The organism is Pseudomonas sp. PDM21, assembly GCF_014852505.2.
Taxonomy (GTDB): domain Bacteria; phylum Pseudomonadota; class Gammaproteobacteria; order Pseudomonadales; family Pseudomonadaceae; genus Pseudomonas.
The window spans coordinates 2,369,522-2,425,931 of record NZ_CM181223.1 but is presented as its reverse complement, the minus strand read 5'-3'; the positions used below and the strand labels follow the sequence as shown (position 1 = coordinate 2,425,931).

The following is a 56,410-nucleotide window of genomic DNA, read 5'->3' as shown; positions in this document are numbered from 1 at the left end:
AACATCACCCGGTAGTCGGCGATGAAGTCCGGCTGCGGGCAGCGCAGCTCGATGGCAAGCACCGGGATGCGCCGCCCCACCAGCCAGCAGGCCAGGCCGTGCAGCATCAGCCACAGGGTGAAGTAGCAGAAGGCGCGCGGCGCCGGGCCTTCGGGCTCATCGAGGACGATGGCGGCCAAGCCTTCCTGGCGAGTCAGGCGCGGGGTGAAGTCGTCGAACACCAGCCCCATGAAGCGCAGCGCGGCGTTCATCGCCGTCTCCAGGGTCGGCTCGCGGACGGCAGCGGCAGTCATGAAGTTGAAGCTGCCGGATTTCATCCGGCGGGCGTTCATGCCGAAGAACTCGTCGTCCATCTCCCTGGCCAGGCGCAGCCAGAGCCGCGCATAGGCCTGGCTGGAAACCCGCGCGTAGGGCTTGCCGAACAGCTCCGGGGCAATGCCGGCGGCGGCCAATAGCGCGCCGTCGTCGCGGCCGGCGCGACGAAACTCAGCCAGCGCTTCGCTGACCAGGCGGATGGAGATGGTGCCCTTTTCTACGCCCATGGCGCCCCGGCAGTCCGGGCACGCGCCAGGGCGCAGGCAGGCATCGGGCGATCAACCACGCTGGCTGCGCACCTCTTCGATGCTGATCTCGCGCATGCGGAACTTCTGGATCTTGCCGGTCACCGTCATCGGGAACTCGTCGCAGAAGCGGAAGTGGCGCGGCACCTTGAAGTGGGCGATGGCGTTCTTGCAGAAGGTCCGCAGCTCGTCTTCGGCGACGCTGTGGCCGGGGTGGAACTTGACCCAGGCCACCAGTTCCTCGCCGTACTTCTCGTCGGGGATGCCGATCACCTGGGCGTCGGCCACGGCGTGGTGGGTGTAGAGGAACTCCTCGATCTCGCGCGGATAGATGTTCTCGCCGCCGCGGATGATCATGTCCTTGCTGCGGCCGACGATACGAACGTTGCCGGCTTCGTCCATCTCGGCGAGGTCACCGGTGAGCATCCAGCGCGCCGGACTGATGGCCTCGGAAGTCGCCTGCGGGTTGTTCCAGTAGCCGAGCATCACGCTGTAGCCGCGGGTGCACAGTTCGCCGATGGTGCCGCGCGGGACGATGCGGCCGTCGGCGTCGATGATCTTGCTTTCCAGGTGCGGCTGGGTGCGGCCCACGGTGGTGACGCGGGTTTCCAGGTCGTCTTCCGGGCCGGTCTGCAGCGACACCGGGCTGGTCTCGGTCATACCGTAGGCGATCTGCACTTCGGCCATGTGCATCTCGTCGATAACCCGGCGCATCACCTCGATCGGGCAGGTGGCGCCGGCCATGATCCCGGTGCGCAGGCTCGACAGATCGAAGTCGCGGCGGGTCGGGTGGTCCAGCTCGGCGATGAACATGGTGGGCACGCCGTACAGCGCGGTGGCCTTCTCTTCCGCCACTGCCGCCAGGGTCGCCTCGGGCTCGAAGCTGGGCGCGGGGTAGATCATGGTGGAGCCGTGGGTCAGGCAGCCGAGGTTGCCCATCACCATGCCGAAGCAGTGGTACAGCGGCACCGGGATCACCAGGCGGTCGTGCTCGGTGAGGCCGAGGCTGTCGCCGACCATCAAGCCGTTGTTGAGGATGTTGTAGTGGCTGAGCGTGGCGCCCTTGGGGAAGCCGGTGGTGCCGGAGGTGTACTGGATGTTGATCGGCTCGTCGAACTGCAGCAGCGCCTGGCGCTCGGTGAGTTCGGCGGCGGCGATGCCACGACCCAGCGGCTCCAGCTGACTCCAGCGCAGGAAGCCGGCGGGCGCGGTATCGGACAGGCTGATCACCCCGCGCAGCTCCGGCAGACGATCACTGGACAGCTCGCCCGGTCGCCCCTGCCCCAGCTCGGGCAGCAGGTCGGCGAGCATGCCGTGGTAATCGGAGGACTTGAAGGCGTCGGCGCACACCAGCCAGCGGCAGCCGGATTGCTTGAGAGCGTATTCGAGTTCGTTCACCCGGTAGGCCGGGTTGATGTTGACCAGCACGGCGCCGACCTTGGCGCTGGCGAACTGGGTGACGCACCACTGCGCGCAGTTGGGCGCCCAGATCCCCAGGCGGTCGCCGGGACGCAGGCCGAGGGCGAGGAAAGCACGGGCGATGCCATTGACCACTTCGGCCAGCTCGGCCCAGGTGTAGCGCAGGTTCTGGTGACGCACGACCAGCGCCTCGCGCGCGGCGAAACGCTCGACGGTGGCGTCGAAGGCAGCGCCGACAGTCATGGCCAGCAGGGATTTGTCCTGCGGGCCGCGGGTGTAACTCAGGTGGTTCATGGCTTTCCCTTGTTGTGCTTGTTCTGGGATCAACACTGAACGATCGGTTCGGGCAGCGACGCAGAGCGTCGGGAACCGCGCTTACTTACCGGCAGCCGCGCGGCTGACTGGCCGGTCGCGGGCTGCGGAACATGTTTACGTTAACGTAAAGGTAAACGCAACCCCGACCATCGACAGCGCAGCAGGCCGGGCGCCTCCGCTCATTGCAGGATAGCCACTCACAAAGCGTGCCATCCGGCCTGAACGCCATATGCAGCGCGGCTTTGAGAAGGTTTTCAGTCGTTCGGGGGGAAGCCGTCCCGGTTGCATTTCGCAACAGCTCGGGCAAGCTTCCGCGCCGCGACTGCCAGCACGGCGCACGGCCTCTGCGCAGCGGGCGGCGCCACGTCTCAATCTGTCGCAATCTGAGACGCCCCGCGCCGCGTGCGCTATGACGGACCTTGCATTAGAATTCGCCGAAAATGCCTACATGGATGTAGATACATTCCCACTCACGCTTGCGAATCCCGTCCATGACTAGTCGTCGTTCGATACTGAGCCTGCTGTTTGCCTGTGCCGCTGTTGTCTGTTCATCGAACACCTTCGCCGCCTCCCCCGCCAAGGCAGCTTCCCCCAAGGAGCTGGTGCTCGCTTCCGGCAGCGCCCTGGTGGTCGATCTGGAGAACGGCAAGACCCTCTACTCCAGCAATCCCAACCTGGTAGTACCCATCGCCTCGGTGACCAAGCTGATGACCGCCATGGTCACGCTGGACGCCAAGCTGCCGATGAACGAACTGATCCCCGTGGACATCTCCGAGACCGCCGAGATGAAGGGCGTGTTTTCCCGCGTCCATCTGGGCAGCATGATCAGCCGCCAGAACATGCTGCTGCTGGCCCTGATGTCCTCGGAAAACCGCGCCGCCGCCAGCCTCGCCCACAACTATCCGGGCGGCTCAAAGGCCTTCGTCGCGGCGATGAACGCCAAGGCGAAATCCCTCGGCATGACCAGCACCCATTACGTCGAGCCCACCGGTCTGTCGATCCACAACGTCTCTGACGCCAATGACCTGATCCGCCTGGCCAAGGCCGCCTACACCTACCCGCAGATCCGCCAGCTGAGCACCACGGCGACCAGCGACGCGCGCTTCAGCAAGCCCAGCTACTCGCTGAGCTTTTTCAACACCAACCCGCTGGTGCGCAACGGCAAGTGGGACATCCGCCTGACCAAGACCGGCTTCACCAACGACGCCGGCCACTGCCTGGTGATGGTCACCATGATGAACGGCCGCCCGGTCGCCCTGGCCCTGCTCGATGCCTTCGGCAAGCGCACCCATGTGGCCGACGCCGGCCGCATCCGCCGCTGGGTGGAAACCGGTGTCGCCTCGCCGGTGCCCGCCGTCGCCCTGCAGTACAAGGCCCAGCGCAGCCAGGCGCGTGCAGCCAACATCACGGCCACCGCCGAGTAAGCCCCTCCCCGCGCTGGCGGAGCCCACTCCGCCAGCCGCGCTTTTTCTCCCCTCCCCCTCCTCTCGCACTGTCGTTTCAGCCCTGCTGGATGGCGCTTCCGTCACTTATATGCAGATCATCATTCAATGATAGTATGACGACCGTAATATTTGATTGCCGGAGCCTTGCGATGACCGAACTGACACTCACCCGTGAACAGAAGATTGCCGCCTGGGAAGCGGCGGCTGCGCAGATGCGCCAGCGCCTGGCCGAGCCCGGCGTGGTTTCGCTGCAGGAATTGCGCGGCAAGACGCCCCAGGAGTTCTTCGACGGCATTGGCGCCGGCGAACTGCCGGCCCCACCGATCAATGCGCTGATCGGCTTCGTCCCGCTGGAATGGGGCCAGGGTCGCTTCATCTTCCAGGGCACCCCGGACATGCGTCACTACAACCCGCTGGGCAGCGTGCATGGCGGCTACGCGGCGACGCTGCTGGACTCGGCCATGGGCTGCGCGGTGCACACCATGCTCGAACCGGGACTGGGCTACACCACCACCGACCTGCGCATCAGCTACATCCGCGCACTGACCCGCGATACCGGGCCGATCCGCGCCGAAGGCACCCTGGTGCACATTGGCCGCTCCACCGCCCTGGCCGAAGGCCGCCTCTACGACGTGGACGGCCGGCTCTACGCCACCGGCTCCACCACCTGCCTGATCCTCGGGCGCTGAACCCTCAGGAGACTGACCATGACTTCCGTCGTCATCGCGGGTTATGCCCGCTCCCCGTTCCACTTCGCGAAAAAAGGCGCGCTGATCGACGTGCGCCCGGACGACCTCGCCGCGCAGACGGTCAAGGGGCTGGTCGCCCGCAGCGGCGTCGACGCCCGGCTGATCGAAGACCTGATCATGGGCTGCGCCTACCCCGAGGCCGAACAGGGCATGAACCTGGCGCGCATCACTGGCTTCCTCGCCGGCCTGCCGGAAACCGTGGCCGGCGCCACGGTGAACCGCTTCTGCGGCTCGTCCATGACCTCCATCCACTTCGCCGCCGGGCAGATCCAGCTCGGCGCCGGGGATGCTTTCATCTGCGCGGGCGTGGAGTCCATGACCCGCGTGCCCATGGGCGGCTTCAACCTCTCGCCCAACCCGCGCCTGCTGGCGGAATTCCCCCAGGCCTACATGCCCATGGGACAGACCGCCGAGCTAGTCGCCGAGCGCTTCGGCATCTCCCGCGCGGACCAGGAAGCCATGGCCGTGGACTCCCACGCCAAGGCCGCCCATGCCCGCGAGCAGGGCCTGCTGGCGGCGGAGATCGTGCCCATCGACACGCCCAATGGGGTGGTCAGCGAGGACGGCTGCATCCGCCCCGGCACCAACCTGGAGGCACTGGCGCAGCTCAAGCCGGCCTTCGGCGGCAGCGTCACCGCGGGCACCGCCTCGCCGCTCACCGATGGCGCCGCGGCCGTTCTGGTGTGCAGCGAGGACTTCGCCCGCGCCAACGGGCTGGACATCCTGGCGCGGGTAAAAGCCGTCGCGGTGGTCGGCTGCCCGCCGGAAATCATGGGCATGGGCCCGCTCTACGCAACCCGCAAACTGCTCGACCGCACTGGACTGCGCATGGCCGACATCGACCTGGTGGAGATCAACGAGGCCTTCTCCAGCCAGGCACTGGCCTGCCTGCGCGGGCTGGAGCTGGATAGCGACCGGGTCAACCTGCACGGCGGTGCCCTGGCCATCGGCCACCCGCTGGGCGCCACCGGCGCTCGCATCACCGGCAAGGCGGCAGCGCTGCTGAAGGAAACCGGCGGGCGCTACGCCATCGCCACCCAGTGCATCGGCGGTGGCCAGGGCGTGGCGACCTTGCTCGAAGCCGTTCGCTGATCTTCATGCCCGTAGGGCGCATAACGCGCCAACGTTATGCGCCGCAAATCTGCCGGCGGATAACCTGTGCCAGGTTATGCGCCCTACGGTGCTGATGATTCCCCTGTAGGAGCGCGCCATGCGCGCAATCGCGGGCACGGCCCGTTCCTACAGGTTAAATCCATGCCCCGAATCACCTCCCCTCGCCCTCCCTGCGTTAGAATGACATCCAGCATTCCATGATCCGCAGGAGACCGGTCATGCGTTACTCCGAAGACCACAAGGCCCAGACCCGCGAACGCATCATCAACGAGGCGGCGCAGCGCTTCCGCAGCGAGGGCGTGGACGCCACCGGCCTGCAGACGCTGATGAAGGCGCTGGGCCTGACCCACGGCGGCTTCTACGCGCACTTCAAGTCCAAGGACGAGCTGGTGGAGATCGCCCTGCAGCAGGCCGCCGAGCAGCTGCGCCCGGTCGTCGACCAGCAGTTCGAAAAGGCCGAGCCGCTGCCCGGCTTCATCGACCAGTACCTCTCCCCCGGCCACCGCAATGCGCCCGGCAAGGGCTGCCCGCTGCCGACCATCTCGGCCGAGCTGGGCGCGCGCGGCCATGCCAGCGCCACCACCGACGCCATCGTCCAGGCACGCATCGACGCCATCGAAAAGGCACTGCCCAGCGAGCATGCCGAGGATGAGAGCGTGGCCATGCTCGCCACCCTGATCGGCGCGCTGGTGCTATCGCGCAGCGTGGCCGATCCGGAGATGTCTGACCGCATCCTGGAGAGCACCCGCCGGCACCTGAAACGCGAGATCGGCGCGGCGGAGTGAGGCGCTTTTGTAGGGGGCATAACGCGCCAGCGTCATCCGCCGTTCAAGGGCCGGCGGATAACCTGTTCCAGGTTATTCGCCCTACGCTCCTGCGCATTCCCCTCACCCTAACCCTCTCCCAGGGGGAGAGGGTTAGGGTGAGGGCCAATCCGAGCGCGGATGCTCATCCCGAGCGGCCATGACCCGCTCCCACGAAAGCCGCGCATAAAAAAGCCCCGGCGCAAGGCCGGGGCAAGCTTTTCGCCACTCAGTTATCGATCAAGCCACCGCCACGCCATAGCGCTGTGCCGGGGCGCTGCGCGACAGGTTCGGCGCCATCTTCAGGCGCGCGGCAGTAAAGGCTTCGAATTCGCCCGCATCCGGCAGCGCCGGCAGGGTCACCACTTCACCCTGGGCCAGGCCGGCCAGCGCGGCGTCGACCATGTGGTTCACGTCCATCAGCATCTCCGCCGGCAGTGCGGAGATGTCAGTGCCGGCGCGGTCCCAGATTTCGGTGCGGGTGGCGCCCGGCAGCACGGCTTGGATGCGCAGGCCCAGCGGCGCCAGTTCCTGCTGCATGGATTGGGTCAGGTTGAGCACGAAGGCCTTGGTGGCGCTGTAGCTGCCATTGAACAGTTCCGGCGCCAACGCCAGCACCGAGGCCACGTTGATGATGGTGCCGCGGCCACGCCCGGCGAAAGCCTTGGCAGCAGCGCCAGCCAGGCGCGCGGTGGCGATGACGTTCAGCTCGATCATGCTTTCCAGGCGGTCCAGGTCGGTTTCCAGCAGGGTGCCGTTGATCGCAACGCCGGCGTTGTTCAACAGCAGGCTGAGACTCGTATCCTCGGCCAGGCGGGCCTCGATACGGGCGCGGTCTTCGCGACGGGTCAGATCGGCCTTCAGCACATCCACCGAGACGCCGTATTCCTCACTGAGGCGCGCGGCCAGGGCGTCCAGGCGTTGCTGGTCGCGGGCCACCAGCAGCAGGTCGTAGCCCTGCGCGGCGAGGCGCTGCGCGTAGGTGGCGCCGATGCCGGAAGAAGCACCGGTGATCAGTGCGCGGCCCAGTTCGGATTTGGCATTCATGGTTCTTGCTCCAGGGAGGCGGTTGCCCCGCTTGCAGGATTGAGTGGGCCGGGTGGCCGTCTGGAATGTCCGGCCACTGGAATGATGGCCGTCATCTGAAGGTTAATATTATGCTTATAATATTATCTGTCAAGATCTGCCATGCGGTGCTGACGAACGGCCAGGGAGTCGCTGGCAAGCCTTGCGGGGCGGGCGCCGGGTGCCATCCGGCAGTTTAGGTTGCCCATTCCAGAGAGCTCGCGACAGGCTCGCTGGGTCTCCATACAAGAACAATCCCGGAGCGTCACCTGCACCCTGCTGCCTGTCTATGCACCGGAGCGATCCGGAGGAGGACACATGCGATTGCGCTGCTTTTTCCTGGGATGTGTTTGGGATGAAGGGAATCTGACCGAAGTCGGCCGCGTGCCGATGCTCTGCCAGCGCTGTGCGCGCTGCGGTGCGCAGCGGTACCTCAGTCCCGAACCGGAAATTTGAAGTCGGCCCAAAGAAAATGCCCGGAGCACGTTCGTGCTCCGGGCATGGGGTGCTGCTCGATAAGGATCAGTTGGCCACGAACGCCTGGCTGGTGGTGATCGCCATGTCGCCGCCGGGCAGCTTCAGATCGCCGATGCGCTCCAGGCTGTCAGCATCGAAGATCGCCACGTCGTTCAGGGTGCCGGTCAGGTACAGCTTGTTGCCGGCCTTGTTGGTCGACAGGCAGTAGTAGGAGTGGTCCAGGTTCGCCGCCTTGACCAGTTTCTGCTCCTTGATGTCGTACTTGGCCAGTCGATTCAGCACGCCGTAGACGATATTGCGGTCCTTGGCCGAGCGGATGCCGCTGAAGTACACCTCGGTGACCGGGCCGAAATCGACGGTTTCGGTCTTGCCGGTGGCCAGATCGATGTTGAAGAAGCCATAGAGGAAGTCGGCCGTGGCCATGTCCTGCTTGGCGTCCTTGAACTTCGCCGTGGTGTAGAGCAGCGAGAAGTCACGCGGGTAGGTCTGCTGGTTCCACACGTAGAGCACATCTGGCGGCGCGTAGTTGGGGCGCTTCCAGTTGCGGCTGGGGATCACCACGTCGAACTTGCCGGTCTTCACGTCCACCTTGTAGATGTCCGGGCCCGCCACGTAGAGGGTGCCGTCGTCGCCGCTCTGCATGATGGTCAGCTGGCGCGGCGCCAGGAAGGTGCGCACCGGCTTGGCGTCCATGCCGTCCGCAACGGAATACACCTGCAGGCGCGGCTGCTGCACCTCGTAGTGCTCGGCAAGGATCAGCGTCGGGTTGGCGATGGCGTAGATCTCCTTGCCGTCATGGCTGACGGTCATGGAGAACATCGCCCGCGCGTTCTCGCCCGGTTTCTGCGCGATGGTGGCGTGGAACACCGGTTTGCAGTCATCGAGCTGGATGCCGTAGATGTCCGCATAGTGGTTGCTGAGGATGTAGACGGTCTTGCGGTCCGGCGACAGCTGGGTCATGCCCGGGCCGTAGGCGCCGGGGATGGTGCAGGTCTTGAACAGCTTGTCGGTCTGCATGTCGATGACGTGCAGGTTGTTCGGATAGTTGGTGCTGATCAGGTACTCGTGGCCACTTTCCAGCGCTTTGCTCACGTCTGCGCCGGCGTCGGCGGCTACAGCTTGCAGCGCGCAGGCCAGCGAGAGGCCGCCGAGGGCGGCGGCGAATGCTTTTCTGGACATGCAGGTTTTCCTCTTGTTCTTCTGTCCCATATGTTTCAGGGCGATCATTTGTCGTCCGGGAATACGGTGCCGAGGTTGCGCCAGTTCTCGGCCGAGGCCTGCGCATCCTTGTTCCAGTCGGGGTAGGTGCTCATCATGTCCGGCACCTGGGCCGGCCACCAGCAAGGATCGGAGCAGCCGTAGAGGTCCGCTTCCATCGGCTGGCAGAGCGAGGACACGCCGCCGAACACGTCGACTTCCCAGCCCGGGTCGGTGGTCGCCGCGCAGCCGGCCACGGAGTTCATCGCCACCACGTCCTCGATGCGATCCTCGGCGGCGGCCTGTTCGAGCTTCTGTGCTTTGGTGTTGATCGCTTTCAGATGTTTCATGTCAGTGCGCCTTCCGCGGAGTGATGTGGCGGTCGATGAAGCTGGGGTTGGAAGCCATGATCCGGCTGTAGACCTCGATGCCGAAATCGACCCAGTCCCTCATCAGTTCGCAGTAGTGGTAGGTGGGGTGCGCCGGGTCGCCGTAGCGCGCGTAGCTCTCGTGGTAGCAGCCGCCGGAGCAGAGGTTGCGGATGTGGCAGCTGGCGCAGCCGGTGTCGGTGCGGTCCAGGCGCTGCGAGAGGAACTCGTTCAGCTCGGCCTGCTTCACCCCTTCATGCACGTTGCCGAAGGTCGGCAGCGAAGAACCGGTGAAGCGGTGGCACAGGTTCAGCTCGCCCTTGTGGTCCACCGCCAGCATCTTCAGGCCGGCGCCGCACGGCAGGGCCTTCTTCTGCCCTTCGTGGATGTCGGTGATCAGCTGGTGCAGGTTGGAGAAGCCGATGTTGCGCCCTTCCAGCGCCTCGTCCAGGTAGCGGCGACCGAGGGCCTTCATGCCGGCGAAGACAGCCTTCAGCTCATCGGTGGTGAGGTTGTAGCTGCTGATGTCGCCCGAGGTGACCGGGGCAAAACCGACTTCGGCGAAACCCATCTCGTTGAACAGGTGATTCCAGATGGTCTCGACGTCGGTGACGCCGGTGGTCAGGGTCACCCGTGCGCCCACCGGCCGCGCGGTGTAGCGCGACAGCAGCATGTCGGCCTTGCGCCGCACCACGTCATAGGTGCCCTGCCCGCCCACGGTGATGCGGTTGCGGTCGTGCACCGTCTTCGGCCCGTCGATGCTGATGGACAGCCCGAAGCGATGGGCATTGAGCCAGTCGACGATTTCCTCGGTGAGCAGCGTGGCGTTGGTGGTCATGACGAAGTCCACGGTCTTGCCCAGCTCGCCGAACCGGCGCTCGCAGTACGCGACCATGTGCTCGATCAGCGGGCGGTTGGACAGCGGTTCGCCGCCGAAGAACACCACGGTGTAGCGCTGCTCGTCGGGGGATTCCTGGATCAGCATTTCCACCGAGGCCTCGGCGGTTTCCGCGCCCATCTTCTTGCCAGCGGAGGGCTTGTCCAGGTCTTCCTTGTAGCAGTAGGTGCAGCTGAGGTTGCAGCCGGTATTGACGTTCAGCACCACGGTGTTGAGCGCGGTGCGGTCAACTTTCTTGATGCCGATTTCAGGGGTCAGCGGCGAGCCGTCGCTGACCAGTTCCAGCGCGATCAGCTCGCGCAGGGTCTCGTCGATATCCTCGGCGGCGAAGCGGCCACTCAGACGCTGGGTCAGCTCGTCCGGCGAACAGGCATGCCCGCGCAGCGCGTCGATGATCCCGCCGGTCAGCTCGTCGCTGGCGAACAGCGAGGAGCTGGGGATGTGGAACAACAGGCGGTCGGCGTCGACCTGCACTTCATGCAGGTTGCGTTCGACCAGATTCAAGATGGCGCCCATGGCGACCTCCCGGAACTTGCTTGGTACGCCCGCCCGCAGGCGGGGCTCATGCGTTCAGTTCATCCGATACCGACGGTTACGGGATCGGCGGGTTGTTCCAACGCTGCACGGTGACGATCATGTGCCCTTCGCCCTTGTGCGACTGGCCGGCGTCGTCCACCGCGGCGATCACCTTCAGGTTGCCGGCGTTGTTGGTCATCATCTTGCGTTCCGGGTTCGGGCCGGCATCGCCCGGGGTGAAGATGCCAGTGGCGGCGTCCATCGCGCCGGCGAACTTCACATCCTGGTCTTCCTTGGCGCGGTCATCGAAGGGTTCGACCGACCACTGCGCCGGGAACACGCCGATGCGGAACGGCTTGCCGTCGGCGCCCTTGCCCCAGGCCTCGGCATCGAAGCTGCCCTGGACCTTGGGCGTGGAGCCGCCATTGCCGCCGATGCGGGAGATGGAGAATTCCGGCACCACCTTCACTTCGGCGATGTCCTTGTACACCGCGAGGCTGCCGCCCTTGGCGGTGCCCACGGTGACATCGCGCTCGCCGGCGGCGGCCGCATCGCTGGCCTTGACCTTGACGGTCACGCGCTCGGGTGTCTCGGAAACCACCGACACCACTTCCACGCCCTTGCCGAACGACGGCTTGCCCTTCAGGCCGGTGCCGACCACGCTGACTTCGGTCTCCGCACCCGCCTTGATGTAGGCCGGCTGCACACCCAGCACGTGGCTGGTGCCGTCCTTCGCCGCGACGAAGTCCAGGCCGCGCTCGTCGTGGGCCTTGTCGAACATGCGGCCCTGCATCTGGCCATTCAGTGCGGCGAATACCTGACGCATGGTCACGTCACCGACGGTGATCGCGCCGCGCCATTCGTAGCCGTTGTAGAGCACCGCGCTGCCCTCGCCGCTGAACGGCGAGCCGTCGGCGTACTGGCCCTTCACGCTGACCTTGAAGGCGTCGGCGCCGTCCTTGCTCACGCTCATGCTGCCAGCCAGGTCGCCCTTGCCCGGCATGTGCCCGGCGAAGCTCCAGTTACCCGCCAGGGATTCGGCCTTGGGCCGATTCTTCTGCCAGTCGGACCAGGCCTTGCTGTCCAGCGGGTAGCGCTTGGCGAGCTCGGGGACCATCTCTTTCTTCGCCAGGTCGAACCAGTCGCGGTCGCGGGCCAGGGCCTGGTACTCCAGCGACGGCCAGCGGCCGAGGTGGAAGTTCACCAGCTTCTCCCACTCCGCCGCCGGGCGGCGCTGCAGGGCGATGCGCGCACCCGAGTGGCAACGGGCGCACATCTGCTCGAAGTTCGTATCGAATTTCTCGACGGTGTTCAGCCGGCGCTCGAGGGCGTAGCGCACACCTTCGGTTTCGCTGGGCGCCAGGCCCTGCTTGTCGGCGAGGAACTTGACCACCGAGCGACGTTCCTCGTCGGTGATCTTCAGGCCGTACATCACCTGCATGCGGGCGATGCTCATCAGCCAGCCTTCGGGAGTCTTGCGCTGGTGGCTGATGCGACTGAGCGAATTGTTGCCTTCGGGCGTGTGGCACGCCTGGCACTTGGCGTTGATGATCGCCTGGCCTTCGGGTGCGGCCTGGGCCGTCTGGTGGAGCGCAAGGGCCAGTGCGGCCAGGGTTCCGGCACCCAGATAGTGCCGAAGTCGTGTCATCTTCAAGGTCAGGCCTCCTCGGTATTCTTGTAGGTTATTCGCGCCCACCGATGGGCTAAGAGCGAGCTCTTGAAAGCGGTTTTGCAGGTTGTGTGCCACTACTGCGCAAACCCCGCCGAATCAGGCTTTCGGCGGGATTTGCAGGCACGCCCGGCAGAGGACACCGGGATTGCGACGTCACATTTCGCGATTGCTGTCTAACTCTGAGACAGGGCCCGTGAGACACCCTGCGAAGCAGTATGGTCCGGCTTGCGCAAAGCGCCGCCCGCCGGGAGCAACAAGGCGCCGAACAGCATGGTCAGCAGGCCGATCCAGACCAGCGAGAGGAACGGGAAGCGGCGCACCACCACGACGCTCTCGATATCGTCGCCGGGCAGCCTGAGCAGACGAGCGGAGGCCGGCACCCAGATCTGCAGGTCGCCGCTCCAGCCGCGGACGATGAACGGATGCAGCACGTAGCCGCGATCCGAGGCGAAGCGCGCGTAGTGGTAGTCGAGGATTTCGCAGAGTTGGCGCACCGGGCCCTGGTAGGCCGGCGGGTTACCCCGGCTGTCCTGGAACAGCGCGTGGCCGGCGAGCGTGCGGTCACCGTCACGCAGTTCGACCTTGGCCACCGCGTGGTAGCCGGAGAAGTCCGGGCGGCTGGCATCCGGCGAGACGCGCATCTGCATGCCGCCGATCACTGCGTGCCACTGCTCGAAGGACGTACCCGGCGGGATGCTGATCTGCTGGTAGCTGTTCAGCGCCGTGGCGGCCAGCCCGCCCACCAGCGCGATCACCGCGCCGCCGTGCACCAGCGCCAGCCCGCCGCTGTAGCGCAGGTTGCCCACCCTTCGGCTGCGCCACAGGCTCTGCGCACCCCAGAACAGGCAGCTGAGCATCAGGAAGGCGCCGCCCAGCAGCGCCGCATCCAGCCACGGCAGCACCCGCACGATGTTCTGCGAGAGCATGCCGTCGCCGTTGTAACTGTCGTTCAGCCAGCCGCCGTGCCAGCCGGTCCAGAGCATCACGGCAGCCACCAGCACAGTCGCCAGCAGTGCCAGCCGTGGCCGTCCGCAACGGCGCAGGAAGCTGTAGCCGCCCATCAGGCCGAGCGCCGCCAGCAGCGGCACCACCCAGTGCGCCAGGCCGTAGCCGTTGACGTCCCACTGGTCGAAGGCGCGGCGCAGGCTGTCCATCTCGGCGGTGGTGGCCCAGGCGGTCAGGGTCTCGAAGAAGGGCTTCAGCTCGCTCGGCCGCTCCATTCCCAGCCACTCGTAGAGGTGCGCCTGGAGCAGCGCGCCGAGGGCCAGCAGGCCGGTGCCGGCGAACAGGTAGATGGCCACGTCCAGGGTCCAGTCCGACGCCCCGCGCCGCCGCCCTGCCCGCTTGCGCGACCGCCACCCGGCCAGCAGGTGGAATGCCGCGAGGGCCAGCAGGATCGCCGCCAGCGCCAGGTGGCTGAGCCAGGAGGTGGTGCCGATGTAGCGGTGCGAACTGGCGAGCACCGTGCTGCGGGTCACCGCCATGGCGCCGCAGGCCATGGCCGCCGCCAGCAGGCTGAGCACTGGCAACGACCGTGCGTAGGAGCCGTCCGCGCGCCAGCGGCGGGCACCGTGCAGCACCGCGCCGAGCAGCGCCCAGATGATGAAGGTCGAGGTCTGTACCGGGTCCCAGTGCCACAACTGGCCGTAGGTGAAGTCCTCCATGGCCCAGGCCATGCCGACACCGATACCGGCGCTGAGGATCAGCCAGGCGCGGCGGCTGTAGCGCGGCATCACCCAGGCGTAGGCGTGCCCTCCCCGGCCCAGCGCTTCCAGCGCGGCACCGGCCGGCGCCAGCACCCAGGCATAGGCGCAGAGGATCAGCGGCGCATGCAGGGACATCCAGAAGGTCTGCAGGTGGGCGTTCATGCCCTGGCTTGGCTGCGCCGCCAGCCAGTCCGCCGGCGTCGCACTGAACGGCCCGAGCCAGGCGGCGGTGGCGACGTACCAGGCGGCGATCAGCGCCATACCGCGCCCCGCCCAGCCGGGCAGCGCCGAACTCTTCAGGGCGATGGCCATGCAGAAGGTCGCCAGCAGCAGCACCGTGCCCTCGTCGCCGCCCCAGAGGTTGGAGAACTTCAGGTAGGCCGGCAGCGCCGCGCTGCTGTAGAGCCAGGCGTAGCGCAGCTGGAAGTGGTCGGCTACCAGGTGCAGGCCAAGCGCCAGGCAGGCGCCGCACAGCGCACCGAGGGCAACCGGCCACGTCAGCCCGCGCCACTCCTGGCGAATGGCGCCCAGGGCAATCAGTGCCATCAGGACCCAGAGCAACCCATTGCCCACGCCGGGCAGCAGCCACAACAACAGGCAGGTCAGCGTGGCAGCCAGCGGCCCCGCAATCCACGGCAACGACAGGTGCATCCTCTTCAAGCCAGGCCTCCTTGTGCAGCGCCGATGTGGCGCTGGGCGAAACCCGGAGCGCTTCACGTTGCGTGCCAGCCGGAAAAGTCCTTGCGAAACAGCAGCCTGCGCGCGTTCCAAGCCCCTCTGCGCGTGGCAGATCGCGACAGCTGTAGCAGTCTGAGACAGCCCTGACCGTTATAGACGATGGTCTAATTGCGCGTCTTTCCCTCAGGGAAAATCCCGTCATCGAGGCGCCAGCCAGACGCCTCGCGTCATCCGGCCTGTCCGGAACAGGTGCCAATCCGCGCCAGCCGGGGCTTTGCCGGGTGGCGCGGGTGGCCAGACGCGTGAGAACGATTATGCTTTCAGATGACCTTGCGCCATCCGCAGGGCCACCTGACTTCACGCATCGCGCAATCCGTACGACCTGTCATCAGCCCTGGGCTCGAGTGCGGTAACGGAAAATCGAGGGACTCCGGCCCAAAACAACAACAAGACGGAGACGAACATGGCGCAGACATACAGCCCGGCCGCGGGCAACGCTCCTCACAGCGGAATCACCAAGGAGGAGCGCAAGGTCATCTTTGCCTCCTCCCTGGGTACGGTGTTCGAGTGGTACGACTTCTACCTCTACGGCTCCCTGGCGGCGATCATCGCCAAGCACTTCTTCGCCGGGGTCAATGAAACCACCGCCTTCATCTTCGCCCTGCTGGCCTTCGCCGCCGGCTTCGCGGTGCGGCCCTTCGGCGCCATCGTGTTCGGCCGCCTGGGCGACATGATCGGGCGCAAGCACACCTTCCTCATCACCATCATCATCATGGGTATCTCCACCGCCGTGGTCGGCCTGCTGCCCGCCTACGCCACCATCGGCGTGGCCGCGCCGATCATCCTGATCACCCTGCGGTTGCTGCAGGGCCTGGCGCTGGGCGGCGAGTACGGCGGCGCGGCGACCTACGTCGCCGAGCATGCGCCCAAGGGCAAGCGCGGCTTCTTCACCTCGTGGATCCAGACCACCGCGACGCTGGGCCTGTTTCTCTCGCTGCTGGTGATCATGGCCTGCCGCACCGTGCTGGGGAACGAGGCGTTCGAGGCCTGGGGCTGGCGGATTCCGTTCCTGCTGTCGATCCTGCTGCTGATCATCTCGGTGTACATCCGCCTGCAGCTCTCCGAGTCGCCGGTGTTCCTGAAGATGAAGGAGGAAGGCAAGGCATCCAAGGCGCCGCTGACCGAATCCTTCGGCCGCTGGGAGAACCTCAAGGTGGTGATCATGTCGCTGCTCGGCGGCACCGCCGGGCAGGCCGTGGTCTGGTACACCGGACAGTTCTACGCGCTGTTCTTCCTGCTGCAGACGCTGAAGATCGACGCGCAGACCGCCAACCTGCTGATCGCCGGCTCCCTGCTGCTGGGCACGCCATTCTTCGTGTTCTTCGGCAGCCTGTCCGACCGCATCGGCCGCAAGAAGATCATCATGGCCGGCTGCATCCTCGCCGCGTTGACCTACTTCCCGATCTTCCACGGCCTGACCCAGTTCGGTAACCCGGACGTATTCGCCGCCCAGGAGAAGAACCCGGTCACCGTGGTGGCCGACCCGAACGCCTGCTCCTTCCAGTTCGACCCGGTGGGCAAGGCGAAATTCGTCAGTTCCTGCGACATGGCCAAGAGCCTGCTGGCCAAGCGCGCCATCCCCTACGAGAACCTCAAGGCGGAAACCGGCGCACTGGCCCAGGTACACATCGGCGACAAGGTCATCGCCAGCTTCGAAGGGGCCGGCATGCCAGCGGCGGAGTTCAAGGTGCAGTCGGAGGTCTTCACCGCGCAGCTCGCCGCCTCGCTCAAGGAAGCCGGCTACCCCGAGAAGGCAGATCCCTCGAAGATCAACCACCTGATGATGCTGGTGCTGCTGACCATCCTGGTGATCTACGTGACCATGGTCTACGGGCCGATTGCGGCGTGGCTGGTGGAGCTGTTCCCGACGCGCATCCGCTACACCTCCATGTCACTGCCCTACCACATCGGCAACGGCTGGTTCGGCGGCTTCCTGCCCACCGTTGCCTTCGCCATGGTGGCCGCCACCGGAGACATCTATTACGGCCTCTGGTACCCCATCGTCATCGCCGTGATGACGGCCATCCTCGGCATCTTCTTCCTGCCGGAAACCAAGGACCGGGATATCACCAACACCTAAGCCCTGCGTCTCAGCCGCTGTCGCACAATGCGACAGCGGCTTTTCTCCCGCTCGCCAAAAAACCTCAATTAAATCCTTTTAATTCAATACGTTATAAAAAACAGTCCGCCTTGGCACAGCCGTTGCGATGCTCCGCCTCAGCGACTCCCAGACCGGGAGCACGAACAGACAACAAGAGGCCAACGCAATGCTCGCTTCCCTGCCCATCAAGCCCGAATCCCGCGCCTTCCTGCAGCGCGCTCCGAAGATGCTGATCGGTGCCGACTGGACTTCCGCCAGCGACGGCGCCCTGATGGACCTGCGCAACCCGGCTACCGGCGAAGTGCTCTGCCAGGTGCCGGCCGGCACCGCCGCCGACGTCGACCGCGCCGTGCGCGCCGCGCGCCAGGCCTTCGATGACTCGGCCTGGAGCCGCACCCGCCCGCGCGAACGGCAGAACCTGCTGTGGAAGCTCGCCGACCTGATGGAGCGCGATGCCGATCTGCTGGCCGAGCTGGAATGTCTGAACAACGGCAAGAGCGCCGCCGTCGCCCGCGTGATGGACGTGCAACTGGCCATCGACTTCCTGCGCTACATGGCCGGCTACGCCACCAAGATCGAAGGCACCACGGTCGACGTGTCCATGCCGCTGATGCCCGACGGCGAATTCCACGGCTACATCCGCCGCGAAGCCGTCGGCGTGGTGGGCGCCATCGTCGCCTGGAACTTCCCCCTGCTACTGGCCTGCTGGAAGCTCGGCCCGGCGCTGGCCACCGGTTGCAGCGTGGTGCTCAAGCCTGCCGACGAGACCCCATTGTCCGCGCTGAAACTTGCCGAGCTGGTCCTGGAAGCAGGCTACCCGGCGGGCGTATTCAACGTCGTCACCGGCGCCGGCATCACCGCGGGCGCCGCCCTCTCCCACCACCCGCTGGTGGACAAGCTGACCTTCACCGGCTCGACCCCGGTCGGCAAGGAAATCGGCAAGGCGGCCATGGACAACATGACCCGCGTAACCCTGGAGCTGGGCGGCAAGTCGCCGACCATCGTCATGGCCGACGCCGACCTCGCCACCGCCGCCGCCGGTGCTGCCCAGGCGATCTTCTTCAACCAGGGCCAGGTCTGCTGCGCCGGCTCGCGCCTGTATGTACAGCGCAAGCACTTCGACAATGTCATCGCCGACATCTCCGGCATCGCCAACGGCATGAAGCTGGGCAACGGCCTGGACCCGAGCATCGACATGGGCCCGCTGATCTCCGCGAAGCAGCAGAAGCGCGTGTTCGACTACATCGAGCTGGGTCGCGACAAGGGCGCCACCATCGCCTGCGGCGGCGAGCAGTTCGGCCCCGGCTACTTCGTCAAACCCACGGTGATCGTCGACGTCGACCAGAAGAATCCGCTGGTGCAGGAGGAAATCTTCGGCCCGGTGCTGGTCGCCATGCCCTTCGACGACATCGAGGACGCCCTGCGCCTGGCCAACGACAGCCCCTACGGCCTGGGCGCGAGCATCTGGTCCAACGACCTGGCGGCCGTGCACCGCATGGTGCCGCGCATCAAGTCCGGCTCGGTGTGGGTCAACTGTCACAGCGCCCTGGACCCGGCGCTGCCCTTCGGCGGCTTCAAGATGTCGGGCGTCGGCCGCGAGATGGGTGCCGCGGCCATCGAGCACTACACCGAGCTGAAATCGGTGCTGATCCGCCTGTAACTCTCCGCTGGTCTACCTCGCCCGCGCGGTCCCCCTGCGCGGGTGTTGCATCCCCCGGTCGCGGCAGCGCACGGGGGATTTTTTTGCCCGGTTCAATCCCGATCCGGCGCCCCCAGCGGGAACAGAGGCCGGTGCGGCCGCGCCTCCTCCACCGCGCGGGCGAAGGATGGGCGCGCCAGCAAGCGCGAGCGGTAAGCGCGCAGTGTCGGATACTGGTCGCCGATGGGATGGGTCCAGTCCGCATAGAACAGCGAAGGGGCCGCCGCACAGTCGGCGAGGCTGAAGCTCTCCCCCGCCGCCCAGGTACGCCCGGCGAGTTCCTCTTCCAGCCAGGCGTAGGCCAGTTCCAGCTTGCTCACCGCATGGGCCAGGCCTTCCGCACGCTTGCCCGCTTCGCCGCTCATGGCGCCCAGAACGGCGTGCTGCACTGGGGTCATCACGTGCCAGTCGAAGAAGCGGTCGAGGAAACGCACGTCCAGCGCCTTCAGCGGGTCGTCCGGCAGCAGGCGCACCGGGCCGGGATGCTTGAGGTGCAGGTACTCGATGACGATGCTGGTCTCGGCGACGCTGTGCTCACCGTCCAGCAGCACCGGGAACTTCGCCAGCGGCCACAGGCGCAGCCAGTGCGCGCCGTTCTCCGGCTGATCCGGGCCGAGGCTGCGGAATTCGAAGGGCGTGGAGTTCTCGTAGAGGGCGATCAGGACCTTCTGCGTATAGGAGGAAAAGGGATGGCCGAACAGGACGAGGGACATGGCAGGTCACCTGGGCAGACGAAAGTACTCAGCCTAGACCCGAATGCCGGCGGGCGAAGCGGGCATGACCGCCGATCCGATCAGGCCACCGTGCAAAGCCGTCCACTACGCATGGAACCTCCGTCCCAGAGCGGCCTATCGCCACTACGCCAGCCGCCGCCCATGTCGTTTTTGGTCATGCCCACGGCGATTTCGAGCAACTCGCCGCCCACCCGGTGCCTTAGCTTGAGCCCCGCGTGAAGCGCATAGCCGCCACGCGGACTCCCCGGCCTCTACCAGCGCACCAGCGGTTGCGGGGAAGCCGCAGCCGGCCACGCGTCGCCGCGCCCTACATAACAATTTCAATAAAAGGCCGACAGATGAGTGCTCCCAGTGCAAAAGGCGCCAATGGCGATCTGGTGCAGGGCTTCAAGCCCCGCCACGTAACCATGCTCTCCATCGCGGGAATCATCGGCGCAGGCTTGTTCGTCGGCTCCGGCCACGCGATTGCCGCCGCCGGTCCCGCCGCCATCGTCGCCTATGCCCTCTCCGGGCTGCTGGTGGTGCTGGTGATGCGCATGCTCGGCGAGATGGCCGTGGCCAGCCCCGACACCGGCTCCTTCTCCGCCTATGCCGACCAGGCCATCGGCCGCTGGGCCGGCTTCACCATCGGCTGGCTGTACTGGTGGTTCTGGGTGCTGGTCATTCCCATCGAGGCCATCGCCGCCGGGGTCATCCTCAACAACTGGTTCCCGCAGGTCGAGACCTGGGTATTCGCCCTGTCGATGACGCTGCTGCTCACCGTCACCAACCTGTTCAGCGTCGCCAAGTACGGCGAGTTCGAATTCTGGTTCGCCATGCTCAAGGTGGTCGCCATCGTCGCCTTCATCGGCCTTGGCGCCGCCGCGCTGTTCGGCCTGCTGCCGGGGCGCGAGGTCAGCGGCCTGCACAGGCTGATGGGCGAGCACGGCGGCTTCATGCCCAACGGCTGGACGGCCATCTTCAGCGCGCTGATCACCACTCTGTTCAGCTTCATCGGCACCGAGGCGGTGACCATCGCCGCCGCCGAATCCAGCGACCCCAGCCGCAACATCGCCAAGGCCACGCGCTCGGTGATCTGGCGCATCAGCGTGTTCTACCTGCTGTCGATCCTGGTGATCATCTCAGTGGTACCGTGGAACGACCCGCGCCTGGTGGAAATCGGCTCCTACCAGCGCACCCTGGAACTGCTGAACATCCCCAACGCGCAACTGCTGATGGACCTGGTGGTGCTGGTCGCCGTGGCCAGTTGCCTGAACTCCTCGGTGTACATCGCCTCGCGGATGATCTATTCCCTGAGTCGGCGAAACGATGCGCCGGCCTTCATCCAGCGCACCTCCGCCGCCGGCGTGCCGCGCGCGGCGGTGATCGCCAGCACGCTGATCGGCATGTTCACCACCCTGCTCAACTTTTTTGCACCTGGAAGACTCTTCGAATTCCTGCTGGCCAGCTCCGGTTCCATCGCGCTGCTCGTCTACCTCGCCATCGCCGTGTCGCAGCTGCGCATGCGCGGCATCCTGCGCCGACGCAACCACGAGCTGGTGTTCCGCATGTGGCTGTTCCCCTGGCTGACCTGGCTGGTGATCGGGATCATCAGCTTCATCCTCGCGGTAATGTTCATCATGCCGACGCACCGCATCGAGGTGAGTTCGACCCTGGCGCTGACGGTGATCATCATCCTGCTCAGCCAGACCAGCCGGCGCACTTCACCCTCAGGCCAATCCGCCCTCGGCCGCCGTGCCGTGCGCGGCTGAGCCGGTCACCAAACCACGCAGACGAGGTGCCGATTGGTCGAACGCCGCCAGTTCAGTGGGGCCATGCAGGGCCGCAACCTGCGCTACCTCGACGGTGATACCAGGGAGCCCGGTCGCCTCGCGCGGGTTGGCTTCCTGCTGCTGGAACATTTCTCCCTGCCCGCCTTCACCCAGGCGCTGGACACGCTGGTCACCGCCAACCTGATCCGCACGCAGACGTTCGCCACGCAGACTTTCAGCCTCGATGGTGAGTCCGTCACCAGCGACCTCGGCCTGGTGATCTGCCCCGGCGCCATGCTGACCTCGACGCAGCTCGCCGAGCTGGACCTGCTGGTGGTCTGCGGCGGCCTGCGCACTCCGCTGCGCGCATTACCCGAACTGACCCGCCTGCTGCAAACGGCCGCCGACAAGGGCATCGCCCTGGCCGGCCTGTGGAACGGCGCCTGGTTCCTCGGTCAGGCCGGCCTGCTCGACGGCTACCGGTGCGCCATCCACCCGGAGAACCGCGCGGCGCTGGCGGAAATCGCCCGGCACAGCGAAGTCACCAGCGAGAGCTACCAGGCCGACCGCGACCGCCTCACCGCCGCCAGCCCCACGGGCGCCTTCAACCTGGTACTGGAGTGGATCAACGCCCGCCACGGCCGCGAACTGGTGGACGCCATCGTCGACATCCTCGCCTTCGAGGAATCACGCTTCCGCCGCACCCGCCCGGCGCTGCACGAGAAGCTCAGCGAGCCGCTGCGCGAGGCGATCAACCTGATGAGCGCGAACATCGAAGAGCCGCTGAACCAGGACCAGCTGTCGAGCTACGTCGGGCGTTCCAAGCGGCAGATCGAGCGACTGTTCCAGGAGCAACTGGGGACCACGCCGGTGCGCTACTACCTGGAGCTGCGCATCACCGAAAGCCGCCGCCTGCTGCAGCACTCCAGCCTGCCGATGTACGAGGTCGGCCTGGCCTGCGGCTTCGTCTCGCCCAGCCATTTCAGCAAGTGCTACACGTCGTTCTATGGCTACTCGCCGTCCAAGGAGGCGCGCTACGGCTGCGTGAAAGCCCAGCGCACCCTGTAGGTGCCGGGAAATGCCGGCGCCAGCCATAAAAAAACCGCGCCCTGGGGCGCGGTTCTTCATTCTGCAGCCGGTCAGGCCAGTGGCGGCGTGCTCGGCGGTACCAGGCGCTTGGAGCCGGTGGCTTCGAAGGCCGCGGCGAAGCGCAGCAGCGCGGAGTCGTCATAGGCGCGACCGGCGAAGGTCAGGCCCACCGGCATACCGATATCGGCCATCACGCCCATCGGCACGGTGACGGTCGGCACGCCCAGGTGACGGATCGCCAGGTTGCCGTTGGCGACCCAGATACCATTGCTCCAGGCGATGTCGGCCGACTCCGGATTGACGTCGGCGTCCGCCGGGCCGACGTCGGCCACGGTGGGGAATAGCACGGCGTCGAGCTTCAGGCCGTCCATCCAGTCTTCCAGGTCGAGCTTGCGGGTCTTCTCCAGGCCGCGCAGGCCGTCAGGCAGGGACTCGATCTGGTCCCAGGTCTTCAGGCCGCGCTTGGCCATGTTGACGTACTCGTCCATGCCGGCGACCAGGTCGTCCTCACGGTTCGGCAGCGTGCCCGGGTCATGCGGGAAGATCTGCGGGCCATCGACGTCGGCCAGCTTGTTCAGCTTGGGGTCGCCGTTGGCGCGGAGGAAATCGTCAAAGCCCCAGCCGGACAGCTCCCACAGTTCGTCATGCATGAACTGCTCGGTGACGAAACCACGGTTGAACACGGTCGGCGCGCCTGGGCGGTCGCCCTCGCAGTTGGAAACCAGCGGGAAGTCCACTTCGACGACCTCGGCGCCGGCGGCTTCCAGGGCCTTGCGGGCCTGTTCCCAGAGATCGATGACCGAAGCGCGGGTGTTGATGCGCTGGCCGGTCGGGCCGCCGATGCCAGGCTTCTCGCTGGTGCCGGCCAGTTCGTCCTTGTTGATGAACATGCGCGGCACGCCCAGGCGCTTGCCCTTGAGGGCTTCGGGGCCTGCAGCGAGGTCCAGGTAGGACGCCGGGCGCACGTCGGCAACGGCGGGGATCGGCACCCACGGCTGCAGGCGCCAGAGGTCGCCACGCTTGTCGGTGTCTTCAGCGACGACCACGTCGAGCACTTCCAGCAGGTCGGCCATGGTGCGTGCATAGGGCACCACCACGTCCATGGTCGGGGTCAGCGGCCAGTTGCCGCGAACCGAGATCACGCCACGGGACGGGGTGTAGGCGCACAGGCCGTTGTTCGAGGCCGGACCACGACCGCTGGACCAGGTTTCCTCCGCCAGGCCGAAGGCCGAGAAGCTCGCGGCAGTCGCGGTGCCGGCACCATTGGAGGAACCGGAGGCGAAGGGCGCGGTGAGGAACTTGCGGTTGTACGGGCTTTCAGCACGGCCGTAGACGCCGCGCTGCATGCCACCGTTGGCCATGGGCGGCATGTTGGTCTTGCCCAGGCAGATGGCGCCGCCGGCGCGCAGACGCTCGACGGTGAAGGCGTCGCGGTAGGCGACCAGGTCCTTGAAGGCCGGGCTGCCGGAGGCGGCGGTCAGGCCCTTGACCAGGTAACTGTCCTTGGCGGTATAGGGGATACCGTCCAGCGGGCCGAGTGTCTCGCCACGGGCGCGGCGGGCGTCCGAGGCTTCGGCTTCCTGCAGGGCCTGCGTGTTGCGCACGACCACGGCATTGAGCTTGCTCGGGCCATCGTAGGCATCGATGCGCGCGAGGTAGGCCTTGACCAGTTCGACCGCGGTGGTGCGGCCCGACTCCAGGGCTTCACGCAGCTGCGCAATGGAAACTTCGGTTACCTCGATCATGCTTTCACCGTCGGCTGAAGGGTGGTGGGAAGGGGCAGGTCTGCGTCGCGACGGACCCAGACGGCGCAAGTCGGAAAATGCGTGTTCATCTCGATTCTCTTGTACTTCTGTTACGCGACGGGAGTGAGTGTACCGTCGGCCGGCGGCAGCGTTCAGCGCCCGGCGGACAAACCGGATGCGCATCCTGGGCACGGAAAGGCGAATACAGCCGCCAGGGCGCACACACTGGCATGACCGATCAGAATACACAACAGTCGTAAATTAAAAAAAACGCCCATCAAGTGGGGGCTCGACAGGCGATAGGTGGGCGCTGGGGGGAGCGCCCCTGGAGAGTGAATCAGCGGCAGCCCGAAGGCAGACACTGACGCAGGCTATTCGCCGCCTGCCGGCGCTGGGCGGGCCGCTGGGGGGAGCGGCCCGCTCGAAGTCGGTTCAACTGTGCTGTGCGCACTGGTAGGCGGCATCCAGCAGCTCGCCCTTGTCCTGCCAGGCACTGCGCTGGTAGGCGCTGAAGTGGTTGCCACCGGCGATCGGGGTCACCTGGACGATGCCACTGGCCTGCCGCGGATCAGCGCTGCCGGTGAGCAGCTGGCGGGTGGCGCCGCTGTCACTGACGAAGGTAGCGGTGCCGGGGGTGAGCCGGCCGTCGACGCAGCTCAGGTAGGTGCTGCTGTCCTGGGCGGTGGTACCGCCCAGGCTGTCCCAGCTCAGCCGGGTTTCCGAGGTCGCCGCGCAGCCGGTCAGACTGGCCACGGCCAGCAACAACGGACCAAGGGCGATGCGGGCGGCCAGGCGATTGGGTGTGGGGCGCTGTGTGTTCATCGTTTCTGTCCCTTGCTCGGTTCGACAAGCTCTTGGGACAGATAGTCAGCTGCGCCCGGCCGGCGCACCACTCGATTGCATCGATAGTGAAGCTCGACGTCGTCGATGGTTGCGCGGCTACGGGTTGGCGCACCGCCGCGCAGGAAGTTCGAACCCTACCCGCCCGGCCGGGTCGCAACTCAGGAAGGCCCTGCATTGATGACCCCGGAGGACACGCCATGAGCTATGACTGGGACCTGATCGAACGCCTGCTGCTGCGCGCCCAGGAATGCGCCGACCAACCCTACAAGGCCCGCGAGTGCGGCGAGGAAGTGGCCGAGCAGCACCGGCTGCAGGGCGAGCCGGTGGACGGCAGCGTCGATCACCTGAAGAAAGTCGCCGGCGACCTGGAAGGCGACCTGCTCGCCAATGGCTACATCCAGGAACGCCCGCGCGAGCACGGTGGCACCGGCAACAACTTCGAACTGACCGAACGCGGCACCGAGCTGCTGACCCTGATCAGCCGCAGCTTCCCGGACCATCTGGTGTTCCGCCAACTGCTCGACGAACAGGGCGAAGCCGCGTTGCTGCCGGAAACCTTCGACCTGCTGGCCGAGCGCGCCACCCGCGACCGGGTGAACGACCGGCCGGAACGCTGACGCGCCAGCCGCCAAGCATCAGGTATCAAGCATCAGGCGGCAGGCAGTTCCATCACCATCTCGTGCCACGCCATGCCGCCGTGGTCGGACGCCGACGGCTTCACGTAACGGAAGCCGAAGCGTTCGTAGAGCGGTACGTGGCGGTCCTTGCACATCAGGTGAATAGTGCGCTTGCCCAGGCCGGCCATGCGTTCGATGAAGGTACGCATCAGCAATGTGGCGTAGCTCCTGCCCTGCTGCGCAGGGTCGATCACCACCGACATGATCACCACGTTGGGCGCCGCCGCATCGTGGCCGATGAGCTCCTTGAACTCCTCGTCGGACATCACCACCTCGAACGCGCAGCCGCTGTTGATGAAGCCGATGATCTCACCGCCCAGCTCCATGATCAGGAAGCCTTCGGGGTACTGTGCGATGCGCGTGGCGATCTTCTCCCGCGTCGCGGCCTCGTCACCTTCGTAGGCGGCTATCTCGATCTCGAAGCAGCGGTCGGTGTCGGCCGGGGTGGCGATGCGGAAAGTCGGTTGGCTCATGGTGATGTTCCGGTGGATCAGATGGATCGGAGACAGCAGGATAATGAAAGCGCAGAATGCACGTACTGCATTTTTTTCACCGGATACTGAACATCATGCATGCCAACCTGCGCCGTCTCGACCTCAATCTGCTGCTGGTGTTCGACGCCCTGTTCCGTCACCGCAGCGTGGTGAGCGCCGCCGACGAACTGGCCATGAGTCCCTCCGCTTGCAGCCACGCACTGGGCCGCCTGCGCGACACCCTGGGCGATGAGCTGTTCGTCCGTGCCGGTAGCGCCATGCAGCCCACCGCCCAGGCCGAGCTGATGGCCGAAGGCATCGGCGAGGCCCTGGCCCTGCTCGCCGAACGACTGTCCAGCGCCGCGCCTTTCGACCCGGCAAGCACCACCCAGACCTTCGTCTTCGCCGCCACCGACTACACCAGCTTCACCCTGCTGCCGGGGCTTGTTTCGCGGATCGAGAAACTCGCCCCGCACCTGCGCATCAAGGTGGTCTACGCGACACAGCAGGACTCGCTCGACGACCTGCGCGAAGGCCGTGTGCACTTCGCCTTGGGGGTTACCCACGAGCGCAGCGAAGGCGATGCCCTGGAGGCCATCGAGTGCTTCAGCGACGACTACGTGGTAGTCGCGCGCAAAGGGCACTCGCGGATCAGCGGCGGGCTTTCACTGCAGCATTACCTGGCCGAGCGGCACGTGGTGGTGCTGCCCTGGAGCGACGCCGTCGGCGTGATCGACGCTGCCCTGGCGCTCCAGGACATTCAGCGCGACGTGGCGGTACAACTGCCCAGCCTGCTGGCCGCACCGAGCCTGGTCGCCGCCTCCGACTACCTGCTCACCCTGCCCCGCCGCGTGGCGCAACAGCTCAATGCCGACGGTGCGCTGGTGTTGTTCCCGGCGCCCATCACGCTGCCGCGCTACAGCCTGCGCATCCTCTACCACCCGCGCCATGCGAGCCGCCCGGCGCACCGCTGGCTGCGCGAGCAGATGCTGCAGGCGCGGGGCGACACCTAGCGGCCCTCCGGCAGTCTGGCGATCACCTTGATCTCGAAGTCGAAGCCATACAGCCAGGTCACGCCCACCGCCGTTGCCGTCGGATAGGGCGCCATGCCCCAGTAGTCGGCAGCGACTTGCCAGGCACGCTCGAAATTCATCTGCGGATCGACCATGAATACCGTCACGTCGATCACGTCCTCGAAGCTGCAGCCGGCGGCGGCGAGTATCGCGTTGAGGTTGTCGAAGGCCCGGCGCACCTGGGCTTCCAGCTCCGGTTCGGGCGAGCCGTCCTCGCGGCTGCCGACCTGGCCGGAGACGAACAGCAGGCCGTTGCTGCGGATCGCCGGGGAATAGCGGTTGCGTTCATAGAGGGCCTGGCGGCCAGCGGGGAAAACCACGTCGCGAGTAGTCATGGACTTGCTCCATCAGAGGGGGCCAAAGCCCCGGTTTCAACGATGGAGTCAGGTTAGGGCGCGGCGCACCGGCGATAATCGGGCAATACGGATCAGCATTGTTTGTAGAATCCAAACAATCAGCCCTGGGACAGCCCCTCTTTCACCGACCAGCCGGAGCCACCATGGACCGTTTCGATGCGATGCAAGCCTTCGCCCGCGTGGTGGAAACCGGCAGCTTCACCAAAGCCGCCGACACCCTGCACATGAGCCGCACCAGCGTGACCCAGCTGATCCAGCAACTCGAGGCGCGGCTGCGTGTGCGCCTGCTCAACCGCACCACGCGCAAGCTCAATCTCACCGCCGATGGCACGGCTTACTACGAGCGCGTGGTACGCCTGCTGGCGGACATGGACGATGCCGAGACCAGCCTCTCCAGCGCTGCCGCCCTGCCGCGCGGGCGCCTGCGAGTGGACGTCCCCAGCCCGCTGGCGCGCCTGCTGCTGATCCCCGCGCTGCCCGACTTCCACGAGCGCTATCCGGACATCCAGATCGACCTGGGCGTCAGCGACCGCATGGTCGACCTGATCGACGAGAACGTCGACTGCGTGGTGCGCGGCGGCGAGCTCGCCGACCTGTCGCTGATGGCGCGCAAGGTTGGCGAGCTGCAACTGGGGGTTTTCGCCGCTCCCGCCTACCTGCAACGCGCCGGTGTGCCGCAGCACCCGAGCGAGCTGGAAAACAGCCAGCAACGCATCGTCGGCTACCTCTGGGCGCGCACCGGCAAGCCGCTTTCCTATGCCCTGCAGAAGGATGGTGAGAGCGTTCAGGTCCACGGTCGCCCGGTGCTCACGGTGGACGATGGCAACGCCTACCTGGCCGCCGGGATTGCCGGCATGGGCGTGCTCTGGTTGCCGCGTTACATGGCGCTGGATGCCCTGGCGCGCGGCGAACTGGTGGAACTGTTCGGTGACTGGAGCATGGAGAGCATGCCGCTGTACCTGGCTTTCCCGCCCAATCGCCACGTCAGCGCCAAGCTGCGGGTCTTCATCGACTGGGTCGCCGAGCTGATGGCGCGGCATGCCCCAGTGGCCCACCCGCCGCTCTAGCCCGCGCAGCTTCAGCCCAGGCGCATGGACAGCTCCACATCGTCCGCGAAGGGAATCGACAGGTAGCGCCCGCCCGGCAGGCGAACTTCGGCGAGGTACTCCGGGCAGTAGTCAGCGTTGTCGGCGATGACCATCGCGCCGGGGCGCAGGCGGCTTTCCACCAGGGCGAGGATCTCCGGATAGAGCGACTTGGCGCCGTCGAGCAGCAGCAGGTCGATGCTCTCCGGCAGGTCGCAGGCCAGGGTCTGAAGCGCATCGCCCTGGCGGATTTCCACCAGGTCGGCGACGCCGCCGGCCTCCAGGTTGGCCTGGGCCCGCGCCACTTTCGACGGCTCGAACTCGCTGGTGATCAGCCGGCCACCGCCGTTGTCGCGCAGGGCTGCGGCCAGGTGCAGGGTGGAGATGCCGAACGAAGTGCCGAACTCGACGATGTTCTTCGCACCGATGCCGCGCGCCAGCATGTACAGCAGCGCACCGGTTTCCCGCGAGACGGGCAGCGGCTGGTCCTTCAGTTGGCCGTAGAGTTCGCGGTACTGCGTCTTGCTCTGCATCAGGCGGGTCAGCGCGGCCTGGTCGAGATGGGCGAAGGCCGGGCTGGACTGCGGAGAAGCCGCGTCGGCCTCCTCGAAGAGGTGTTGCAGCAAGGGCGCCACGGGGGCGGAAGTGAGGGTTGTCATGGTGGGTTTCCCGTGTGGAATTTGAGTGCGCAAAAGCGCCCGACTAGAATGCGATCTTTTCGTCAGGTTTTACTATTCGCATTGTCGGAGCCAGCCATGAGCGAACGCCGCAGCCCGCGTATTTCCACGCGCAAGGAGCCGAAACAGGCCCGTTCCAACGACCTCGTGACGGCCGTTCTCGACGCTGCTGTTCAGGTTCTGGAGAAGGAAGGCGCCCAGCGTTTCACCACCGCGCGGGTCGCCGAGCGCGCCGGGGTCAGCGTCGGTTCGCTGTACCAGTACTTCCCGAACAAGGCCGCGATCCTGTTCCGCCTGCAGAGCGACGAGTGGCGGCAGACCACCGAGATGCTGCGCGGCCTGTTGGTCGATGAAAGCCAGCCGCCGCTGCAACGCTTGCGCAACCTGGTGCACGCCTTCATCCGCTCAGAGTGCGAGGAAGCGCGCATGCGCATCGCCCTGAGCGATGCCGCCCCGCTCTACCGCGACGCCCCCGAGGCCAGGGAAGCCAAGGCTGCCAGCGAAGGCGTCTTCCAGGCGTTCATCGCCGAAGTCCTGCCGCAAGCCCGCGACACGCAGCGCACGCTGGCCCGCGAACTGATCACCACGACGCTGGGTTCGGTGGGCAAGCAGTTCTCGGAAAGCCCGCGCAGTGCGCAAGAGATCGAAGCGTTCAGCGGAGCGATGGCGGATATGTTCTGCGCATACCTGGAAAGCCTGGTGAAGTAACGGCTCACGCCCTGCAATGCACCAGCAGCACCTCGGCCCGAGCCCCCGGCATCATCGCCAGCAATCCGGCGACAAGCTGGTCACCCGCTTCGCGCAGGGCCTCCAGCGGCATCTCCGGCAGGCTTTCGAGGATGAACCACATACGCTGCGCCTCGGCATCCAGACGGGTGCGTACGCCCTGTCGCCAGTTCCAGCGCCGGCAGGTGACGCCGAAGTCGTCGCGCCAGATGACTTCGCCGGCATCGGGTGATTCATGGGCCGGCGCACCGTCCTTCACGGTGTCGAAGGTTTCGCTGCCTTCGGCGATCACCAGGCGCGGAGTACCGGCGTAGGCGGCGAGGTTTTCTCCGCCCACCGGGATAGCGAACTGCACGCTGATGGCGTTGTACAGGTCCACTACCGGATCGATGCTCGGCAAGCTGCCGTCACGCAGCGCGCGTTTGCGCAGCGCTTCCGCCGAACAGGGCGTGCGCTGGGGCTTGGCGCCGAAGCGGCGGAACACCTCGGCCCAGGCCGCCAGGTGCGCGTCACCCCAGGCCGGCTCGCCCGCCGCCAGTGCCGCGCAGGCTCGCTGCAGCGCCAGCTCCGCCACCTCCGGATGGAGGATCGGTGCGGCTTCCAACGTGATGCTCAGGGCTCGAAAGCCGGGAGCGATGGCGGCGATGGCGGGATCGATCTGGGGCGTGACGCGTTGCATGGCGAAATCCTTGTACGGTGAAACGGGGCGATTCGGACTCTCAGGTTGCCCGCCTCAGCGGCGGACGAAGTTGCGCTTGTTGTAGTCGCCCCAGGCGACGGAGAGGGTTTTCAGCACACACAGCAAGGCGGTCCATCTGGACTTCATTGGAATAGCTCCGGAAACAGTGGGAATGGGCACGAACAGCGCACCCGACCCAGATAGTTCTACCGGCATAGCCCCGTTGCTGCCATGAAATCCCCGAATGATTGATTAGCCCTGCTTATGCGGAACCGCGAAAATCATCTTTGCTAATTCCGCCAGGCTTTAGCTGAACTGAACTGTCGGGCCGCAGAAATCGTGCATTGAAGTACACCCTCGCCAGCGGTGAGATGGGCCGGCGGACAACCCGCCGCCCCGACAACAACGAGAAAGAGGTTCGCGCCCCATGCGCACGCTGATCAAAGTCCTGGCCCTGGCTTCCACCACCCTCCTCGGCGCGCCCTTCGCCACGACCGCCGCCGAAGCACCCAAGGCCGAAGCCCCCAAGGCTGAAAAGCCGGCCTTCGTGGTACACAAGCTGACGGACTTCCTCTACGCCATCGGCGAGCCGAACTACTACCAGAAGAATTATTCGTACCTGCTGGTGGGTGCGAACCAGGCGCTGATGTTCGACTCCGGCGCCAACCAGAAGGAAGACATCACCCAGGTCGCCCGCCAGATCACCGACAAGCCGCTGTCGGTGCTGCCTTCGCACCTGCACTTCGACCACCTGGGCGGGCTGCACAACTTCCAGAGCATCTACCTGGTGGATACGCCCTTCACCGCGAAATTCCGCCGTGCCGACGGCCTCTTCCAGGTGCCCGAGCCGGTCTACCTGGGCAACATCGACCACATGACTCTGGCACCCTTCAAGGTCTCGCGCCTGGTGAAGCCCGACGAGGTGATCGACCTGGGCGGCCTCAAGCTGCGCCTGCTGAGCATGCCCGGCCACACGCCGGACGAAGTGGCGCTGTTCGATGAGGCGCACAACATCCTGCTCTCCGGCGACCACCTCTATCCGTCCTGGCTGCTGGCCGGGAACCTCAAGGACTACGTGGCCTCACTGGATTCCACGCTGAAGGTGATCAACCCGCAGACCACCCTTTACGGCGCCCACGCCGACGAGGACCCGAGCAAGGTGCCGGCCATGACCTACGCCGACGTGGTGGCAGTGCGCGACAAGATGCAGCAGATCCAGGCCGGTCGCGCCAAGGGCGAAGCCTTCAGCGACCCGGAGCTGATCAGGAGCTCGGAGCTGTACAAGGTAGAGAAGGACATCAGCATCCTCACCGACATCCAGTTCACCGATGGGCGCGGTTACGGCTACTGAGCCGGCTCGCTGATCGACAGCAACCACTCGATGAACGCCCGGACCTCCGGGCGTTCACGTTTCGCCTCGGGGCAGACCACGTAGTAGTTGTGCACCGCCGCCACCGAGATCGGCAGCGGGCGCACCAGCCGGCCTTCGTCGAGGTCGCGCTGTGACACCGTTTCATCGCTGAGCGCCACGCCGAAACCATCGCGCGCTGCCTGCAGGAGCATGCCGAAGTCTTCGAAATGGATGGCCTCGGCACCACCCCGACTGTATCCAGCCTCGGCCAGCCATTGCTGCCACTGGCTGCCGTCATCCTCATGCAGCAGCCGGTGCCGCGCCAGGTCGGCAGCCTCGACGATGGCCAGCGGCCCACGCAGGTATTGCGGGCTACACACCGGCGTCATGCGGATGCCATGCAGCAGGCGCCACCAGACACCCGGCCATGGTGGCGTGCCGTAGATAACCGCCACGTCGGCGCGGCGCCAGTCCACCTGCGGCATGCCCGGAGCGGTGATCACGCTGACCCGCACCGAGCGCGACACCTCCATGAAGCGCAGCAACGGCCGGGTCAGCCACTCCACGCCTTCGGCCGGCGGGATCGACAGGCAGATGTCCACCCTGTCCTCGTCCAGCCGGACGCCCGCCTGCAACGCCTGGACGGCCCCGGTGATCTCGCCCAGCGCACTGGCCACGCGCCTCTGCAGCTCGCGGCCGCTGTCGGTCAGTACCAACTGGCGGCCACGCTTCTCGAACAGCTCCACGCCCAGGCTGGCCTGCAGCGCCTTGACCTGCTGGCTGACCGCGCCTGTGGTGACGTGCAGCTCGACGGCAGCCGCGGCCAGGCTACCCAGGCGGGCCACGCTTTCGAACACCCTGAAACTGTGCAGCGGTGGGAGGGCCATCTCTTTTCGAAATCCGGCAATAACCAAGGCGGACGGTTATAGCAGGAGCAGCCTTCGTCGGGGAGAACGACGAGCTCGGAGCATGACTGGCCCGCAATTTGCGATGACCTGTGTACAGGGGGCCGGCAAGAACCTTTCGGAGCTTTGCATGCAGCCAAGTAGTGCTTTTGGATTCAAACATGCACACATTTCGTGCAAGACACACCGAGTCAGGTTTTCTTGCAGAACACCTATTGCAGAGCCATCGCCCCTGAGAAAACACATAACCGACCGGTCAGATTCCGGACCACTGGCCGAAAACATGTATACAAAACAGTGGATATTCACCACTAACTTTGTCTACAGTGGCCCCACAACAAAAACAAGCGAGTCCTCAGCCATGAATGATCGTTCAGCTGTAGCGTCCGCCGGAGCACGCCCGGAAGACGAGAACCTCGGAATCGGCGCCAACCTGGCGTACGGCCTGCAACACGTTCTGACCATGTACGGTGGTATCGTCGCCGTGCCCCTGATCCTCGGCCAGGCGGCCGGGCTCTCCCCCAGCGAGATCGGTCTGCTGATTGCCGCCTCGCTGTTCGCCGGTGGCCTCGCCACCCTGCTGCAGACCCTCGGCATTCCCTTCTTCGGCTCGCAGATGCCGCTGGTGCAGGGCGTCTCCTTCGCCGGTGTCGCCACCATGATCGCGATCCTCGGCGGCGGCTATGAGGGCGGCGGCCTGAACGCCGTGCTCGGCGCGGTAATGGCGGCCTCGTTCATCGGCTTCCTGATCACGCCGATCTTCTCGCGCATCACCAAGTTCTTCCCCCCGCTGGTCACCGGTATCGTCATCACCACCATCGGCCTCACGCTGATGCCGGTAGCGGCGCGCTGGGCCATGGGCGGCAACCCCAAGGCACCGGACTTCGGCAGCATGGCCAACATCGGTCTGGCCGCGCTCACCCTGGTGATCGTCCTGCTGCTGAGCAAGCTGGGCAGCGCGTCCATCTCGCGCCTGTCGATCCTGCTGGCCATGGTGATCGGCACCCTGATCGCCGCCGCTCTTGGCATGACTGACTTCTCGCGCGTGGCCGAGGGCCCGATGGTCGCCTTCCCGGCGATCTTCCACTTCGGTATGCCGACCTTCCACATCGCCGCGATCCTCTCGATGCTGATCGTGATCATGGTGACCCTGGTGGAAACCTCGGCGGATATCCTCGCCGTCGGTGAGATCATCGGCACCAAGGTCGACTCCAAGCGCCTGGGCAACGGCCTGCGCGCCGACATGGCGTCGAGCATCCTGGCGCCGATCTTCGGCTCCTTCACCCAGAGCGCCTTCGCCCAGAACGTCGGCCTGGTAGCCGTGACCGGCGTGAAAAGCCGCTACGTGGTCGCCACCGGCGGCCTGATCCTGGTGACCCTCGGCCTGCTGCCGGTGATGGGCCGGGTGATCGCCGCAGTACCTTCCTCCGTGCTCGGCGGCGCCGGCGTGGTGCTGTTCGGCACCGTGGCGGCCAGCGGTATCCGCACCCTGTCCAAGGTGGACTACCGCAACAACATGAACCTGATCATCGTCGCCACCTCCATCGGCTTCGGCATGATCCCGATCGCCGCGCCCAGCTTCTACGAGCACTTCCCCAGCTGGTTCGCCACCATCTTCCACTCGGGCATCAGCTCGGCGGCGATCATGGCCATTGGTCTCAACCTGTTGTTCAACCACCTCAAGACCGGCAACTCCAATCAGCAGTCGGTGTTCGTCGCCGCCGAGGAGCGCACCCTGCGCTACCGCGACATCGCCGCGCTGAACGAGGGTGACTACTTCCAGAACGGCAAGCTGTACGACGCCGAAGGCAACGAGGTCCAGGTGGTCGGCGACGATCACGACCACGACGAGCACCACGCGCCAGCCGCCAGAACGGTGAAGCGCGAGACGGTGAACAGCAGCGCCTGACGCTCAGTCAGACGCCCATGAGAAAGGCCCCTTCCGGGGCCTTTTTCGTTCTTGCCAGCCAAGAGCAGCTTCAGTGCAGCGCCACCGCCGAGTCTTCTTCGGCCGAAGCCACTACCATCGCCACCGGTTCAGCATGCAGCGGTTCTGACTCCATTTCTGCCTGCGGCGGCGCGCTCACTTCCAGCATCAGCGATGCCGAAGGCCCGCCACCCGGCGGCGGGTTGACCACCACCACGGCCAGGCTGCCGCCAACAGCCACATCCTCGGGCAACAGCTGGAAAGCCAGGCGCGAACTGTCGGCCAGCGACGTTTCGCGCTCCTTTCCATTCACCTGCACCCGTGCGCCACGGCTGAAACCCTTGCCACGCAAGGTGACGTAAAGCGACTGGGCATCGAGGACTGGCGGCTGTGCTTCGGTGATGACGGCAAGGGGGTTTTCCAGCGGGTCCTTGCGCCGCGCGTCACCGGCCGGATAGCGGGTGCGAAACAGCGCATCCAGGAGGACGGCGAACTTGTCGGTGCCCTGCTTGGACGCCATCCCCACCAGAGCGGCCATGGCCATCAGCCCATAGAGATTGACGCTGGCCGGTTCGCTGGCGCCGCTCACCGTGAGGAACACCGCGCGCACGATCAGGTAGAGCATCAGCGCCAGCGCCATGCCGATACAGGGCTTGAGCAGGTACCACCAGATCCAGCTGGCCATGAAGCGGTCGTTGCCGACGAAGTCGCCGAAGGACTTCGCGACATGGACGAAACTGCCCAGCGCGCCTGCGACCATGACCATCACCAGCAGCCGCGCGTCCGGGCCCGGACACCAGCCGATCAGGCATTGCACGCCGGGGTCGCCGACTGCGCCGGCGTGAGGAAACTGCGGGTAGGACTGCGGCCACAGGCCGACCAGGGCGACCGCGAGGGCCAGGGCGAGGAGCATCAGCCCCGCCCCCATCAGGGTGATCTGCAGGGTATTGGCGCGTCGTCTCTTGCTGCGTGTCTCCATCATGCGCTCCGGGCAGAAGGTCAGCGGGAAAAATGCCCTGCCGCGAAGGGTGTTTCCCGCCTTCGCACGACGAACAGAGAAATTCACGTTAGCGCAGCGCCAAGCCGCTGCAAGAGGCCCTGGTGATTTTTTAACCGCTGTCTCGGGGGCGTTACGTAACGCTGGCGAAACAGCGCGCGCGAAGGCCCGCGCTCAGGCCACTTCAGCCTCGGACTGGGGTGCATCCAGTAGTCCGATAAATGCCCGCAGCGCCGGCGTATCGGTGCCGCGCCGCCAGAACAGCCAGGTCGTGGCGTCGGCATGCTGCGGCGCCAGGCGGTGGATCGCCACGTTGCGCCCGCCGGCCAGGCTCTCGAACATCGCCCGCGGGATGATCGCCACGCCGCCGCCCGCCGCGATGCAGGCGAGCATGCCGTGGTAGGACTCCATCTCCATGATCTTGCCCGGCACCACGCGGTGCTCGGCGAACCAGCCTTCCAGGCGCTTGCGATAGGAGCAGGTATCGCGGAAGGCGAACACCGTCTCCCCCGCCACGTCCCGCGCGTCATGCACCGGCGCGTGGTGCCTGGCGCTCATCAGCACCAGCTCCTCGCGGTATACCGGCTTGCCGTCCAGCTGCGGGTGGTTGGCCGGGCCGTCGGCAAAGGCGGCGATGAAACGGCCGGAGAGCACGCCGTCGATCATCTCGCCCGAGGGGCCGGTGGACAGGTCCAGCTGCACCTTCGGGCACTGCTGGTGATAGCGCGCCAGCATTTCCGGGATGCGTACCGCCGCCGTGCTCTCCATCGAGCCCAGGGAGAAGCCGCCATGGGGTTCGGCGCCCACCGCCACCTGCCGGGCCTCCTCCACCAGATCGAGGATGCGCTCGGCATATTCGAGGAAGCTGCGGCCGGTCGGCGACAGACGGAGGCGCAGCTTCTCGCGGATGAATAGCTCGGTGCCCAGCTCCGCTTCCAGCTGTTTGATCCGCGTGGTGAGGTTCGACGGCACGCGATGTAGACGGGCCGCAGCGGCAGTGATGCTGCCCTCGTTGGCGACGGCGCGGACGATTTCCAGCTGGGTGAGGTCCATGATTCTCTCCGAGAGAAAGAGTCTTTCTTGATTATTCATTTTACATGAATGGTTGCGCATCTTAATTTCTGCGCCATCCCGGAGCCATCCCGCCCGGACGAACGACCGGCCTTGCGCCTCCCCATAGAACAAGCAGGACTCACCATGAACCAGATCGCCGCCATCCCCGCTGCCATTTCCCGCAGCCCCGCCACCGGCCAGGAACTGGCCCGCTACACCTTCGAAGATGCCGCCCAGCTGGAGACCTCGCTGGCCCGCACCGATGCCGCGTTCCGCCAATGGCGCGACACCAGCATCGCCGAACGTGTCGCCGTGCTGCGCAAGATGGCCGAAGTCCTGCGCGCCAACGTCGAGCCGATGGCCCGCATGGAAGCCCAGGAAATGGGCATGCCGGTCACCCAGGCCCGTGGCGAGATCAACAAGTGCGCCAACCTCTGCGAGTGGTACGCCGACAACGGCCCGGCCATGCTCGAAGACGAGAAAACCAGCATTGAAGGCGCATACATCTCCTATCTGCCGCTGGGCCCGGTCCTGGCCGTGATGCCGTGGAACTTCCCCACCTGGCAGGTCATGCGTGGCGCGGTGAGCATCATCCTGGGCGGCAACACCTACGTCCTCAAGCACGCGCCGAACGTCATGGGCTGCGCCTATCAGCTGCGCGACGCGTGGCTGCAGGCCGGCCTGCCCGAAGGCGTGTTCGAGGTACTGAACGTCGAGCCGCCGCTGGTCTCCAAGGCCATCGCCGATGACCGCATCGCCTCCATCGCCGTGACCGGCAGTGTCGGCGCCGGCGCGGCCATCGCCTCCCAGGCCGGTGCCGCGCTGAAGAAGTGCGTGCTGGAGCTGGGCGGTTCCGACGCCTTCATCGTGCTCGCCGACGCCGACCTCGACGCCGCCGTGAAAGCCGCCGTCGCCAGCCGCTTCGGCAACTGCGGCCAGGTGTGCATCGCCGCCAAGCGCATGATCCTCGAAGAATCCATCGCCCCGGCCTTCACCGAGAAACTGCTGGCCGCCGTCAAGGCGCTGAAGATCGGCGACCCGCTGGCGGACGACACCTTCGTCGGCCCGATGGCCCGCTTCGACCTGCGCGAGGAACTGGACGGCCAGGTTCAGCAGGCCATCGCCGATGGCGCCACTCTGCTGCTGGGCGGCCACAAGCTCGAAGGCGAAGGCAACTACTACGCGCCGACCGTGCTGGCCGACGTGAAGCCGGGCAACACCGCGTTCAAGAAGGAAATCTTCGGCCCCGTCGCTTCGCTGATCGTCGCCCGCGACGCCGAGCATGCCCTGGAGCTGGCCAACGACAGCGAGTTCGGCCTCTCCGGCGCGATCTGGAGTGCCGACAAGGCCAAGGCCCAGCACATGGCCCGTCGCCTGGTCAGCGGTGGCGTGTTCATCAACGGCTTCTCCGCCTCCGATCCCCGCGTACCGATCGGCGGCGTGAAGAAGAGCGGCTTCGGTCGCGAGCTGTCGCACTTCGGCCTGCGCGAGTTCACCAACCCGCAGACCGTGTGGATCGACCGCAAGTAAGTCGCCCCAAAAAAAAGGCCCCTTCCAGGGGCCTTTTTTTTGCGTGCGTGGCAGAGCGTCCGCATCGGTGCATCAACTGCAGGAGCGGGCCACGCCCGCGATCGCGCGCACGGCCCGCTCCTGCAATCTACGTCAAGGCTTGCTCGCGCCCTTCTTCAGCTGAAGAAGTTCCTGGGTGCTGTGCCGCAGGTTCTCGGCCAGGCTGCCCCGCTCGTTGAAGCAGTCTTCGACGAGCCAACCGCCAGCCGTGCGATGCAGCAGCAGGCCAAGATCGCGGTCCTCACCCGTCAGGGCATCCTTGAGCACCACCCGCGCCTTGAGTCGGTCCTCGTCGACCGTGTCGAACTGCAGCGTCTTCACCTTGATATCGCCCCAGTCCTGGCAATCGCACAACGGGTCGCCACCGAGGTAGCCCAGCTCGCCATCGGCGGCGTCCTGGTCAGCCTTCATCAGTGCGATCAGCGAGGCATCGTAGACGTCCTCTTCCTTCAATGTCGGGTTCGGCACGCCCGGGCCGTCCGGCGTATAGCTGGCGTACAGCCGGCGCAGGAAGCGTTCCGCGCTGGCGCTATCGGTCGCCGAAGTCGAGGCCGCGAGCGAAGTATCGAAGAGCGTCAGCAGTATCAGCGACAGGGCGAAAGCGGATCGCAGGAAGGCCATGGGATTCTCCATCGGTCAGCCGGGCATCATCGCCCAGTGCAGCCTCGAAAATCCGTGATGTGGTTAAAGCTGCGGCCGATAGCCTCGGGGCAACCGCCAGCCCCACCGGCAAAGCCCCCGGCTAGCACCTGAGTAGGATGGGTGGAGCTTGCGATACCCATCGAGCGGATCGGAAAGTTAAGCGATGGGTATCGCTACGCTCCACGCCATCCTACGACGAGCGCAAAGGCGAACGTCCGATGGGGCCGTAGGGCGCATAACGTCAGCGGCGTTATCCGCCGGGTCGGTTCGATCAGGATCGAGGATGATAGCCCTGGGCGAGCAGCCAGCCCTGGAAAGCACGCCGTTGCGCCACAGGCAGGTCCGCCAGTACCTGGGCCTCGGGCTCCGCCCGCAGCCGCCGCAGCCAGGGCGCCAGCTCCAGCCCGTCGAGGTGCCAGATGCCCAGCGGCTGGTCGGCGCTGACCACCACTTCCGCCTCATCGACGAACTCGCCCTTCAGCACCGGGGCGCGCTCGATGCGCAAGCTGGCGAAGTCCGCCGGCACGTGGCTCGGCTGTTCGTCCGGCCAGGCGCGACGGGCCTGCCAGAACGGCTGATCGGCCCACCGCGTTTCGCTGGCATAGAAGTCGCGGCCGACGCGGGCAAAGCGCAGGAACAGTTGCTCGACCCGTTGCTGATGGAAGCGCCGGGCCAATGCCGCGCGCTCCGGCGCGCGCAGCAGCGTGTTGATCACCAGCGGCGCCTGCAGGGCCGAAGACAGCGACTGGAAGATGCCATTGCCGGACAGCGGGTCCACCGCCATCGCCGCATCGCCCACGCGAATCCAGTTGTCGCCACAGGCTTCCAGGCAGAGGATCGCCGTGCTGCTGCGGGCGTGCAGGTCCAGCTCGTGCTCGGCGGCATCGCCGAAGAACTGTCGGACCAGCGTCGACGCATTGCGGCGCTCGCGGCAGTAATCGAGCAACTGCTCGCGGGGCGGCAACTGGCTGCTCGCGACATCCAGGGTGAGCTGCCAGTAGCAGCGCCCGTCCTCCAGCCGCGCCATCCACGCCCAGCCATCGGCCAGGCTTTCCACCGCCGTCGCCAGCGGGCCAGGCCCGCCCTGCCAGCGATTGAGCAGGCTGAGGGTCTCCGGGCCACGTCGGGCCTTGGCTCCCTTCTGACTCAGCGGCGCCTGCCGGCCTCGGGCCTCGACCAGAAAGGCGCCCTGTACTTCCCGGCCGCCTTCGAGCTTTATGCGCCACCCAGAGGCTTGTTCGGCCACGGTCAGCACCTGGGCTTCGATCAGCCCGACGCCGGCCTGCTTCAGGTCCTCGCGCAGCCCGGCATCGAAGCGCGGGCGGTCGAGGACGCATTCGATGTTCTGCGCGCTTTCCACGCCATTCCACTGCACGCGCCGTTGCGAAGGCGGCGCGGCGCACTCCAGCGCGCGCTTCAGGCCGGAATTGCGCAGACCTTCCAGCACGCGCTGGGACACACCTTCCACCGCAGCGAAGCGACGCCATTCACTGATCACGGTAACGGGATGGCCCAGGCGGCGCAGGCCGAGGGCAACCGCCGCTCCGGCAGGGCCGGCACCGAGGATCAGGATGGGGAGATCACTCATGCTCCGGATGCCCTCACCCTAACCCTCTCCCAGAGGGAGAGGGGACTGTTCGGTGCTTTTGGAGGTTTCTGCGCACGCCGATAGCAATGGACAAACGCCAGAGATGAGCCCCTACGGAGGACGGCCCCCTCTCCCTCCGGGAGAGGGCTGGGGTGAGGGGGACGGACTCGACCTCCACTCACAACCCCACCCTCCGCTCAATCCCCCGAAAAGCCGCCCGCGCCCGCATCAGCTCGACGAGCTGAACATTCGACAGCTCCGGCCGCTGCGCCAGCAACGCCGCCAGATGCCCGGCGAAAGCCGCACATCCCAGGCTCGCACCGGAGCGCCCACCCACCTTCACCGCCGCACCGAAATCGGCCTGAGGGCTGTCCAGCCAGGACCACTCGCCCTCGCCGCAACGGGCATCGCCCGTCACCCGGATCACCCCCGCGTAGCTCGCCGGAAACACCGGCTCGCCCCGCGCCGGGCTGGAGGCGCAAACCAGTACGCCGGCCTCGATCAGCTCCGCCACGGCCTCGCGCAGGATCGGCCGGTCCTGTCGCACGCCCAGGCTCAGGTTGATCACCCGCACGCTCTGCTCGCCGAGCCAGTGCAGCGCGGCGGCGATCTGCAGCGGGCTGGTCACGCCACGCTCATCGAAGACCTGGGCGACGGATAGGCGGGCATCCGGTGCCTGGGCAAGAATCGCTGCGCAGACGACGCTGCCGTGGCCCAGGGCATCCACCACAGGCTCGCCGTCAGCATGACCGTCGTCAGTCAGGAAGAACCGCCGCGCACCGCTGACGCTCGCGGACTGGGAGTCGGCGAAACCACTGTCGACCACCCCAACTCGCAGTTCAGGCCTCATGCTGCTGCACCGGCTGCGCCTCACGCACACGCAACTGCCCGTCCTGCAATTCCAGGTGCAGGTCGGCGGCGGCCAGGGTCGAAGTACGGTGGCTGATCAACAGCCGCGTGCGCCTGTCGAACAACTGGTCGATGGCCGCGATCACCTCGCGCTCGGTGCTCTCGTCCACCTGCGAAGTGGCTTCGTCCAGCACCAGGATCAGCGGGTCCTGCAGTAGCGCGCGGGCGATGGCGATGCGTTGCTTCTGCCCGCCGGAAAGCTGCTGGCCGCGCTCGCCCAGCGGGCTGTCGAGGCCTTCGGGAAGGCTGGCGATCAGGCTGTCCAGCTGCGCCGCACGGGCGGCCTTTTCGATGGCGTCGCGGCTCGATTCGGGTGCGCTGTAGGCCAGGTTGTCGGCGAGGCTGCCGCGGAACAGCACGATGTCCTGGCTGACCACCGCCACGCGCCGGCGCAGGGCATGCAGGTCAAGTTCGCGCAGGTCGATACCGTCCAGCAGAATGCGCCCCTGGTCCGGGTCGTAGAAGCGTTGCAGCAGGTCGATCAGGGTGCTCTTGCCGACCCCGGACGGGCCGCTCAGCGCGACCTTGAGGCCGGCGGGAATCACCGCCTGGACAGCCTGCAAAACCGGCTGCACACGGCCCGGCCAGGCGTAGTGCAGGTTCTCCAGGCGCAGCTCGCCCACCGCCGGCATCGGCCGGGGTGCGGCGGGCGAAACAATGGTCGCTTCCTCGCCACGCAGCTCCATTACCCGGCCGAGGCTGACGGTCATGCGCTGCAGCGCGACGTACAGGCCAAGCAGGCTCTGCACCGGCCCGATGGCCATGCCCAGATAGGTGGAAAAGGCGATCAGCGACCCCAGCTGCCAGGTGCCCTGCACCACCCAATAGCCACCGACCAGGAAGGCGCAGGCACGGGACAGCGACATCAGCGTGCCGGGCACCGCCTGGGTGAAGAACTCGGTGAGTTGCAGGCGCAGCAGTTGGCCGAGGTAGCCCTGCCCCAGCCCTTCCAGGCGCCCGGACTCTCGGGATTGCTGGCCGGCGGACTGGATGAATTTCATCGCCGGCAGCGTCTCGACGAAGAATGACGACAGGTCCGCCGAACGCTCGCGCAGGCCCCGCGCCTCGCGCTCCACCTTGCGCCGCATCCAGCGCAGCCAGAGCACGTCCAGCGGGATCAGCAGCGCCACCAGCAGCGAGAGCTTCCATGACAGGGTGAGCAGCAACACCAGCGCGCCAACCAGGCCAATCACGCTTGAGACGGCGGAGAACAGCGAGTCCACGGCAAAGCGCTGGATCTCGGCGACGTCGCCGTCGAGCCGGGACATCAGGTCGCCGATGCGGCGGCGGCCGAAGAAGCTCGGCGAGAGCGTCTGCAGGTGGCGGTACAGCGCGTCGCGCAGGGAGAACAGGATACGCCCGGACAGGCGCGTGTGCAGGTAGCGGTTCAGGCCGGACAACGCCGTGCCGACCAGGCCGACGACGATCATCGCGCCGGCCACCATCACCAGCACCGGGAAATCCTTCGCCAGCAGGCCGTCGTCGATCAGCGTCTTGGTCAGCCAGGGCTGTGCGAGCACCAGGATCGAGGCACAGAACGACAACCCGAGCAGCCCGGCGATGGCTGCCTTGTGCGGCTTGACGAAGCCGTACAGCCAGCGCAGCGAGGCCTTGAGTTGCTGCGGGTCGTCGCTGTCGATAAGGCGGGTGAAGAACATCAGCCCACCTTGAGTTGCTTGAGCTTGCGGTACAGCGTGGCGCGGCTGATGCCCAGTGCGTCGGCGGCGGCGGAGACGTTGCCCTGATGGCGCTCCAGCGCCTGGCGGATCAGCTCCAGTTCGTTCTCGCGGATGCTGCCGCTCTGCGGGCGCTCGCCGGCGGCGAGTTCGTCCAGGGTGCTGTCGGGCAGGTGGTCGAGGCTCAGTTGCTCCTCGCCCTCCTCGCGCATGGCCAGCGCGGTGCGCAGGACCATCTCCAGCTGGCGGATGTTTCCAGGCCAGTGGTACTCGCGCAGCAGGCCGAGCAGCTCGGCGGAGAGCTTCACCTTGGGAGCGCCCAGGCGCGCCAGCAGACCGGTGGCCAGCTCGGCAAGGTCGTCGCGCTCGCGCAGCGCCGGCAACTTCACGCTGATGCCGTTGACGCGGTAGTAGAGGTCCTCGCGGAAGTGCTTTTCCTCCACCAGGCGCTTCAGGTCGCGGTGCGTCGCACAGATCAGCGCCACGTCGATGTCCTGCTCCTCGCCGGCACCCAGCGGCGCCACCTTGCGCTCCTGCAGCACGCGCAACAGGCGCGCCTGCAGGGCCAGCGGCATGTCGCCGATTTCGTCGAGGAACAGCGTGCCGCCATGGGCCTGCTGCAGCCGGCCGACCATGCCGCCGCGCCGCGAGCCGGTGAAGGCGCCGTCGCGGTAGCCGAACAGTTCGGATTCGATCAGGCCCTCGGGGATCGCCGCGCAGTTCACCGCGACGAAGGGTTTGTCGCTGCGCGCGCTGGCCTGGTGCAGGGCGCGGGCGACCACTTCCTTGCCGCTGCCGGTTTCACCCAGCAACAGTACCGGCAGTTCGTTGACCAGGCCCTGACGCGCCATGCGCAGGGCGCGGGCATAACGCGGGTGGCTGCCGGCGAGAGCTTCGAGTTCCGGGCCGGCGGCCGGGCGCGGTGCGCGGGCGCTGACCGGCACCGCGTGGCTGCGCAGCGGCGCCTGCAGCGTCTTGTAGAACAGCTCGCCCTTGGGCGTCTGCAGGCTGCCGACGCCGCCCTGGTAGAGGCGGCCGAGCAACTGATCGCCACGCAGGCCGAGGAAATCTTCGCTGCGCCGGCCCACCAGGCTTTCGCGGTGGGCGCCGAGCAACTGGCAGGCCTGGCCGCTGACGGCCAGTATCTTGCCGTCCAGTCCCAGCGCCAGCAGGCCCTGCCAGGCGGAATCGAGGTATTGGCGGCGGTAATGGAAGGCGATAACCACCTGCCCCGGATGGCTGACGGCGAACAGCCGCGCCTCAATCTGGAACACCGCGAGGCTGAGCAGCGAGAGGCTTTCGCGCGGGCCGGAGAGCGGCCCCTCACGGGTCATGTCGAGCACGCCGAGCAGCGTGCCCTGCGGACCTTCGATGGGTACCGAGGTGCAGGAGAAGCGGCTCAGGCGGTCGAGGAAGTGCTCACCGCAGTCAATCTGCGTGGCGCGCTTTTCCACCAGAGCGGTGCCCAGGGCGTTGGTGCCGCGCGAGGCTTCGCTCCAGCAGGCGCCCTGGACGATATCGGCCAGGCCCTTGCTCTGCATGCGCTCGCGGGCGCCCTCGACGCAGAGGATGGTGGCGTCGGCGTTGGCCAGGATGATCACGCCATCATGGCCCTGGCGCTGTTGCAGGTAGTCGAGTTCGGGGGTGGCGGCGTCGAGCAGCAGGCGGTTGCCAGCCAGCAGCACGTCGGGTTTCACCCGCGTATCGAGGCCGTGCTCGGTGCCGCTGGCGCAGTCCAGGCCATGGCCGACGCTGCGCCGCCAGGAAGCGTCGATTTCCTCGCGGAGCACGCCGCAGGGGACTTCGCCTTCCTGTTGCAGGCGTTCACGGGCCAGGTGGGCTTCACGCAGCAGGTCGCTGCTTATTGTTCTTGTAGTCATGCATCGCTCCGGTAGGTTCCGTGCCCCTTTTCAGGGATGTCGGGGCGCGGAACTCGCAGGCTGGTCAGGGCTGTGTACACCCGCAGACGGCGTCAGTAAAGGGGAAGCCCCAGGTAGGAAAGTCTAGTAGGGAGCAGCAGGCAATTCCCGCGCCACTCCCCCTTCCTACGCCGCCTTCGAGTTGTATTGACACTGACTCAAGGCAGATTTACGTTAACGTAAAGGTAAACGACCTAGCAAGAGCATTCCCATGGCCACGACCTACACCATCTCCGAGCTTGCCCGCGAACTGGACGTCACCACCCGCGCCATCCGCTTCTACGAGGAGCAGGAAATGCTCAGCCCCGAGCGCCGTGGCCAGGAGCGCGTCTACAGCGCGAAGGACCTGGTGGCGCTGAAGCTGATCCTGCGCGGCAAGCGCATCGGCTTCTCGCTGGCCGAGTGCAAGGAGCTGATCGACCTCTACGACCCCAGCAGCGGCAACACCAAGCAGCTGCAGACCTTCCTCGACAAGATCACCGCGCGCCGCGCACAGCTGGAACAGCAGTTGCTCGACATCGAGCAGATGAAACTGGAACTGGACACGGCCGAGGAGCGCTGCCTGGCGGCCATGGCCGAGACCGACAAACCCCGCAAGCAGCGCGTGCCGAGCTGACCTCGACGCCCTGCTCCGCTCTCTCATCAGATTACAAATACAAGTACAGGTGATTCCATGAGCTATCCCTCCCTCAACTTCGGCCTCGGCGAAACCATCGACATGCTGCGCGAGCAGGTGCAGGGCTTCGTCGCCAGCGAACTCGCCCCGCGCGCCGCGCAGATCGACGCCGACAACCTGTTCCCCATGGACATGTGGAAGAAGTTCGGTGACATGGGCCTGCTCGGCATCACCGTCGCTGAGGAGTACGGCGGCGCCAACATGGGTTACCTGGCCCACGTCATCGCCATCGAGGAGATCAGCCGGGGTTCGGCTTCGGTCGGCCTGTCCTACGGCGCGCACTCCAACCTGTGCGTCAACCAGATCAAGCGCAACGGCAACGCCGAGCAGAAGGCCAAGTACCTGCCCAAGCTGATCAGCGGCGAGCACATCGGCGCCCTGGCCATGAGCGAGCCCAACGCCGGCTCCGACGTGGTGTCGATGAAGCTGCGCGCCGAGAAGCGCGGCGACCGCTTCGTCCTCAATGGCAGCAAGACCTGGATCACCAACGGCCCGGACGCCAACACCTACGTCATCTACGCCAAGACCGAGCCGGAGAAAGGCGCCCACGGCATCACCGCGTTCATCGTCGAGCGCGACTGGAAAGGCTTCAGCCGTGGCAGCAAGTTCGACAAGCTGGGCATGCGCGGCTCGAACACCTGCGAGCTGTTCTTCGATGACGTGGAAGTGCCGGAAGAGAACGTACTGGGCGCAGTCAACGGCGGCGTGAAGGTGCTGATGAGCGGCCTGGACTACGAGCGCGTCGTCCTCGCCGGTGGCCCGATCGGCATCATGCAGGCCTGCATGGACGTGATCGTTCCCTACATCCACGACCGCAAGCAGTTCGGCCAGAGCATCGGCGAGTTCCAGCTGATCCAGGGCAAGGTCGCCGACATGTACACCCAGCTCAACGCCAGCCGCGCCTACCTCTATGCCGTGGCCCAGGCCTGCGACCGTGGCGAGACCACCCGCAAGGACGCCGCCGGGGTGATCCTTTACACCGCCGAGCGCGCCACCCAGATGGCCCTGGACGCCATCCAGATCCTGGGCGGCAACGGCTACATCAACGAGTTCCCCACCGGCCGCCTGCTGCGCGACGCCAAGCTCTACGAGATCGGCGCCGGCACCAGCGAAATCCGCCGCATGCTGATCGGTCGCGAGCTGTTCAACGAGACCCGCTGATCAGCCGGAAAGCACCCTCACCCTAACCCTCTCCCAAAGGGAGAGAGAACCGGGCGGTGCCGGCTGAAATCCCAGCGTTCCGATTGCGCCCCCTCTCCCTCCGGGAGAGGGTCGGGGTGAGGGGAAAGCCCCCGCGCCCAGCTCAACCTGATGGAGCCAACCATGGCCATCCTGCACACCCAGATCAACCCGCGCTCTCCCGACTTCGCCGCCAACGCCGCGACCATGCTGGAGAACGTCCAGAACCTGCGCGCCGTCCTCGGCCGCGTCCATGAAGGCGGCGGCGCCGCCGCCCAGGCCAAGCACACCGCGCGCGGCAAGCTGCTGGTGCGCGAACGCATCAACCGCCTGCTCGACGCCGGCTCGCCCTTCCTCGAAGTCTCCGCCCTCGCCGCCCATGACGTGTACGGCGAAGACGTCGCCGCCGCCGGCGTGGTCGCCGGCATCGGCCGTGTGGAAGGCGTGGAATGCATGATCGTCGGCAACGACGCCACGGTGAAAGGCGGCAGCTACTACCCGCTGACCGTGAAGAAGCACCTGCGCGCCCAGACCATCGCCCAGCAGAACCGCCTGCCGTGCATCTACCTGGTGGACTCCGGCGGCGCCAACCTGCCGCGCCAGGACGAAGTCTTCCCCGACCGCGAACACTTCGGCCGCATCTTCTTCAACCAGGCCAACATGAGCGCCCAGGGCATCCCGCAGATCGCCGTGGTGATGGGCTCCTGCACCGCCGGCGGCGCCTACGTGCCGGCCATGAGCGACGAGACCATCATGGTGCGCAACCAGGCCACCATCTTCCTTGCCGGCCCGCCGCTGGTGAAGGCCGCCACCGGTGAAGTGGTGAGCGCCGAGGACCTGGGCGGCGCCGACGTGCACTGCAAGACCTCCGGCGTGGCCGACCATTACGCCGAGGACGACGAGCACGCGCTGGCCATCGCCCGCCGCTGCATCGCCAACCTCAACTGGACCAAGCAGGGCAAGCTCAACACCCGCGCCCCGCGCGCCCCGCTGTACGCCAGCGACGAGCTGTACGGGGTGATCCCGGTGGACAGCAAGCAGCCCTTCGACGTGCGCGAGATCATCGCCCGCCTGGTCGACGGCAGCGAATTCGACGAGTTCAAGGCGCTGTTCGGCACCACCCTGGTGTGCGGCTTCGCCCACCTGCACGGCTACCCGGTGGCGATCCTCGCCAACAACGGCATCCTTTTCGCCGAGGCCGCGCAGAAAGGCGCGCACTTCATCGAACTGGCCTGCCAGCGCGGCATCCCGCTGGTGTTCCTGCAGAACATCACCGGCTTCATGGTCGGCCAGAAGTACGAGGCCGGCGGCATCGCCAAGCACGGCGCCAAGCTGGTCACCGCGGTGGCCTGCGCCCAGGTGCCGAAGTTCACCGTGATCATCGGCGGCAGCTTCGGCGCCGGTAACTACGGCATGTGCGGCCGCGCCTACGACCCGCGCTTCCTGTGGATGTGGCCCAACGCGCGGATCGGCGTGATGGGTGGCGAGCAGGCCGCCGGCGTGCTCGCCCAGGTCAAGCGCGAGCAGGCCGAACGCGCCGGTAATGCGCTGTCGGCCGAGGACGAGGCGAAGATCAAGGCGCCGATCCTCGAACAGTACGAGCGCCAGGGTCACCCCTACTACTCCAGCGCGCGCCTGTGGGATGACGGTGTCATCGACCCGGCGCAGACCCGCGACGTGCTCGGCCTGGCCCTCTCCGCCTCGCTCAACGCGCCTGTCGAAGCCACGCGCTTCGGCGTCTTCCGCATGTAAGGCCGCAGCCATGACCGACTATCAGAACATTGAGCTTGATATCGACCCGCGCGGCGTCGCCACTCTCTGGCTGAACCGCCCGGAGAAGAACAACGCCTTCAACGCCCAGACCATCGCCGAGCTGATCCAGGCGCTGGCTGCCGTGGCCAGCGACGAGCGCGTGCGCCTGGTCGTGCTGCGCGGCCGCGGCCGGCACTTCTGCGGTGGCGCGGACCTGGCGTGGATGCAGGAATCCGTGCAGCTGGACTACCAGGGCAACCTCAACGACGCTCAGCAGCTCGCCGAACTGCTCTACAACCTGCACCAGCTGAACAAGCCGACCCTCGCCATCGTGCAGGGCGCGGCCTTCGGTGGTGGCGTCGGGCTGGTGGCCTGCTGCGACATGGCGCTGGCCGCCGAGGATGCGCAGTTCTGCCTGTCCGAAGTGCGCATCGGCCTGATCCCCGCAACCATCGGCCCGTTCGTCACCAAGGCCATCGGCCAGCGTGCCGCCACCCGCTACGCCATGACTGCCGAACGCTTCAGCGGCCTGCGCGCCCGCGAACTGGGCCTGGTGGACGAGCACTACCCGGCCGCCGACCTGGATGACGAAGCCGACGCCTGGATCGCCAACCTGCTGAACAACAGTCCGGCGGCCCTGGTGGCCTGCAAGGCGCTGTTCCACGAAATCGGTGCCGGCGAACTCACGCCCGAGCGCCGCCGCTACACCGAAGCCGCCATCGCCCGCATCCGCATCAGCCCCGAGGGGCAGGAAGGCCTGCGCGCCTTCCTGGAAAAACGCAAACCGGCCTGGCAGGAGCAAGTCTGATGAAGAAGATCGATACCCTGCTGGTGGCCAACCGCGGCGAGATCGCCTGCCGCGTGATGCGCACCGCCAAGGCCCTGGGCCTGACCACCGTGGCCGTGCACAGCGCCACCGACCGCAACGCCCGTCACGTCGAAGAGGCGGATATCGCCATCGACCTGGGCGGCGCCAAACCCGCTGAAAGCTACTTGCGCGCAGACGCCGTGCTCGCCGCCGCGAAAGCCGCCGGCGCCCAGGCCATCCACCCCGGCTATGGCTTCCTTTCGGAGAACGCCGGCTTCGCCCGCGCCTGCGAAGAGGCCGGACTGGTGTTCCTCGGCCCGCCGGCCAGCGCCATCGACGCCATGGGCAGCAAGTCCGCCGCCAAGGCGCTGATGGAAACCGCCGGCGTGCCACTGGTACCCGGCTACCACGGCGAGGCGCAGGACTATGCGACCTTCCAGCGCGAGGCCGAGCGCATCGGCTACCCGGTGCTGCTCAAGGCCGCCGCCGGTGGCGGTGGCAAGGGTATGAAGGTGGTCGAGCGCGAGGCCGAACTGGCCGAGGCGCTGGAGTCCGCCCAGCGTGAAGCACAGTCGGGTTTCGGCGACTCGCGCATGCTGGTGGAGAAGTACCTGACCAAGCCGCGCCACGTGGAAATCCAGGTATTCGCCGACCAGCACGGCAACTGCCTGTACCTCAACGAACGCGACTGCTCGATCCAGCGTCGTCACCAGAAAGTGGTCGAAGAAGCCCCGGCTCCGGGCCTCTCCCTGGAACTGCGCCAGGGCATGGGCGAGGCCGCCGTGCGCGCCGCCCAGGCCATCGGCTACGTCGGCGCCGGCACCGTGGAGTTCCTCTACGACGAAGGCAGCGGCCAGTTCTTCTTCATGGAAATGAACACCCGCCTGCAGGTGGAGCACCCGGTCACCGAAGCCATCACCGGCCTCGACCTGGTCGCCCTGCAGATTCGCGTTGCCCGTGGCGAACCGCTGCCGATCACCCAGGAACAGGTGCCGCTGATCGGCCACGCCATCGAAGTGCGCCTTTACGCCGAAGACCCCGAGGGCGGCTTCCTGCCTGCCAGCGGCCACCTCGCGCTGTACCGCGAACCCGCTGCCGGCCCCGGCCGCCGGGTGGACAGCGGCATCCGCGAGGGCGACGACATCTCGCCGTTCTACGACCCGATGCTGGCCAAGCTGATCGCCTGGGGTGAGAACCGCGAGGAAGCCCGCCAGCGCCTGCTGTCGATGCTCGGCGAAACCGCCGTCGGCGGCTTCAAGACCAACCTGGCCTTCCTGCGCCGCGTACTGGCCCATCCGGCCTTCGCCGAGGGCGAGCTGGATACCGGCTTCATCGGCCGCTACCAGGATGACCTGCTGCCCGCTGCCACCGCCCTGCCCGAACGTTTCTGGCAGCTCGCCGCCGAAGCCTGGGTGCAGAGCGAAGCCGCCCGCATGCGTGGCGACGATGCCCATTCGCCGTGGTCCGCCCAGAGCGGCTGGCGCAGTGGCCTGCCGGGGGAAACCGACCTTCACCTGCTGGCCAAGGGCGAGTCGCATGTCGTACGCCTGCGCCACGCCGACGGCCAGCGCATTGCGAATCTGGACGGCCAGTATCTGGACGTGAAGGACGGCGACATCCGCCGCCGTCACCAGGTCATCCGCCGTGGCGACAGCCTCTACCTGGAATGGAACGGTGAGCTGGTCAGCGTGCAACGCTTCGACCCGATCGCCGAGGCCGAAGCCGCGCACTCGCACCAGGGTGGCCTGGGCGCGCCCATGAACGGCAGCATCGTGCGCATCCTGGTCGAACCCGGCCAGAGCGTCGAAGCCGGCGCCGCGCTGGTAGTGCTCGAAGCGATGAAGATGGAACACAGCATTCGCGCGCCGCACGCTGGCGTGGTGAAATCGCTGTATTGCAGCGAAGGCGAACTGGTGTCGGAAGGTACGGCGCTGGTGGAACTGGAAGAAGCGTCGGAATAACGACCGAAAGCCCCTCTCCCCCGCCCTCTCCCTGAAGGGAGAGGGAGTATCCGTGCCACGCGGACCTTCCGCGTGAACCGGAAGCCTCCCGCCGCTCAGGACAGTCCCCTCTCCCTTCAGGGAGAGGGTTAGGGAGAGGGTGCCGAGCATTGCGCACCCTCCTCCACGGAACACTACGAGGACCGCAAATGACCCTGCCCCCATCCGTCCGCCTGGTCGAAGTCGGCCCGCGCGACGGCCTGCAGAATGAGAAACAGCCCATCGCCGTCGCCGACAAGGTGCGCCTGGTGGACGACCTCACCGCCGCCGGCCTGAGCTACATCGAGGTCGGCAGCTTCGTCTCGCCCAAGTGGGTGCCGCAGATGGCCGGCTCGGCCGAAGTCTTCGCCGGCATCCAGCAGAAGGCGGGCGTCACCTACGCCGCGTTGGCGCCAAACCTGAAGGGCTTCGAGGCCGCACTGGAATCGCAGGTGAAGGAAGTCGCGGTATTCGCCGCCGCCTCCGAGGCCTTCTCGCAGAAGAACATCAACTGCTCGATCAAGGAGAGCCTGGAGCGCTTCATCCCGATCATGGAAGCGGCGCGCCAGCACGGCGTGCGCGTGCGCGGCTACGTCTCCTGCGTGCTCGGCTGCCCCTACCAGGGTGAGGTGGACGCGGAACAGGTCGCCGCCGTTGCCGCGGAACTGCACGCCATGGGCTGCTACGAAGTCTCCCTGGGCGATACCATCGGCGTCGGCACCGCCGGCGCTACCCGGCACATGTTCGAAGTCGTCGGCCAGCGCGTGCCGCGTGCGCAACTGGCCGGGCACTTCCACGACACCTATGGCCAGGCCACGGCGAACGTCTACGCGAGCCTGCTGGAAGGCATCGCGGTGTTCGACAGCTCGGTCGCGGGCCTCGGCGGTTGCCCCTATGCCAAGGGCGCCACCGGCAACGTCGCCACCGAGGACGTGCTCTACCTGCTCAACGGCCTGGGCATCCACACCGGCATCGACCTGGACCTGCTGATCGACGCCGGCCAGCGCATCTGCGCCGTGCTCGACAAGCCCAACGGCTCGCGCGTGGCCAAGGCGCAGCTGTCCAAGCGCTGACAGGGATCCACGACACTCGTCGCAGACCGCAGGGCGCATAAAGCGGAACGCTTTATGCGCCGCCGAAGGATCGGCGGATAACGCCCTACCCGGCTGACCTCATCTCCACATCCCGGTACAGTGCGCCCTCTGCCCTCCTCGCGCACGGCCCACCGATGACCGATACCGACAGCCTCAAGGACTACCCCAGCGTCCGCCAACTGGCGATCCGCTCGCTGTTCGAGATCTTCGAGCAGTTCAGCGAAGGCACGGTGATAGTCGACCGCGAGGCGCGCATTGTCTGGATCAACCAGCGCTACGCCCAGCGCTTCGGGCTGGACAGCGCCGAGCAGGCCGTCGGCCGCCCGGTGGAGCAGGTAATCCCCGGCAGCCTGATGCGCGAAGTGGTCAGCAGCGGCCGGCCGATGCTGCTGGACATCCTCGACATGGCCAAGGACCCGCTGGTGGTCATGCGCGTGCCGATCCGCGACGATTCAGGCGTTGTCATCGGCGGCATTGGCTTCGCCCTGTTCGACGAACTGCGCGCACTCTCACCGCTGCTCACCCGTTACCAGCGCATGCAGGCCGAACTGGCCTCGACCCGCTCGCTGCTGCAGGCGCGCCAGGCCAAGTACAGCTTCGCGCACTTCATCGGCACCAGCGCGGCCAGCCTGGAAGTGAAGCGCCGCGCCCGCCGGGGGGCCGCCAGCGAGGCGCCGATCCTGCTGCTGGGCGAGACCGGCACCGGCAAGGAACTGCTCGCCCATGCCATCCATGCATCTTCGCCACGCGCAGACAAACCCTTCGTCAGCCTCAACGCCGCCGCCATCCCCGAGACCCTGCTGGAAGCCGAGTTCTTCGGCACCGCACCGGGCGCCTTCACCGGCGCCGACCGCAAGGGCCGCGCCGGCAAGCTGCAGATCGCCCAGGGCGGTACGCTGTTCCTCGACGAGATCGGCGACATGCCGCTGACCCTGCAGAGCAAGCTGCTGCGCGTGCTGCAGGAAAAGGAATTCGAGCCGGTGGGCTCCAATGAGGTGCTGCGCAGCGACATCCGCCTGATTGCTGCCACCTCCATCGACCTCGACGCCGCCGTGCGCGAAGGGCGTTTCCGCGCCGACCTGTTCTACCGCATCAACGTCCTGCCCATCGAGATTCCGCCGCTGCGCGAGCGCCTGGAAGACCTGCCGGCGCTTTGCGAAGCCATCCTCGACGGCCTGCGCGACGACCGTCAGACCCTCTTCGAGCTGGATGCCGGCGGCCTCGCCCTGCTCGCCCGGCACGCCTGGCCGGGCAACGTGCGCGAACTGCGCAACCTGCTGGAGCGCACCGTGCTGCTGGGCGACCGCCCGCAGATCGACGCCGCCGGCCTGCGCTCCGCACTGGGAGAACTGCAACCGCTGCCGCCCGGCATGACAGCGCCGTCAGCCAGGCTGGGCGAAGGGCAGGATTTCTATGCGGCACGGGATGCCTTCGAGCGCGAGCTGATCGCCAACACCCTGGCCGAGCAGGCCGGCAACGTCGACGCCGCCGCGCAGCGCCTAGGACTGGGCCGCTCCACCCTGTACAAGAAGATGGCGGCGCTGGGTTTGCAACCCTGACCCGATAATCCCGAAACAGAGACAAGTCTCAAAAAAGAGACAGTTCGGTCTCTCCGCAAAATCAATGCCCCCTGGCAAAGCTTTGCGGAAATTCGTCTCCATTCAGAGACAGATACCATCTTCCGGCAGCCGTTATTCTAAAAATAAGACTTAAAAATCAGATAGTTACAATCCTGGCACGGTCCTGGCTATGTCGCCTCTCGCGGCCTTCGCGCCGCACAGCCGACATAACAACAATCAACGCTGCCCGAACGCGAACAGACCCCAGCGGACACCACGGCTAGTCCCGCTTCGCACACGGCGCCGCGCCAGGAGATCACCGATGAGCCGCTCCACGCTCAATCATGCCGCCGTTCTGACCGCCCTCGGCTCCACCCTCGCCCTTTCGCCCCAGGCCTTCGCCGAATTTCTTGCCGACAGCAAGGCCAGCGTCGAACTGCGCAACTTCTACTTCAACCGCGACTTCCGCCAGGACAACGCCACGCAGTCCAAGCAGGACGAATGGGCCCAGGGCTTTCTGCTGCGCTACGAATCCGGCTACACCGAAGGCACCATCGGCGTGGGCGTAGATGCCCTCGGCCTGCTCGGCGTGAAGCTGGATTCCAGCCCCGACCGCGCTGGCTCCGGCCTGCTGCCGCGCGACAAGGACAAGGTCAACGGCGCGCCGGACGACTACAGCGAGCTGGGCCTGACTGCCAAGCTGCGCGCCTCCAAAAGCACACTGAAGATCGGCACCCTGCTGCCCAAGCTGCCCACTGTGCTGGCCAACGATTCGCGCCTGTTGCCGCAGACCTTCGAAGGCGCGCACCTGAATTCCGCCGAGTTCGCCGGCCTGACTTTCGACGGTGGCCGCCTGCGCCAGGTGAGCCAGCGCGACTCGTCCAACCGCGAGGACATGACCGTCACCAGTGGCAGCGCGCGCGGCATCGTCGCCACCGACACCAGCGACCAGTTCGACTTCGCCGGCCTGAGCTACAAGTGGACGCCGCAACTCACCACCGGCTACAGCTACGCCAAGCTCGACGGGCTCTACGACCAGCACATCGTCAACCTGGTGCACGTGCTGCCCGTCGCTGCCGGCCAGTCGCTGAAGACCGACCTGCGCTACGCGCGTTCCGACGACGACGGCCACAGCAACGTCGACAACCGCGCCTTCGGCGCGATGCTCACCTACACGCTGGGCGGCCACGGCTTCGGCGCCGGCTACCAGAAAATGAGCGGCGACACCGGCTTCGCCTACATCGGCGGCACCGACGCCTTCCTGGTCAACTTCGTGCAGATCGGCGACTTCGCGAACCGCGACGAGAAGTCCTGGCAGGGTCGCTACGACTACGACTTCGGCGCCCTCGGGGTTCCCGGCCTGACCTTCATGACGCGCTACCTGTCCGGCGACAGCATCGAGCTGGGCGCGGGCAAGCCCGAAGGCAAGGAATGGGAACGCGACACCGACATCGGCTACGTGGTGCAGAGCGGCCCGCTGAAGAACGTCGGCGTGAAGTGGCGCAACGCGACGGTGCGCTCCAGCCACTTCGGCAACGACCTGGACGAGAACCGCCTGATCCTCAGCTACGTGCTGCCGCTCTGGTAACCAACTGACCGCCTGACTCCTGATCGTCAAGCAAGCCCACTACAACAAGAACGACGCGCGGCTCCTGGCCGCGCGACAACTGGAGATACTTCGATGAGCGTGGTCATCGCCCTTGCGGCCCTCGCCCTGCTGATGCTCGCCGCCTACCGCGGCTACAGCGTGATCCTCTTCGCCCCCATCGCGGCACTGCTCGCGGTGCTGCTGACGGACCCTGCCGCCGTCGCCCCGGCCTTCACCGGGGTGTTCATGGAGAAGATGGTCGGCTTCGTCAAACTCTACTTCCCGGTGTTCCTGCTCGGCGCGGTGTTCGGCAAGCTGATCGAGCTGTCGGGCTTCTCGCGCTCCATTGTCGCCGCCGCCATCCGCCTGCTTGGCACCAGCCAGGCGATGCTGGTGATCGTGCTGGTCTGCGCCCTGCTCACCTACGGCGGCGTCTCGCTGTTCGTGGTGGTGTTCGCGGTCTATCCGTTCGCCGCCGAGATGTTCCGCC

Annotated in this window: 48 protein-coding genes (2 of these 48 cut by a window edge); 25 read left to right on the top strand and 23 right to left on the bottom strand. The window is 66.5% G+C overall.

The window, feature by feature from the left end; genetic code table 11:
• Both IB275_RS11520 and IB275_RS11515 read right to left on the bottom strand, forming a co-directional pair.
• On the bottom strand, positions 1-542 hold the 5' portion of the coding sequence (locus IB275_RS11520; protein WP_192296308.1) for an AraC family transcriptional regulator. The gene continues 475 nt to the left of window position 1, outside the view; the window shows 542 of its 1,017 coding nt (coding positions 1-542); its start codon is at positions 540-542; its stop codon lies off the left edge, out of view.
• Positions 543-593: 51 nt separating this feature from the next.
• Positions 594-2,273 (bottom strand): AMP-binding protein, encoded by a 1,680-nt coding sequence (locus tag IB275_RS11515; protein WP_192296307.1) that lies wholly within the window; start codon positions 2,271-2,273, stop codon positions 594-596.
• 512 nt (positions 2,274-2,785) lie between these two features.
• Between IB275_RS11515 and pbpG the strand changes: the two genes are divergently transcribed.
• The 4 genes from pbpG to IB275_RS11495 all read left to right on the top strand — a co-directional run bounded on the left by pbpG (position 2,786) and on the right by IB275_RS11495 (position 6,386).
• Positions 2,786-3,718: a D-alanyl-D-alanine endopeptidase gene (pbpG, locus tag IB275_RS11510; RefSeq protein ID WP_081516653.1), complete on the top strand. Its 933-nt coding sequence runs from the start codon at positions 2,786-2,788 to the stop codon at positions 3,716-3,718.
• Between the two features lie 170 nt (positions 3,719-3,888).
• Complete coding sequence (locus tag IB275_RS11505; protein ID WP_405307889.1) at positions 3,889-4,428, top strand: PaaI family thioesterase; 540 nt, start codon at positions 3,889-3,891, stop codon at positions 4,426-4,428.
• Positions 4,429-4,440: 12 nt separating this feature from the next.
• Positions 4,441-5,580 carry a thiolase family protein gene (locus IB275_RS11500; protein WP_192296312.1) on the top strand — a complete coding sequence of 380 codons (1,140 nt, stop codon included), beginning with the start codon at positions 4,441-4,443 and terminating at the stop codon, positions 5,578-5,580.
• Between the two features lie 239 nt (positions 5,581-5,819).
• A complete protein-coding gene (locus IB275_RS11495) occupies positions 5,820-6,386 on the top strand; it encodes a TetR/AcrR family transcriptional regulator (protein ID WP_192296306.1) in 567 nt (188 codons plus the stop codon).
• A 258-nt stretch (positions 6,387-6,644) separates the two neighbouring features.
• On the opposite strand, the gene IB275_RS11490 is transcribed toward IB275_RS11495, so the two are convergent.
• Positions 6,645-7,451: an SDR family NAD(P)-dependent oxidoreductase gene (locus IB275_RS11490; protein ID WP_192296305.1), complete on the bottom strand. Its 807-nt coding sequence runs from the start codon at positions 7,449-7,451 to the stop codon at positions 6,645-6,647.
• Between the two features lie 336 nt (positions 7,452-7,787).
• Between IB275_RS11490 and IB275_RS11485 the strand changes: the two genes are divergently transcribed.
• The gene (locus IB275_RS11485) at positions 7,788-7,925 is read left to right on the top strand and encodes a PSPA7_2676 family Cys-rich small protein (RefSeq protein WP_277873433.1); all 138 of its coding nucleotides are present in this window, start codon (positions 7,788-7,790) and stop codon (positions 7,923-7,925) included.
• A 66-nt stretch (positions 7,926-7,991) separates the two neighbouring features.
• On the opposite strand, the gene peaD is transcribed toward IB275_RS11485, so the two are convergent.
• The 5 genes from peaD to ccsA form a co-directional block, all read right to left on the bottom strand.
• The gene (gene peaD / locus IB275_RS11480; RefSeq protein WP_192296304.1) at positions 7,992-9,125 is read right to left on the bottom strand and encodes a quinohemoprotein amine dehydrogenase subunit beta; all 1,134 of its coding nucleotides are present in this window, start codon (positions 9,123-9,125) and stop codon (positions 7,992-7,994) included.
• A gap of 44 nt (positions 9,126-9,169) precedes the next feature.
• A complete protein-coding gene (gene qhpC, locus IB275_RS11475; protein ID WP_015477047.1) occupies positions 9,170-9,493 on the bottom strand; it encodes a quinohemoprotein amine dehydrogenase subunit gamma in 324 nt (107 codons plus the stop codon).
• A 1-nt stretch (position 9,494) separates the two neighbouring features.
• Entirely contained in the window at positions 9,495-10,925 is a 1,431-nt protein-coding gene (peaB, locus tag IB275_RS11470) for a quinohemoprotein amine dehydrogenase maturation protein (RefSeq protein ID WP_138216214.1), read from the bottom strand.
• Between the two features lie 76 nt (positions 10,926-11,001).
• Positions 11,002-12,573 carry a quinohemoprotein amine dehydrogenase subunit alpha gene (gene peaA, locus IB275_RS11465; RefSeq protein WP_192296303.1) on the bottom strand — a complete coding sequence of 524 codons (1,572 nt, stop codon included), beginning with the start codon at positions 12,571-12,573 and terminating at the stop codon, positions 11,002-11,004.
• 197 nt (positions 12,574-12,770) lie between these two features.
• Positions 12,771-14,954, bottom strand: coding sequence for a cytochrome c biogenesis protein CcsA (gene ccsA / locus IB275_RS11460; protein ID WP_192296311.1), 2,184 nt, complete (start codon positions 14,952-14,954; stop codon positions 12,771-12,773).
• Between the two features lie 490 nt (positions 14,955-15,444).
• Here ccsA and IB275_RS11455 point away from each other — a divergent pair, with 490 nt between their 5' ends.
• Positions 15,445-17,121, top strand: a complete 1,677-nt coding sequence (locus IB275_RS11455) for an MFS transporter (RefSeq protein ID WP_192296302.1) — start codon at positions 15,445-15,447, stop codon at positions 17,119-17,121.
• A gap of 187 nt (positions 17,122-17,308) precedes the next feature.
• Positions 17,309-18,802, top strand: a complete 1,494-nt coding sequence (locus IB275_RS11450; protein WP_138216217.1) for an aldehyde dehydrogenase family protein — start codon at positions 17,309-17,311, stop codon at positions 18,800-18,802.
• Positions 18,803-18,894: 92 nt separating this feature from the next.
• Here the strand turns inward: IB275_RS11450 and IB275_RS11445 are convergent, their stop codons facing one another.
• Positions 18,895-19,554: a glutathione S-transferase family protein gene (locus tag IB275_RS11445; RefSeq protein WP_192296301.1), complete on the bottom strand. Its 660-nt coding sequence runs from the start codon at positions 19,552-19,554 to the stop codon at positions 18,895-18,897.
• Positions 19,555-19,913: 359 nt separating this feature from the next.
• Between IB275_RS11445 and gabP the strand changes: the two genes are divergently transcribed.
• Positions 19,914-21,326 (top strand): GABA permease, encoded by a 1,413-nt coding sequence (gene gabP / locus IB275_RS11440; protein ID WP_192296300.1) that lies wholly within the window; start codon positions 19,914-19,916, stop codon positions 21,324-21,326.
• A gap of 63 nt (positions 21,327-21,389) precedes the next feature.
• Positions 21,390-22,394, top strand: a complete 1,005-nt coding sequence (locus tag IB275_RS11435) for a GlxA family transcriptional regulator (RefSeq protein ID WP_192296310.1) — start codon at positions 21,390-21,392, stop codon at positions 22,392-22,394.
• Between the two features lie 71 nt (positions 22,395-22,465).
• On the opposite strand, the gene IB275_RS11430 is transcribed toward IB275_RS11435, so the two are convergent.
• Positions 22,466-24,160: an amidase gene (locus IB275_RS11430; protein WP_192296299.1), complete on the bottom strand. Its 1,695-nt coding sequence runs from the start codon at positions 24,158-24,160 to the stop codon at positions 22,466-22,468.
• A gap of 432 nt (positions 24,161-24,592) precedes the next feature.
• Positions 24,593-24,982, bottom strand: a complete 390-nt coding sequence (locus IB275_RS11425) for a hypothetical protein (RefSeq protein WP_225601930.1) — start codon at positions 24,980-24,982, stop codon at positions 24,593-24,595.
• A 218-nt stretch (positions 24,983-25,200) separates the two neighbouring features.
• Between IB275_RS11425 and IB275_RS11420 the strand changes: the two genes are divergently transcribed.
• A complete protein-coding gene (locus IB275_RS11420; RefSeq protein ID WP_081516638.1) occupies positions 25,201-25,620 on the top strand; it encodes a transcriptional regulator in 420 nt (139 codons plus the stop codon).
• Positions 25,621-25,652: 32 nt separating this feature from the next.
• Here the strand turns inward: IB275_RS11420 and IB275_RS11415 are convergent, their stop codons facing one another.
• Positions 25,653-26,153: a GNAT family N-acetyltransferase gene (locus IB275_RS11415; protein WP_192296298.1), complete on the bottom strand. Its 501-nt coding sequence runs from the start codon at positions 26,151-26,153 to the stop codon at positions 25,653-25,655.
• A 95-nt stretch (positions 26,154-26,248) separates the two neighbouring features.
• On the opposite strand from IB275_RS11415, the gene IB275_RS11410 reads away from it, so the two are divergent.
• Positions 26,249-27,166 (top strand): LysR family transcriptional regulator, encoded by a 918-nt coding sequence (locus tag IB275_RS11410; RefSeq protein ID WP_225601931.1) that lies wholly within the window; start codon positions 26,249-26,251, stop codon positions 27,164-27,166.
• On the opposite strand, the gene IB275_RS11405 is transcribed toward IB275_RS11410, so the two are convergent.
• Positions 27,163-27,561, bottom strand: a complete 399-nt coding sequence (locus tag IB275_RS11405; protein WP_151186632.1) for a RidA family protein — start codon at positions 27,559-27,561, stop codon at positions 27,163-27,165. The genes IB275_RS11410 and IB275_RS11405 overlap by 4 nt on opposite strands.
• Positions 27,562-27,725: 164 nt before the next feature.
• On the opposite strand from IB275_RS11405, the gene IB275_RS11400 reads away from it, so the two are divergent.
• On the top strand, positions 27,726-28,649 hold the full coding sequence (locus IB275_RS11400; protein ID WP_192296296.1) for a LysR family transcriptional regulator: 924 nt from the start codon (positions 27,726-27,728) through the stop codon (positions 28,647-28,649).
• Positions 28,650-28,660: 11 nt separating this feature from the next.
• Here IB275_RS11400 and IB275_RS11395 read toward each other — a convergent pair whose 3' ends face one another.
• On the bottom strand, positions 28,661-29,326 hold the full coding sequence (locus IB275_RS11395; RefSeq protein ID WP_192296295.1) for an O-methyltransferase: 666 nt from the start codon (positions 29,324-29,326) through the stop codon (positions 28,661-28,663).
• A 96-nt stretch (positions 29,327-29,422) separates the two neighbouring features.
• On the opposite strand from IB275_RS11395, the gene IB275_RS11390 reads away from it, so the two are divergent.
• Entirely contained in the window at positions 29,423-30,052 is a 630-nt protein-coding gene (locus IB275_RS11390; protein ID WP_192296294.1) for a TetR/AcrR family transcriptional regulator, read from the top strand.
• A gap of 4 nt (positions 30,053-30,056) precedes the next feature.
• On the opposite strand, the gene IB275_RS11385 is transcribed toward IB275_RS11390, so the two are convergent.
• Entirely contained in the window at positions 30,057-30,749 is a 693-nt protein-coding gene (locus IB275_RS11385) for a B3/B4 domain-containing protein (protein WP_192296293.1), read from the bottom strand.
• A gap of 427 nt (positions 30,750-31,176) precedes the next feature.
• Here IB275_RS11385 and IB275_RS11380 point away from each other — a divergent pair, with 427 nt between their 5' ends.
• Positions 31,177-32,100: an MBL fold metallo-hydrolase gene (locus IB275_RS11380; RefSeq protein WP_192296292.1), complete on the top strand. Its 924-nt coding sequence runs from the start codon at positions 31,177-31,179 to the stop codon at positions 32,098-32,100.
• Here IB275_RS11380 and IB275_RS11375 read toward each other — a convergent pair.
• Positions 32,094-32,987 (bottom strand): LysR substrate-binding domain-containing protein, encoded by an 894-nt coding sequence (locus IB275_RS11375; RefSeq protein WP_192296291.1) that lies wholly within the window; start codon positions 32,985-32,987, stop codon positions 32,094-32,096. The genes IB275_RS11380 and IB275_RS11375 overlap by 7 nt on opposite strands.
• A 379-nt stretch (positions 32,988-33,366) precedes the next feature.
• Between IB275_RS11375 and IB275_RS11370 the strand changes: the two genes are divergently transcribed.
• Positions 33,367-34,914: a nucleobase:cation symporter-2 family protein gene (locus IB275_RS11370; protein ID WP_192296290.1), complete on the top strand. Its 1,548-nt coding sequence runs from the start codon at positions 33,367-33,369 to the stop codon at positions 34,912-34,914.
• 70 nt (positions 34,915-34,984) lie between these two features.
• Here IB275_RS11370 and IB275_RS11365 read toward each other — a convergent pair whose 3' ends face one another.
• Both IB275_RS11365 and ptrR read right to left on the bottom strand, forming a co-directional pair.
• Positions 34,985-35,911 (bottom strand): choice-of-anchor Z repeating domain-containing protein, encoded by a 927-nt coding sequence (locus IB275_RS11365; protein WP_192296289.1) that lies wholly within the window; start codon positions 35,909-35,911, stop codon positions 34,985-34,987.
• 192 nt (positions 35,912-36,103) lie between these two features.
• On the bottom strand, positions 36,104-36,982 hold the full coding sequence (gene ptrR, locus IB275_RS11360; protein WP_192296288.1) for a putrescine utilization regulator PtrR: 879 nt from the start codon (positions 36,980-36,982) through the stop codon (positions 36,104-36,106).
• 144 nt (positions 36,983-37,126) lie between these two features.
• Here ptrR and IB275_RS11355 point away from each other — a divergent pair, with 144 nt between their 5' ends.
• Complete coding sequence (locus IB275_RS11355) at positions 37,127-38,512, top strand: NAD-dependent succinate-semialdehyde dehydrogenase (RefSeq protein WP_192296287.1); 1,386 nt, start codon at positions 37,127-37,129, stop codon at positions 38,510-38,512.
• 132 nt (positions 38,513-38,644) lie between these two features.
• Here IB275_RS11355 and IB275_RS11350 read toward each other — a convergent pair whose 3' ends face one another.
• The 5 genes from IB275_RS11350 to IB275_RS11330 all read right to left on the bottom strand — a co-directional run bounded on the left by IB275_RS11350 (position 38,645) and on the right by IB275_RS11330 (position 45,246).
• The gene (locus IB275_RS11350; protein ID WP_192296286.1) at positions 38,645-39,172 is read right to left on the bottom strand and encodes a DUF3828 domain-containing protein; all 528 of its coding nucleotides are present in this window, start codon (positions 39,170-39,172) and stop codon (positions 38,645-38,647) included.
• Positions 39,173-39,464: 292 nt separating this feature from the next.
• Positions 39,465-40,781, bottom strand: coding sequence for a flavin-dependent monooxygenase QhpG (gene qhpG, locus IB275_RS11345; RefSeq protein WP_192296285.1), 1,317 nt, complete (start codon positions 40,779-40,781; stop codon positions 39,465-39,467).
• 178 nt (positions 40,782-40,959) lie between these two features.
• A complete protein-coding gene (qhpE, locus tag IB275_RS11340; RefSeq protein WP_192296284.1) occupies positions 40,960-41,631 on the bottom strand; it encodes a subtilisin-like serine protease QhpE in 672 nt (223 codons plus the stop codon).
• Entirely contained in the window at positions 41,621-43,348 is a 1,728-nt protein-coding gene (locus IB275_RS11335) for an ABC transporter ATP-binding protein (RefSeq protein WP_192296283.1), read from the bottom strand. The genes qhpE and IB275_RS11335 overlap by 11 nt, the downstream gene beginning before the upstream one ends.
• Positions 43,348-45,246: a sigma-54-dependent Fis family transcriptional regulator gene (locus tag IB275_RS11330; RefSeq protein WP_192296282.1), complete on the bottom strand. Its 1,899-nt coding sequence runs from the start codon at positions 45,244-45,246 to the stop codon at positions 43,348-43,350. The genes IB275_RS11335 and IB275_RS11330 overlap by 1 nt, the downstream gene beginning before the upstream one ends.
• A 250-nt stretch (positions 45,247-45,496) precedes the next feature.
• Between IB275_RS11330 and IB275_RS11325 the strand changes: the two genes are divergently transcribed.
• From IB275_RS11325 to IB275_RS11285, 9 genes are all read left to right on the top strand, one after another.
• Complete coding sequence (locus tag IB275_RS11325) at positions 45,497-45,901, top strand: MerR family transcriptional regulator (protein ID WP_192296281.1); 405 nt, start codon at positions 45,497-45,499, stop codon at positions 45,899-45,901.
• Positions 45,902-45,958: 57 nt separating this feature from the next.
• The gene (locus tag IB275_RS11320) at positions 45,959-47,122 is read left to right on the top strand and encodes an isovaleryl-CoA dehydrogenase (protein WP_024765596.1); all 1,164 of its coding nucleotides are present in this window, start codon (positions 45,959-45,961) and stop codon (positions 47,120-47,122) included.
• 162 nt (positions 47,123-47,284) lie between these two features.
• Positions 47,285-48,892, top strand: coding sequence for a carboxyl transferase domain-containing protein (locus tag IB275_RS11315; protein ID WP_192296280.1), 1,608 nt, complete (start codon positions 47,285-47,287; stop codon positions 48,890-48,892).
• 10 nt (positions 48,893-48,902) lie between these two features.
• Entirely contained in the window at positions 48,903-49,700 is a 798-nt protein-coding gene (locus IB275_RS11310) for a gamma-carboxygeranoyl-CoA hydratase (protein ID WP_138216247.1), read from the top strand.
• Positions 49,700-51,661, top strand: a complete 1,962-nt coding sequence (locus IB275_RS11305) for an acetyl/propionyl/methylcrotonyl-CoA carboxylase subunit alpha (protein WP_192296279.1) — start codon at positions 49,700-49,702, stop codon at positions 51,659-51,661. Before IB275_RS11310 ends, IB275_RS11305 begins: the two co-directional genes overlap by 1 nt.
• A 188-nt stretch (positions 51,662-51,849) precedes the next feature.
• Positions 51,850-52,752 (top strand): hydroxymethylglutaryl-CoA lyase, encoded by a 903-nt coding sequence (locus tag IB275_RS11300; RefSeq protein WP_192296278.1) that lies wholly within the window; start codon positions 51,850-51,852, stop codon positions 52,750-52,752.
• A 155-nt stretch (positions 52,753-52,907) separates the two neighbouring features.
• On the top strand, positions 52,908-54,332 hold the full coding sequence (locus IB275_RS11295; protein ID WP_192296277.1) for a sigma-54 interaction domain-containing protein: 1,425 nt from the start codon (positions 52,908-52,910) through the stop codon (positions 54,330-54,332).
• A 322-nt stretch (positions 54,333-54,654) separates the two neighbouring features.
• Positions 54,655-55,920 carry an OprD family porin gene (locus IB275_RS11290; protein ID WP_192296276.1) on the top strand — a complete coding sequence of 422 codons (1,266 nt, stop codon included), beginning with the start codon at positions 54,655-54,657 and terminating at the stop codon, positions 55,918-55,920.
• Positions 55,921-56,013: 93 nt separating this feature from the next.
• Positions 56,014-56,410: the 5' end (the start) of a GntP family permease gene (locus IB275_RS11285; RefSeq protein WP_192296275.1), read on the top strand. 995 nt of this gene lie beyond the right edge of the window; only the first 397 of its 1,392 coding nucleotides appear in the window; its start codon is at positions 56,014-56,016; its stop codon lies off the right edge, out of view.

Excerpts from the sequence above, each read along its gene's own strand:
- IB275_RS11515 (WP_192296307.1), bottom strand. The coding sequence starts at position 2,273 with ATGAACCACCTGAGTTACACCCGCGGCCCGCAGGACAAATCCCTGCTG.
- pbpG (WP_081516653.1), top strand. The coding sequence starts at position 2,786 with ATGACTAGTCGTCGTTCGATACTGAGCCTGCTGTTTGCCTGTGCCGCT.
- IB275_RS11505 (WP_405307889.1), top strand. The coding sequence starts at position 3,889 with ATGACCGAACTGACACTCACCCGTGAACAGAAGATTGCCGCCTGGGAA.
- IB275_RS11495 (WP_192296306.1), top strand. The coding sequence starts at position 5,820 with ATGCGTTACTCCGAAGACCACAAGGCCCAGACCCGCGAACGCATCATC.
- IB275_RS11490 (WP_192296305.1), bottom strand. The coding sequence starts at position 7,451 with ATGAATGCCAAATCCGAACTGGGCCGCGCACTGATCACCGGTGCTTCT.
- IB275_RS11485 (WP_277873433.1), top strand. The coding sequence starts at position 7,788 with ATGCGATTGCGCTGCTTTTTCCTGGGATGTGTTTGGGATGAAGGGAAT.
- peaD (WP_192296304.1), bottom strand. The coding sequence starts at position 9,125 with ATGTCCAGAAAAGCATTCGCCGCCGCCCTCGGCGGCCTCTCGCTGGCC.
- qhpC (WP_015477047.1), bottom strand. The coding sequence starts at position 9,493 with ATGAAACATCTGAAAGCGATCAACACCAAAGCACAGAAGCTCGAACAG.
- peaB (WP_138216214.1), bottom strand. The coding sequence starts at position 10,925 with ATGGGCGCCATCTTGAATCTGGTCGAACGCAACCTGCATGAAGTGCAG.
- peaA (WP_192296303.1), bottom strand. The coding sequence starts at position 12,573 with ATGACACGACTTCGGCACTATCTGGGTGCCGGAACCCTGGCCGCACTG.
- ccsA (WP_192296311.1), bottom strand. The coding sequence starts at position 14,954 with ATGCACCTGTCGTTGCCGTGGATTGCGGGGCCGCTGGCTGCCACGCTG.
- IB275_RS11455 (WP_192296302.1), top strand. The coding sequence starts at position 15,445 with ATGGCGCAGACATACAGCCCGGCCGCGGGCAACGCTCCTCACAGCGGA.
- IB275_RS11450 (WP_138216217.1), top strand. The coding sequence starts at position 17,309 with ATGCTCGCTTCCCTGCCCATCAAGCCCGAATCCCGCGCCTTCCTGCAG.
- IB275_RS11445 (WP_192296301.1), bottom strand. The coding sequence starts at position 19,554 with ATGTCCCTCGTCCTGTTCGGCCATCCCTTTTCCTCCTATACGCAGAAG.
- gabP (WP_192296300.1), top strand. The coding sequence starts at position 19,914 with ATGAGTGCTCCCAGTGCAAAAGGCGCCAATGGCGATCTGGTGCAGGGC.
- IB275_RS11435 (WP_192296310.1), top strand. The coding sequence starts at position 21,390 with ATGCAGGGCCGCAACCTGCGCTACCTCGACGGTGATACCAGGGAGCCC.
- IB275_RS11430 (WP_192296299.1), bottom strand. The coding sequence starts at position 24,160 with ATGATCGAGGTAACCGAAGTTTCCATTGCGCAGCTGCGTGAAGCCCTG.
- IB275_RS11425 (WP_225601930.1), bottom strand. The coding sequence starts at position 24,982 with ATGAACACACAGCGCCCCACACCCAATCGCCTGGCCGCCCGCATCGCC.
- IB275_RS11420 (WP_081516638.1), top strand. The coding sequence starts at position 25,201 with ATGAGCTATGACTGGGACCTGATCGAACGCCTGCTGCTGCGCGCCCAG.
- IB275_RS11415 (WP_192296298.1), bottom strand. The coding sequence starts at position 26,153 with ATGAGCCAACCGACTTTCCGCATCGCCACCCCGGCCGACACCGACCGC.
- IB275_RS11410 (WP_225601931.1), top strand. The coding sequence starts at position 26,249 with ATGCATGCCAACCTGCGCCGTCTCGACCTCAATCTGCTGCTGGTGTTC.
- IB275_RS11405 (WP_151186632.1), bottom strand. The coding sequence starts at position 27,561 with ATGACTACTCGCGACGTGGTTTTCCCCGCTGGCCGCCAGGCCCTCTAT.
- IB275_RS11400 (WP_192296296.1), top strand. The coding sequence starts at position 27,726 with ATGGACCGTTTCGATGCGATGCAAGCCTTCGCCCGCGTGGTGGAAACC.
- IB275_RS11395 (WP_192296295.1), bottom strand. The coding sequence starts at position 29,326 with ATGACAACCCTCACTTCCGCCCCCGTGGCGCCCTTGCTGCAACACCTC.
- IB275_RS11390 (WP_192296294.1), top strand. The coding sequence starts at position 29,423 with ATGAGCGAACGCCGCAGCCCGCGTATTTCCACGCGCAAGGAGCCGAAA.
- IB275_RS11385 (WP_192296293.1), bottom strand. The coding sequence starts at position 30,749 with ATGCAACGCGTCACGCCCCAGATCGATCCCGCCATCGCCGCCATCGCT.
- IB275_RS11380 (WP_192296292.1), top strand. The coding sequence starts at position 31,177 with ATGCGCACGCTGATCAAAGTCCTGGCCCTGGCTTCCACCACCCTCCTC.
- IB275_RS11375 (WP_192296291.1), bottom strand. The coding sequence starts at position 32,987 with ATGGCCCTCCCACCGCTGCACAGTTTCAGGGTGTTCGAAAGCGTGGCC.
- IB275_RS11370 (WP_192296290.1), top strand. The coding sequence starts at position 33,367 with ATGAATGATCGTTCAGCTGTAGCGTCCGCCGGAGCACGCCCGGAAGAC.
- IB275_RS11365 (WP_192296289.1), bottom strand. The coding sequence starts at position 35,911 with ATGGAGACACGCAGCAAGAGACGACGCGCCAATACCCTGCAGATCACC.
- ptrR (WP_192296288.1), bottom strand. The coding sequence starts at position 36,982 with ATGGACCTCACCCAGCTGGAAATCGTCCGCGCCGTCGCCAACGAGGGC.
- IB275_RS11355 (WP_192296287.1), top strand. The coding sequence starts at position 37,127 with ATGAACCAGATCGCCGCCATCCCCGCTGCCATTTCCCGCAGCCCCGCC.
- IB275_RS11350 (WP_192296286.1), bottom strand. The coding sequence starts at position 39,172 with ATGGCCTTCCTGCGATCCGCTTTCGCCCTGTCGCTGATACTGCTGACG.
- qhpG (WP_192296285.1), bottom strand. The coding sequence starts at position 40,781 with ATGAGTGATCTCCCCATCCTGATCCTCGGTGCCGGCCCTGCCGGAGCG.
- qhpE (WP_192296284.1), bottom strand. The coding sequence starts at position 41,631 with ATGAGGCCTGAACTGCGAGTTGGGGTGGTCGACAGTGGTTTCGCCGAC.
- IB275_RS11335 (WP_192296283.1), bottom strand. The coding sequence starts at position 43,348 with ATGTTCTTCACCCGCCTTATCGACAGCGACGACCCGCAGCAACTCAAG.
- IB275_RS11330 (WP_192296282.1), bottom strand. The coding sequence starts at position 45,246 with ATGACTACAAGAACAATAAGCAGCGACCTGCTGCGTGAAGCCCACCTG.
- IB275_RS11325 (WP_192296281.1), top strand. The coding sequence starts at position 45,497 with ATGGCCACGACCTACACCATCTCCGAGCTTGCCCGCGAACTGGACGTC.
- IB275_RS11320 (WP_024765596.1), top strand. The coding sequence starts at position 45,959 with ATGAGCTATCCCTCCCTCAACTTCGGCCTCGGCGAAACCATCGACATG.
- IB275_RS11315 (WP_192296280.1), top strand. The coding sequence starts at position 47,285 with ATGGCCATCCTGCACACCCAGATCAACCCGCGCTCTCCCGACTTCGCC.
- IB275_RS11310 (WP_138216247.1), top strand. The coding sequence starts at position 48,903 with ATGACCGACTATCAGAACATTGAGCTTGATATCGACCCGCGCGGCGTC.
- IB275_RS11305 (WP_192296279.1), top strand. The coding sequence starts at position 49,700 with ATGAAGAAGATCGATACCCTGCTGGTGGCCAACCGCGGCGAGATCGCC.
- IB275_RS11300 (WP_192296278.1), top strand. The coding sequence starts at position 51,850 with ATGACCCTGCCCCCATCCGTCCGCCTGGTCGAAGTCGGCCCGCGCGAC.
- IB275_RS11295 (WP_192296277.1), top strand. The coding sequence starts at position 52,908 with ATGACCGATACCGACAGCCTCAAGGACTACCCCAGCGTCCGCCAACTG.
- IB275_RS11290 (WP_192296276.1), top strand. The coding sequence starts at position 54,655 with ATGAGCCGCTCCACGCTCAATCATGCCGCCGTTCTGACCGCCCTCGGC.